The following is a 57,671-nucleotide window of genomic DNA, read 5'->3' on the forward strand; positions in this document are numbered from 1 at the left end:
AAAAACGACAACATGTTGATTACAAATATGTTTTTCGACTGTTGATAAAATCGGCAGATTTAAGGATCCGGAAAAGCCGCGAATCCGTGCAGCGAATCTTTGATCAGGCGATCAGAAAACTGATCGCCGCTTCATACGGTCAAAACGCCCCTCAACTGGCTCTCCCTAGATATAGCTGGCGCCGGTCTCTCGACCGTCAGATATTGATCGTCCGGCAGGCAAGCGCGGCGCTCGCACACCCGCGCACGAGCCATGCCTTGCCCTTGGCCGGGCTATTGCCCTACTTGCGAGATGTTCGCCTTTCCCGGCATGACGGTCCATGCGGCGGGCAAGGCGATAAGCATGGCGGTGCACAGGCCGACGGGTGTGCCGGCCGCACGCGACGACCCACCCCAACGGGAGCGGAGACCCAGACGTGACGATACAGCTTCCTGCGCTTCCGGTTCGCGACGTGCTGCTGGCCTGCCCGGAGTTAGCTACTCGTTTTATCAGAACGAATATACGAGCGCTGGGCGAAACTTGTGGTCATTCGACAAGGCGGTCACGTTTTCGCAGTTCGGGGAACTTGATCGCCCAAAGGGCAGAAACCAGAAGTGTTCCCGCGCCTCCGACGATGATCGCCGGCACCAGACCGAACAGAGCCGCGGTAACGCCGGACTCGAATTCGCCGAGTTCGTTCGAGGCGCCTATGAATAGCGAGTTGACCGCCGCCACCCGTCCGCGCATCGCATCCGGCGTGTCGCTTTGGACCAGCGTCTGGCGGATCACCACGCTGAAGACATCGGACGCGCCGAGCAGCCAGAGCATGGCGAGTGAGAGGTAGACGTTGGTGGACAATCCAAGCACGACCGTCGCAAGGCCGAAAATCGTCGTCACCGTGAACAGCTTCGCCCCGGCTCTACGCTCGATCGGCCGATAGGTGAGGAACAGTCCCAGCATCATGGCGCCGGCCGCAGGAGCTGAACGAAGCGCACCCAGCCCGAGCGGCCCCAAATGGAGGATATCGCTGGCGATGATCGGCAGCAGCGCCGTCGCGCCGCCAAGCAGCACGGTGAAGAGGTCGAGCGAGATCGCCCCGAGGATTACGGGCTTTTGCCAGATGAAGCTCAGTCCGGCGAATGCGTCTCTGAACCTGACAGGCGCTTTGTTCGGGGCACCATCCCTGGACCTGATGAAAAGGAACAGTAAAGCGGCAAGCAGGAACGCCCCGCAGGCAAAGGCGAAAGGCAACCACGCGCCCGCGACATAGAGGACACCACCAAGTGCGGGGCCGATGATCGTCGCCATCTGGCTTGTCGATGACGAGACCCCGACGACCCGACCGAGCGCCTCGCGCGGCACGAGGTTGGCGATCATCGCCTGGGCGGCCGGGTTGCCAAAGCCTCTGGCGCAGCCGTAAAGCACAAAGAGCGCGTAAATGCTGCCGATCTCGACCGGGCCGCTGGTTGCCGTCATCAAGAGGCCGATCGAGACGGTCGCCATGATTACGAAACTTGCCGAACACACAAGCCGACGGTCAAAGCGATCCGCCACCAGACCGGAAACAAACGACAGGACCAGCTTCGGCGTGAATGCAGCAAGGCCGACAAGACCAAGCGCCAGCGCGCTGTGGGTGACTTCATAGACAAGCCAGCCGACCGCCACATTGACGACCTGACTGCCGCAGATCAGCAGGAATCTGCCGGACAAATAGAGCAGCACATTGAACTGGAAGAGGACCGAGAACCGATCGCCGTGTAGCGCTTTCTCGCTGTTTGCAATGTCCATGCTCAGGTCTTTGCCATTTGAACGGTGCCCGGGCTTCGTCGCCGCCGGGCTCTCTAGCCTAACTTGGGTCACGCTTTCAAATCGGAGGTCGCCCCTTCCGAAAGCCTGACCGTTGTCACGGGCCTGCGAACGTTGCGGCCCCGATATTGCCTCTAGGTAAGCGAAGGGACGGCACCGCACAGGTGCCGTCCAGTTGAAGAATTCAGACTGAAGGAATGAGGCCGCGCAGCGACGGGAAGACGTCGCCGAGATAGCTGTGCGGCCAGGGCACCCCAACCATCCGATCGAATACGATCCAGATGAAGAGCGTGGCACCGATCGCAAGCGCCAGGCTGAGGCGCCAGGGCTCCCGAGCTTCGGTCCGCATGTAACCGAGGATCATCAGCGGGATCGTCGGGATCAGGCCGATTATCGCGGTACCGGCCAGGAAGAACATGTACCAGCCGAAGAACTGTGCTGCGCGTTGGACGACGGTGCGTGTCGGCAGTTCATCGTCGGCAAGCAGGTCCATGTGGATCCCCTCTTCGTCCTCCGGCACCGGATTTGCCGTGCCACGGCCGGAGAACAGGAGCCAAACAAGGCTGAGCGAACCTGCAATGATCAACGTGCCGGCGGCGAAGGTGGGACCGATGCGCGCATTGAAGTTCCAGCCCTGCGCTTCGATCAACATCCACGCCGCCGTGCCGATGAAGAACACATAGACCAGATCTTCCGGCTGCACCGAGAACCGACCTTTCGGCAGCAGTCCGCCGGCGCCCTTGCGGCGAAGGATCGTGTAGAGCGGGCTCAGCAGCACCCAGAGTGAAGCGGCAAGGATCAGCATCACGCCCGGGCGGAACAGCCAGTCCGCACCATACCGGAGCGTCGAAATGGCAAGGTAACGCTCAAGCAGAACACCGAGCACCAGCCCCAGGATCATCGGCGGCCGCGGCCAGCGCAGGCGCTTCATCGTCCAGCCGATAATGCCGAAGATGAGCAGGGTGTAGAGATCGCCCCAGCTGCGCGATCCCTGGAAGGCGCCGACGAAGGTCACGGCCATGATGCACGGAAGGATCAGCGTGTAGCGAAGCGTCGAGATCTTCGCGAACTGACCAGAGAGCAGGAAGCAGAGCGCCGCGCCGAAGACGTTGGCGAGCGCGAGCGACCAGACGAGCGTATAGGTGAGCTCGAGGTTGCGGGTCAGCATATCCGGCCCCGGGATGAAGCCCTGCACCATCATGGCGCTCAAGAGGATTGCGCCCGCAGCGCCACCCGGGACTCCGAAGGCAAGCAATGGCACGAGCCGCCCGCCTTCCGACGCGTTGACCGCGCATTCCGGCGCGATCACGCCGCGCACGTCGCCCTTACCAAAGGTCTTGTTGGCGTTGCTTTCGGTGCGTAGCGCATGTCCGTAGACGATCCAGTCGGTGACCGCGCTCGAAACACCGGGAATGGCGCCCAGCACCGCCCCGATCGAGCTGCAGCGGATGATCATGAACCAGTTGTGGAACGCGTCCTTGACCCCCTGCCACATACCCTTGCGGGTGCTGAATTCGAGCTTGTCCGTCAACGCCTTGCGGCCGATCGCGAGATCGCAGAGTTCCGGCAGCGCGAATACCCCGAGCAGCACCGGCATGATCGGCAGCCCCTCGCGCAGATACATGATATCCATCGTCCAGCGCATCTGGCCCGTCTGTACGTTGGTGCCGATCATACCAATCAGGATGCCGAAACAGGCAGCCACGATACCGCGAAGCGGCGTCCTGCCCGAGAGCGTCGAGACCATTGCGATACCGAAGATCGTCATCGCCAGGAGTTCCGGTGTCGCGATTGAAAGGACCAGCGGCCTGACAGAAGGCAGGGCCACAGCCATGATCAGCGCGCCGATGAGGCCGCCGATCAGCGAACTCGTATAGGCGGCGCTGAGCGCGCGGCCGCCCTCCCCGCGCCTGGTCATCTGCAGGCCGTCAAGGACGGTCGCCTGCGATGCAGCACCTCCGGGCACTCCAAAGAGCACCGCGGGGATCGTGTCCGACATTGTGTTCGAAGCATGCATGCCGAGCAGCATGGCGAGCGCGGCGACGGGATCCATCGTGTAGGTGAAAGGCACGAGAAGGGCAAATCCCGTCAGGCCGCCGATACCGGGCAACAGGCCGAGCATCAGGCCGACGATCACGCCGAACCAGAGGAAGATCACCCGATCCCACGAAAGGAGCGAGATCAATGCATGGCCTGCCGTCTCCAGCACGCCAGTTCCGAATAGATGTTCCATTGTCTTTTTTCCTCGCGGCGGCAGTTGTCTGCGGCCACTCTCCTCCAGAGGATGCTGAACGAGCGAACCGGTTCAGTCAGCGAGTTCGCGATAGACGGACTGCGCGGTGCGCGCCCAGATCCATGAACGATCTTCTTCCGACAGGGCGGCAAAACATGCGTGACCCTGGTCCACCAGTTTCTTCAATGGGCCGGCAGACGCCGGATAGTTCGATCCGAAGGCCAGCCGGTTCGCACCGAATTCGGCGACCAGCTTTGCAAAGAAGCTTTCGGGCGTCGCCTTGCCGCCGGCCGAAAGATCGAAGCTCCGCGGGGTGATCTTCAGGTAGAGGTTCGGATGCTTCGCCATCGCAAACAGGCTTTCGGCAGCCGCATAGGGCGGTCCGTCCTCGAGCACCGGACGTCCCATGTGGTCGAGCAGCACCTTCGCGCGCGGGAAACGCGTCAGCAATTCGGCAACCATGCCGAGACCGTCCGGCGTCGTCTGCACGACGACCGGCATGCCGATCTCCTGGCAATGCTCCCAGACCGGAAACGTCCTTTGGTCCAGCAGCCAGCTACCCCTCGTTTGATTGGTCGCGCCTCCGGTGAAGAGGCGGATCCCCCCCATGCCGCGGCCACGCCAGTATTCGATCATCTGAACGGCGTCGGGCTTGAGCACGTCGACCGCATAAACACCGGTGAAACGCTGCGGCATCGTCGCGACGCAATCGGCCACATAGGAATTGTCATAGCCGTAGGTGGTCGATGAATGCACGATCGCCGCTTTGTCGACTCCCGCCTCATCCATCTCGACCAGGATCTGCTCGAAGCTGACGGGCCGCGTCTCGGACCAGTTGGAATGAACGCCGCCGAGGGGCGCATGCGGATACTTCTCAGTGTCGGGCGAGATGATGTGGGGATGAATATCGACGATCCTGCTGCGCATGGTCTTTCCTTTGATGTCCTTTGCGCCGGAGCCGATCCGGCTTCCGGCGCCTTCATTTGCGTTAGTTCTGTTCTTCAGCAGTCGTGACCGCCCGCACCTTCGCGAGCGTGGCCTCCGAAGTGGCATAGAGATCCTTGACCACCTGCTCGACGGCCGCGCCGTTGATTGCCTCGACCGGATAGTCGCGTTCCTTCATCGCTGCGATGAAGTCCGGATCGGCAGCCGCCTCGTCGAAAGCCTTGCGGAGCGCTGCAAGGCGGTCTTCCGGTACGCCCTTCGGCACGCCGATCGGGCGACCGGCTTCCATGCTGCGGGTGAAGAAGGAATAGAGTTCCTTGTCTTCGGGCTTCGTTAGGTAAGCGGAAAGATTGGGCACATTCTCGAACGGAGCCGGGCTCTCGAAGCCGAGATGCAGCAGGACCTTCAGCCGGCCCTGGTCAAGCATCTGCTTGGTGTCGGGCACGCTGAGGCCGGCGACCGTCGAGGCCCAGCCGTCAACTTCGCCGCGTTCCATGGCAAGATAGACTTCGCCGCGGGCATCGTAGCCGTGGATGATCTTGAACTTGGTGCCGATCATGTCGTTGAGCATGGCCGTTAGTGTGCGGTTTTCGTTGGAGAACCCGGTCGCGCCGAGGATCAACGGCTTCTCGAACAGTTCTTCTGTCGTCTGGACCTCCGACTTGTCCGTCGCGATCATGGCGTAGGCGACCTTTTCCAAACTGCCCAGCCATTCGAGTTCGCGCGGGTCGAAGCCCGTCTCTTCGCCCTCGATCAGCGGCACATAGAGGTTGTTGCGCTGCAGGAAGCCGATGACCGTACCGTCGTTCGGTTCCTTCAGCTGCAATTGAGCAGCGGCCATCATGCCGCCGGCGCCGGGCAGATTGAGAACCGCCACATTGGGATTGCCGGCCATGTGGGAGCGGAAGTGCTCGACGAAGCTGCGCGCGACGAGATCCGTCAGGCTGCCGGCCGGGGCGCTGACGAGGAACGTCACCAGCTTGCCCTTGTAGAAATCTTCAACCTCGTCGGCGCGGGCCGAAACGGGGGCGAGGAAGGATACTGCAGAGAGCGCCGCAGCGGCCGCGATGTTAAGCAATGCCTTGCTGTTGAACGGTTTCATGGATTTCTCCTCCTGTTTCGATTAAGCCACCGATGCCTTCCGGCGATCCGCGGCGCGAAGCTCCTCCAGCTTCGCTTTTGTCCGATCTGTGGGTTCAAGAGTGTCGGCCACCCGGCGCGAACGCAATAGAATGCCCAGACTTCTTATCGGCCGTGCCCGAAAACCAATCAGGCGATGCGCGTGGCCTAAAACTCTGTCGTTACCGACCTTCAGTCCCGCGACTCTCAAGGGACCGCATCTCGGCGACGCAGCCGAAAAATCGTCTGCGTCGCTTTAGTTTATGCGCCAAGTGAAGCGGTTACGTCGTCGAAGAGTTCATCCACCTGTAGCCTTCGGGGAATGATCTTCTGTTCGAACGCCCAGTCGATGGCGAGCGTCAGCCCCTTGCGGTTGGCCTCAAGGCCGAAGGGCGGAAGCGGCGCCTTGGAAGTCGATTGAGCGCGGCTTTCGACCAGCAGCCGATAGATCTCCCTGACCACGTCGGGCCTCTCGCGGGTGAGATCCCGGTGCACAACGAAAACATGGTTGATGGGGATCACGCCCTCTCGCGCATGCCAGGCCTTTCCGGCCTCGATCGCGTCGGGAACCAGCGTCTTGATGCGCGGATCCTGGGGCATGTCGTTGCCAAGAAGTGCGGCGTCGATTTCGCCCTCGAGCAGCATCTGGCCGAGATCCGATCCCTTTGGCAGACGCGTGCAGTTCGGCGGATCGGCGTATTCGGCGAGGTGTCCGTCGGTCACGGTCAGCCACGTGACCTTGTCGAGATCGACGCCGTATTCGTGTTGCAGGATGCCGCGGATCCAGAGCCCTGTCGTCTGCGCATAGGAACGCACGCCGACGCGTTTGCCTTCGATGTCCTTTGGCGAGAAGGAATGGAGCGCCGAATTGTAGCCCGCGCAATGGTGCTGCTGACGGCCGGAAACCGGTGCTGGCAGCATGACGAAGGGCTTGTTGTAGGCGATCGCCTGCAGATAGGTGACAATCGCAAGCTCGCCGGCATCGAACGCGTTCTCGCGCAACATCGCCTTGAACCCGTTGTGCGCGGTCTCGGGGCCACAGAAGTCGAACTCGACGAGCGGTGAGCGGACGGCACCGCTGCGCAGAGCGCTGGTGCTTGGATATTCGGCAAGATTGACCCGCAGCGTAAGCGGGCTGACGGTGGTGTCGTTCATGATATCCTCTTGCGCCGTATTTCACGGCTACATGCGTATCGGATAAGCCGCCCCCAAGGAGACGGCCCGGCGGTCGTCGCTAGAGAGAAAGTTCGAGTGCTTCCTTCGCCTGGACCAGTTGCGGGTAGAGCTTCTCTGCTGTTCCGGCCCAGATTGCGGCTCGGTCCTTTTCGCTGAGGCTGGCGAAGCAGCAATGCCCCTGGTCGACCAGGTCTTTGAGCGAACCGTTGTTGGCCGGGAAGTTCGAACCCCATGCAAGCCGATTTGCTCCGTACTCTGCCACCAGCTTCGGAAAGAACGTCTCTGGGCTTGCAGGCGCCTTTGTCGCTAGGTCGAAGGTGCGCGGGGTGATCTTGAGATAGAGGTTCTCGTATCCGGCGAGTTTCCAGAGCGGCCCCGCCTTGTTGTAGGGCGCACCGTCTGTGAGGTCGGGACGGCCGAGATGGTCGAGCAGGATGTTCACCTCCGGGAAACGTTCGAGGATTTCTTCCACCACCGGCAGGCCGATGGAGGTGGTTTGAATGGCGACCGTCATGTCGATATCGGCCATGTGCTCCCAGACCGGAAAGGTTTCCGGGGCAATCATCCAGCGCCCGTCTGTCTGCACCGTGGAACCGGCGCCGAAAAGGCGCAGGCCCGCCATGCCACGCTTGCGCCACTCATTGATGGTTGCAACAGCGTTAGGCGCCGCGATATCGACGGAATAGACGCCGACGAAACGCGCCGGGTCGCGGCAAACGCTGTCGGCGGCATAGGCATTGTCATAGCCGTAGGTGGTCGAGGAGTGCACCATCGCGGCTTTCGCGACGCCCGCCGCTTCCATCTCCTCGACATATTGCTCGAAGGTGAAGGGCCGCTCCGCCGACCAATCCGAGCGGATGCCACCGAGCGGGTTGTAGGGATACTTCTCAGTATCGGGAGAGATGATGTGCGGGTGAATGTCAATGATCTTCTGTTTCATGACGGCTGTTCCTTCAAGCGGGCGGATCAGCGCCCGGATTGTTTGCGGCACATCGCGCCGCGCGAGGTCCTCTCCTCGCCCGGCAAAAGCCCTCCTTGAGCGCCCAAAGAGACTTCGGGCGCCGCATTGGCGATGAGTGTTTTGTTGAATTGCCGCTGTAGATTAGGCGAAGATGCCCGGCACCTGAACGGGCTCCACGTGAATTCCGATGGTCCCGGGACGATATTCAATATCGTCTCGGGAGGCGTTCGGAAGCCTGGAGTGGCGGCAACCCGAGGCTTTCCTCATCCGAGCGCCGCCGCGCGGATCTGGCTGAGCGACGCCGCTGGCGTAAGCGCTTCGGGGTCGATCATGATCTCCAGCACCGAAGGCCCGTCATGGGCATCGGCCCGTGCGAAGGCGGCGGCGAAGTCCTCCGTTTTCTCCACCCGTTCTCCGTAAGCGCCATAGGCTTTGGCAAAGGCCGTGAAATCCGGGTTGCCCGCCGACAGGTCCGTGCCGGAGACGCGCGCCGGATAGTGCCGTTCCTGATGCATGCGGATCGTGCCGAGCATACCGTTGTTGAGGATGAGGATGCGGATCTTCAGCCCGTGCGCGCAAGCGGTCGCGAGCTCCGTGCAGGTCATCTGGAAATCGCCGTCACCGGCGATGCAGATGACCGTCGCGTCCGGCCGGGCAAACTTGGCGGCAATTGCTGCCGGAATGCCGTAGCCCATCGAACCGCAGATCGGCGCGACCTGGGTGCCGAACTGGCGATAGCGATGAAAGCGATGCAGCCAGACGGTGAAGTTGCCGGCGCCGTTGGTGTAGATCGTGTCGGCCGGAAGATTCTGGTCGAGCCAGGCCATGATCTCGCACATCTGGATCGCGCCGGGGCTGGTGCGCGGCGCCGTCCATGCCACGTAGTCGGCACGGGCTTTTTCGCGGTGGGCGCCCCATACCCCTGTGACCGGGCCATCTGCCGCCAGCGCCAGGGCAAAGGTGGCGGGATTGCTGACGATGCCGATCTCGGGCTGGTAGACATGGCCGATTTCGTCGGCACCCGCGTAGACATGGATCAGGCGCTGCACCGGGCAGGGCGTTTCCATGATCGTGTAGCCGTTCGTGCCGATCTCGCCGAGCCGCGCGCCTATGACCAGTAAGAGGTCGGCGTTTTTCACCGTTTCGGCAAGCTTCGGGTTCACCCCGAGCCCGATCTCGCCAATGTAGCTCGAGCTGAGATTGTCGATGAGATCCTGGCGGCGGAAGGACGCCGCCACCGGCAGATCGCTCTTCTCCGCGAAACGACGGACGGCGGCGACTGCGTCACTATTCCAGCCGGACCCTCCGAGCATGACGACCGGGCGCACTGCCGCAGCGAGCGCCGCACGCACGTCTGCGATGACCGTGGTGGTCGGTCCGTTGCACGGCGCAACTGCGCGCCGGCCATCCATGGAGATGGCCTTATCGGTCAGCATGTCCTCGGGCAGAGGGATTACCACTGGCCCGGGCCGTCCGTTAAGGGCGAGCTGGAAGGCGCGAGTAACGTATTCCGCCGTTCGCGCCGCGTCGTCGAGCTGCAGCACGGCCTTCGCCTGCGTGCCGAACATGCGCCGGTAGTCGATCTCCTGGAAAGCCTCGCGGGTCATGACGTCGCGCGGGTTCTGACCGATGAACATCAGCATCGGCGTGCTGTCCTGAAAGCCGACATGCAGGCCCGAGGAGGCATTCGTCGCCCCCGGCCCGCGCGAGCAGAAAAGCACGCCCGGCCGACCGGTGAGCTTGCCATAGGCCTCGGCCATCATCGCCGCCCCGCCTTCGTGGCGGCAGGTGACGAGCTCGATCTCAGGGGTGTCATGCAGCGCGTCGAGCACGGCGAGAAAACTCTCGCCAGGCACGCAGAAGACACGATCGACGCCCTGGAGTACCAGCTGGTCGACAAGGATGCGGGCGGCGGTTCGCTCCATGCTCATGCCGCCTGCTCCATATCTTTCAGACGCGCGTCGAGGCGCGGATAGACGCGGCGCACATTGCCCTCGAAGACGGCGTGGCGATCCTTGTCCGAGAGCTTCAGCTTGTCGACATAGCGCTTCGTGTCATCGAAGGCGTATCCCGTCTCCGGGTCGATGCACCTGACGGCGCCCACCATTTCGGAGCCGAAGAGCACGTTCTTGACCGGGATCACTTCAGTCAAAAGGTTGATGCCAGGCTGATGGTAGACGCAGGTGTCGAAAAAGACGTTTTCCATCAGCGCCTCGGCAAGCGGTGGGCGGCCCAGGTCATGGGCGAGACCGCGGTAGCGCCCCCAGTGATAGGGCACCGCGCCGCCGCCATGCGGGATGACGAAGCGCAAGGTCGGGAAATCCTTGAAGATGTCGGACAGGAGAAGCTGCATGAAGACGGTGGTGTCGCCGTTGAGATAGTGGGCACCCGTGCCGTGGAAGTTCGGATTGCACGAGCCCGAAACGTGGATCATCACCGGAACGTCGAGTTCCACCAGCTTTTCGTAGAGGCCGTACCACCACCGGTCCGTCATCGGCGGGCTCGTCCAGTAGCCGTCGGAAGGATCCGGGTTGAGGTTGCAGCCGACGAAGCCGAGTTCGAGCACGCAACGCTCCAGTTCCTCGATGCAGCCGCGCGGATCGGCACCCGGGCTCTGCGGCAGCTGGCAGACGGGGATGAAACGGTCCGGATAGAGTTCGCTGACGCGAAACACCAGGTCGTTGCTCGTGCGCGACCAGTGCTTGCTCATCGCCTCGTTGCCATGATGGTGTCCCATCAGGCCCGCGATCGGCGAGAACAACGTCATGTCGATGCCACGCTCTTTCTGAAGGCGGATCTGGTTCTTCTCCAGCCCCTCGCGCAGCTCGTCGTCAGAGATGTGCGGCGCCGGAGAAAAGTCCGAGGTCTTGCCGGCCTTGTAGTCGGCGATCTGTGCGTTGCGGTAGTCCCGGAAGTAACCGGGAACGGTGGTGAAGTGCCCGTGGCAATCGATGATCATGTCGGCAAGGCCTCTTTTTCTGGTTCAGGAACGGCCGCAGCCGTCCGCCTCGCTCATCCCTAACCCGACTCGTTTTGCCCCGACCAATCGGATTTCTTGCCGAGCACATAGCAAACGATGCGCGGCCGAACGGCGCGTCAGCATTCCTATGGCGTGGGGGTGAACTCCTATTAAGGGACCGAAGCGGAACCCGGTTAGAGGTAGTTGCCTCGCCGAAAGCGGGGAAATTTTAATCCTGCATAGAGGAGTCCGCCATGACCGCACCTGCCCTCAAGGTGGCTTTGCGCACCTATCCCTACACCGAAGCCCTGAAATCCGGGGCGGTCACAGTTCCGGGCGCAACGCTCGACTTCGTCGACGTCAAGCCGCATATCGCAGCCTTCCGGGCTATGGTGCGCGATCTCGCCTTCGATATCTGCGAACTCGCGCCGACCACCTACATCATTGCCCGCGCCTATGGCGTGCCGATCATCGCATTGCCGATCTTCTTCGTCCGCCGCTTTCACCATGGCGGGCTCGTCGTGCGCCCGGAGGCGGGAATCGAAACGCCCAGGGATCTCGAAGGCAAGCGCTTCGGCGTGCGCGCCTATTCGGTAACGACAGGCGTGTGGAAGCGCGGCCTGCTCCAGAATGAATACGGCGTCGACATCGACAAGGTGACCTGGTTCGTCGATGACGAGGAGCATGTCGAGGCGCTCGAGCTTCCGCCCAACGTCATGCATGTTGCCGAGGGCTCTTCGCTGGTCGCCATGATGGCGGCAGGTGAAGTCGACGCCGCCTGCACCGGCGACGCCGGTATCGGGCGCGCGGGCAAACCGGGCGAAGGCTGGAACGACGCTGGCCCTGCACTGCCCGAGAATCTTCGCGAACTCTTCGCCAATGCAAATGCGCTCGACCGCCAAGTCTACGCGAAAGACGGCGTCTACCCGATCCACGGCTGCCTTGCCATCAAGGAGGAAGTCCTGCGGGAACGTCCCGAGCTGGCCAAGGCGATCTATGACGCATTTGTCACCGCCAAGGCGCCTTACCTCGAGGCGCTGCGCGCCGGCACGGCCACCGGCAAACAGGCCGAAAAGGACCGCAAGCTCATGGAGATCGTCGGCGGCGACCCGATCCCCTACGGGCTGGAGGCCAACCGCGCCTCCATCGAAGCCCTCATCCGCTACGGCCATCAGCAGGGGCTGATCCCTAGGCCCTACAAGGCCGAAGACATGTTCCTGCCGCTCTGAAGGAAAGACGAAAAATGGAAAAGATCGGACGACTGAACGGTATCATTGCGGCCCTCGAAGAGGGTCGCAAGCCAACCATGGCCTTTGCACGTGCTGAGCGAGAGGAAGCGATCCAGTTCGGGCTCTCCGCGCTCGACGGCATCCTGTTCGAGATGGAGCATACGCCCTATTCGCCGTCGGAACTGCGCGACGCGCTGCAGTTCCTGCTCAACCGCCGCCGCATGGTCGACGGCGGCAAGCTGCAGCCCGATGTGACGCCCTTCGTGCGCATTCCCGCCAATGGCGCCGAGATGAACACCTGGATGGCGAAGCAAGTGCTCGACCAGGGCGTCTACGGCGTGGTCTTCCCGCATGTGGCGACGGCCGAGCAGGCGCGCAACGCCGTTGCCGCCTGCCGTTATGCCCGGCCGAAGGATGCGCCGAACTACGAGCCGAAAGGCTTGCGCGGCGATGCGCCAAACACCGCCTCGCGCTACTGGGGCCTCACCGTGCCGGAGTACTATGCCCGTGCCGATGTCTGGCCGCTCGTGCCCGAAGGCGAAATCATGGTCGTGCTGATGATCGAGAGCGTCGAGGCGATGGAAAACCTCCCGGAAATCCTTGCTGTTCCGGGGATCGGCGCCATCATGATCGGCGAAGGCGACCTCAGCCAGCAGCTCGGTTACCCACGCCAATACGAGCATCCGGTGGTGGCCGAAGCCAAGCGCAAGATCCTGGCTGCCGCCAAGAGAGCGGGAGTGCGCGTCGCCCATCCCCACGTCACTTCAGGCAACGTCGCTGAGGTGATCGCCGAGGGCTACGACATTCTCTTCACCTCGCCCTCACGCAGCTATGCGACGCTGGAAAAGGCAAAATCGCTGATGTGATCCCAAGCAAAAAGGGCCCGGAACGCACTTCCGGGCCTTTCTCGTTCTAGGTCTGCCGCTGATCGTGCGTCGCGCTCAGGAAACCAGCTTCATCCTGACGCGCCCTTCGGTAGGGTCCCGGTTCACCTTGGCGGTGGTCTGACGCAGGCAGTCGAGGAAGGCGTTGTGGGCCCTGGTCGGAAGCCAGTCGCTCCGCGTCGTCACACCCTTCAGGAGCACATTGTCGAGCAAGGTCGAGGGGAGCTGGGCGAGGATGCCGCGATCGATATCGTATTGCACCTCGGAGCGGGTCATCAGCGTGACGGTGTCCGAAGTCAGGAGCACAGCCCGGCTCATCATCAGCGACGGCGTTTCCAGGTTGAAACGCGGGCGGGTTTCCACGCCTTCAAAGATCGCCTCGATCCGCGTTCGGCGTGGCGTGCCCCTGGTGGGAACCACCCATTCGTAGCGAGCAAGTTCCTCCGGCGTCGCTTCTTCGAGAAGCGTGAGCGGATGGCCGGGGCGCGCCACCAGGCAGTAGCTATCCTTGAAGAGAACCTCTTCGCTGACGTCATCAGCCCATTCCGGCTTGCGAAGGATGCCGAAGATCATGTCGATGCGGCTGTGAGTCAGATCAGCCAGCAGCTTGTCGTACTCGGCCGAGACGAGCCGCACCTTGACGGACGGATAGGCGCTCATGAATGTCCGTGTTGCCTCGGCAAGCTCGTAGGAACCGGCCATCGGCATCGCGCCGATGACGACTTCGAGGCTCTCGGCGCCGGCTGCCAGAAGGATTTCACCGCGTGCCATCTCGATTTCACGCACCGCGCGGCGAAACTCGCGGGCGAGAAAATTACCTGTTCGGTTCGGGATCGGGCCCTGGGCGGTGCGATCGAACAGCGGCTTGCCGAGCGCGTGTTCGAGCGAACGCGCCGATCGGAACAACGACGCCGGCGAAAGGCCGAGGCTATGGGCGATCTCCCGCACCCGGCCCTGTTCGCAGGTTACGATCAGTGCGCGCAATTGCGTGCCGGTCATCAAGCGCTCAACCTTCGGCATCCGGTCCGGGGCGTCGCCGAGCCGGCCCATCGCGTGCGCGAGCGCATTGTCGAGAATTTCAAAGAACCGGTCGATGCGCAGCAGATACTGCTTGCCGGTGACTGTCGGATAGGTGCCGGTGGCGCAGCGCTCGAAGATCGGCGTGCCGATTTCGGCCTCGAGATTGGCGACCGCCTGCGTCACTGCCGGCTGCGAGGTGCTGAGTTCGCGCGAGGCACAGCTGACCCCCCCCATCTTGCCGATCACCTGCACCATCCGCAAATGGCGAAGGTTCGGGATTTCCGCAAATTCGGTCATGGCTTCCTCCTGAATTTCCTTCTGTCGGCCGCCGGTCGCGGCAACGACAGATGGCGAACATCCATGCCCCGCGTCACGCGGGGCGCATGTCAGGAAGGGCAACGCCCTTCTCACTCCCGATCCTACGATAGGCTGAGCGTCGCCGCGAACCAATAGGAACTCGCCCCGAGGCATAGGTTCTTGGCGCACCGGGATGGAAACGTGCAGACAAACCCGCGAAAAACCAGCCGCCACAAGCCGCAACCCCATAAGTTTTGCGACTAAGCTGTCCACGTTCGCGAGTGAAGAGGAAACAATCATGTCTTTCATCCCCCACGGTCGACATTTCATCGCCGGCGCGCGCATCGCGACCGATGCGCAGTTTCGGTCCGCACCTGCTCGTGGTACGGCGCATGCGTTTTCGGTCGGAACTCCAGCTCTCGTCGATGCCGCCTGCCGTGCCGCGGAGGAAGCCTCCTGGACCTATGCTGCCTCCTCGCGGGAAGAGCGCGCCGTCTTTCTCGAAGCGATTGCCGAGGAGATCGAAAGACGAGCGGAAGGGATCACCGCGATCGGCAGCGCGGAGACGGGCCTGCCCGAAGCACGCCTGATTTCCGAGCGTGGACGTACGGTCTCACAGCTTCGCCTCTTTGCTGCCCATATACGCAGGGGCGACTATCTCGACCGACGACACGATGCGACGCTGCCCGATCGTCAGCCGTTCGCCCGACCCGACCTTCGCCTGATGCAGCGTCCGGTCGGGCCGGTTGCGGTGTTCGGCGCTTCGAACTTTCCCCTGGCGTTTTCAGTCGCCGGCGGCGATACGGCCTCGGCGCTCGCGGCCGGCTGCCCTGTCGTCGTCAAGGGACATTCCGCTCATCCGGGCACCAGCGAGATCGTCGCCGAAGCCGTTGCTGCCGCCGTCAAGGCCTGCGGCCTGCATGCCGGCGTCTTCTCGCTTATCCAGGGAGGCCGACGCGAAGTCGGCGAAGCGTTGGTGCAGCACCCGTTGATCCGAGCCGTTGGCTTTACCGGATCGCTTGCCGGAGGACGTGCTCTCTTCGATCTCTGCATGAGACGGCCGGAGCCGATCCCTTTCTTCGGGGAACTCGGCAGCGTCAATCCCATGTTCCTATTGCCCGCGGCCGTTGCCGCGCGTGGCGAAGCCCTCGGCAAGGGCTGGGCAGCATCGCTGGTGATGGGCGCGGGGCAGTTCTGCACCAATCCCGGCATTGCGGTCGCGATGAACGGTCGGGATGGCGCCATTTTCGCCGAAGCCGCACGCACAGCACTCAGCGAGGTGGGCTCACAGGTGATGTTGACCGACGGCATCGCCAGCGCTTATCGCGACGGAAGTGACCGTATCGCTGGAGAAACCGGCGTGGAGACGCTGCTCACCTCCGAGTGCAACCTGCGCAATGCGACGCCCTACCTTTTCCGAACCACAGGTCGCGACTGGCTTTCCAACCATTCGCTCGCAGAGGAGGTCTTCGGTCCGCTCGGCTTGATCGTCACGGTACAAACGCTTGATGAGATGAAGGACATAGCTCGATCGCTCGCCGGGCAACTGACGGCCACCATCCACATGGACGAGGCGGATAGCGAGGCTGCGGCGTCGCTGTTGCCGATCCTGGAGCGCAAGGCGGGACGCGTGGTTGCGAACGGCTTTCCGACGGGCGTCGAGGTGTGTGATGCGATGGTCCACGGCGGCCCCTACCCGGCGTCGACCAATTTCGGTGCCACGTCCGTCGGGACGCTTTCCATTCGCCGATGGCTGCGACCGGTCTGCTACCAGAATCTCCCTGAAAGCCTGCTGCCCTCGGACCTGCGCTAAAGAAACGTCCCGCGCCCTGACGCAAGCCAGGGCGCGGTGGAGAACTCAAGCCTTGGGCTCGAGCGCGTGCAGGCTCATGGCCAGCGAGACGGACGTAAAATATCCGACGACCACGAGCAGTTCGGCAATGGCCGCGCGGCCGAGTTCCTGGTCGTAAGTCGCGAAACGGGCATCGTCCACCTTGGCGCCGGCGAGGATCTCCGATACCGCGTCACAGATTGTGCCGAGCCGCCCCGCAGACACTTCCGGCCGCCGCTTCTCCAATAACGCAGCAACCACCGGCTCCGGCACGCCGGCCTTCAACGCGTGGCGGCGATGATTGTTGATCACGTAGGGCGCGTTCCAGAAAATGGCCGTGGCGAGGATCGCCACTTCCATTTCCACTTCGCTGAGGACGGACGTCTGGTCGATGTGCGTGCCAATGATTTCCATGCCTTCGGCGAGCCGCGGGTTGTGTAGCCAGATATTGAACGGTGTCGGAATGCGGCCGCGCCCCTCGCCGAGCCGCTCGATGATCTTCTTCTGTTCGGCGCTCGCCCGGTCTGGGTCGATGCGCTCCAGTCTGTTCTCCGTCATGTCTTCTCCTTGCGCTAGAAAGGTGCGCGCAGGATCCCGCATCGGTGCATTGCGCGCCAATTCGAGTCCTGCGCCAAGGGATAGGAGTTCTACCGCCCGCCGAGCGGCTTCATGGAGGTCGCTCTAACCGAGCAGCTTCGCTGCATCCCGCGCCATGGACATGTCCGCGACCGCCGCCACCGCCTGCTTCTGCTTCAGGCTGCCAAGGCCGATGAACATGTCCTGCATGTAGCCGACATCGCCGTCGCTCACCGAAAGATCCTTGGTGTAGGGGCGCTGGACCTGGTTGAAGTCCCAGACCGCCTTCGCCGACGCTTCGTCGAATTTCTTCTTCTGGATGCTCTTGCGCGCGGCGAAGAATGCCTCCTGCGCTTCGGTCGTCATCAGGTAGTCGTAGAGCGCGCCATAGGCCGCCATCACTGCCACGAGACCCTCGCGCTTGCCAGTAGTAGCGGCATCCGAGGCGTAGGCCGTCTGGAAGGTATATTGGGGCAAGGCCTGCCACATGTTGCCTTCTTCGAGCACCACAAGTCCGTCCTTGTCGTTGAGATGCGAGATGCTCGAGCAGCAGGCATCTGCCTCACCCTTGACGACGGACTGGTAGGCCTGGTCGTTGCTGCCCTTATCGACGAAAGTCACCTGACTGGCATCGACACCCTTCTCCTTTAAAAGCTGCAGCATGAGGGCATGCAGCAGGCCGAGTTTCGGGCCGACGGCAATCGACTTGCCTTTGAGGTTGGTGAGCGTGGCGATGCCATCGGGCTTTGCGAAGACGGTCAACGCCACCTTCTTCATGCCGGCGCCGACGATCTTGACCTTGGCGCCCTGCTCAATCCGGGAGAGCACCATGTTGTAGCCCGAGACCATGCAGACGTCCCCGGCGCCCGCTGCAATCGCATCGAAGGGGCCAGTCGCGCCGGGGGCTTCCAGCACCAGTGCGTCGACGCCGAACTTCTTGAAGTAGCCTTGCTGTTCCATCAACGCGTTCAGCGTCGCGTTCTCGAGCCCTGGATTGCTGACGATCTTGATCTGCGTCGAAGCGGCGCGTGCAATATGCGGCAAAGTCAGTCCACCTGCGGCAAGGCTTAAGCCGGCAAGGCCAGCACCACGCAGGAATATGCGGCGGTTGAACGTGTTTGTCATCGGCGATCTCCTCTTTTTGCCGTCGTCGCGACAGGCTCAACGCCAGCGGCCGTCCGCGCCAATTCAAAAACGCGCGCGGGAGATTGATTGTCTGTCTTCGCCCGCAGGACGGGCCCGCTTCCTATCGCCAGCGCCGCATTTCCGATTGGCGCAATGGCCCGCCTTCATGGAGCATGAGGACCACTGGAGTGGGCTTGACGACCGCTCGGACTGAGGCCAAAGCCAAGGAGGAGAACGATGCAAATCGCTGATCGATTGAGGGGCCCGCCCCTCATCCCTGGCCGTCTGAGATGGGTCCTTGGCCGTCAACTTAGAGCGGCAGGCTTCTTTTTGCTGTCCGTCACGAGCGCCGCCACGACCGAGTGTGAGCCAGGAATGTTCGGCGATAGCTTCGATTTCCCTTGGTAATGCCGCGCAGCAAGCTAAAGGGGCTCACCGTCGGCACAAGGGTCGGCCCGCCCGGCAAGCCGCCCTTGCTCTTGATGCCGGGGCTGGTTTCTATTGGTGTCGCTTCTGATCAATGGCCTCCTGTTGAGGAGCGTCCAGCCGATACGCGACCTTGCATGCCTATTGCCAGGCCTTGAGGTCGGCGCCAGGGGCCACACTGTCAATGTAGACTGCCCCTACCTCTCGTCGAGTCCTCGGCACCTCCGGTGCCTCGCATTGTGAATTCTTGTGTTGGTGGGCGGCCAGGCTAGTTACGTGGAATGCGTGCCGCCAAGCGCAGCCGAGAATTCCGCTGCCCGTAGTCTGTTCCGCCCGTCAGCAAAGATCGCTCCTCCCACCGCGGCGACATCAACGCCAAGAGTCTCCAGCCGAACAAAGTGCTCTGGGCCGATCTTCCCGTCGACGACGGTGTATAAGCCATCGGGTCGTTTCGCGAGGCGCTCGAAAGCACGTTCGTCGAAAACTGCCCCGCCCGCCGGTGCTGTTAGCAGTAGACACCCATCGATGGCCCCAAGAAGTCGGCGCGCCCCGCACTGCACTCACTCTATGGCCGCCGGTAATCCCGGCGGCCCATTTTTTAACGTGAATGGTTATGCCCATATTCAACTCATCTCGATTTTCGCGGCCGGATCGCATGCCGTTCCCTTTTCGAACCGTCCTCTGGCTGAAGCATCCTGCGAAATTCATCCCGCCGCTCATGAATGGACGCTATCACCGGCCCCATCGGAATGCCGATGCCAACGAGCACCGCTTGCGACAGTTGGAGGCTCGCTTCGATGGTCTCTGGCACCGCATCGGTCACTTGGAGCTCGTATAATTCAGTCGCGTGCACCGCATCCCGTGCGCGGGCGACAATGGTGAGATCCGCCCGCTCGGATCTTGCAGAGGAAACGATGGACGCCACTGCCTCGGCATTATCCAAGGTCACAACAAGCGCGCGAGCACTCTGGATTCCGCAGCGTCGGAGCAACTCGGTTCGGGTGGCATCACCATAGTAGATCGTAGTGCCGCGCCCTCGCTCCTTGCCGACAAGCACGGGATCGGCGTCGATTGCCAGGAACCTCAACCCATGTCTCGTGAGCATCTCAGCGACCAGTTGCCCGACACGTCCATATCCAACCACGATCACACGCTCTAAGCCGTCGTCTTGCTGGGGCGTTAATCCTGCAAACGAAGGATCGGCCGCACCGGTAGGTGCCCGGTCGCGGTCTAGCAGGCGCACCAGCAAGGGAACGACGATCATTGTTAAGGTTGCAGCAACTGTGGCAGTGGCGGCAACGGCACCAGGGACCACATTGCCGGCCACAGCAGCGCCGATAAGGATCAATGCGAACTCACCGCCAGGTCCTAGGATGAGCGCGACCTCGCCGGCATTGCGGGTCGTCAGTCCTGACAGGCGCGCGATGGGAAAGAGGGTCAGAGCTTTTACGGCAAACAGGCCGACCGCAACGCCGAGGGTGACGACCGGGTTGGCAATGATCTCGGACAGATCCAAGCGAGCTCCAACGGATACGAAGAAGAGCCCAAGCAAAAGCCCCTGGAACGGTTGGATGGTAACCTCGATCTGGCGACGATACTCGGTTTCAGCGAGTAAGAGACCCGAAACGAAAGCACCCAGCGCCATGGACTGCCCACTGAGGGCTGTGATCAGGCCAGAACCGATGACGACGAGGAGGCATGCAGCGACGAACAATTCGTTACTTTTTGTCGTCGCGACCAGCTTGAACAAGGGCCGCAGGATGAGGCGACCGAGGCCGGCCATCGCGAAAAGCGCCACTACAGCAGGCGCCAGGGCATACATGAGGCCGGCGCCGAGCCCTGTCCCCCCACGTGTACCCAAAATCGTCACCATGAACAGGAGAGGCGCCACCGCGAGATCCTGGAAGAGCAGTACCGCGAAACTGGCCCGTCCAACCGTCGTGTTCAGCAGTCTGCGCTCAACAAGCGACGGTATGATGATCGCCGTCGACGACATGGCGAGCGCACTGCCCAGCACCACCGCTGACGCCGGCGTTTGGCCCAGAAAACCCGCGACGGCCGCGAGGATGGCTGTCGCGGTGAGAACCTGCAAGCCGCCCAATCCGAAGACGAGTTTACGCATTAACAGAAGGCGGCTCCACGACAGCTCGAGCGCGATCATAAAAAGCAGGAATGCTACACCAAATTCCGAAAGATGCGCGATCTGTCCGGCGTCAGTGATAGAGATTGCAGACAGCCAAGGCCAATCTCCTGCGAGTGCTCCAAGACCGAAGGGACCAAGCAGGACTCCGGCCGCGAGAAACCCAAAGACCGGGCTCACTTTCAATCGACCAAACAGTGGCACTATGACGCCGGCCGTCGTCAGAAAAAGCAGAAGCTCCTTGTAGTTTTCTAGTCCTGGCGTCATCGATAGCTCACAACCATTGCGTCAGAGTGACGGGTTCATACCAAGCCGACTGTCATCTCTTCCTCCCCTGAAAGATCGTACTCTCATTTTCAGAGGAATGTTCCCGGGAGTGGTACTCCAGGCCGGCCGCGACGACAGTTCGAGCTTCGTGACGTCAGCAGGTTCGTACGCCTCCCAACCCCGCGCCGGGGACCAACACCTAAGTGGCTACCGGCGCGTGAAACGGGAGAACAAGCTTGTTTCGTATGCCGACCAGGAAAGACGTCGCGCGAAGCGATCACCGAACGCGCCACACGATTTAGCATCGAGCTATCGCACGAGCGGGCCATATGAGGCCGTGACGGAGCTTTGTGCACTTGGAGCAGCTGTCGAAGCGCCCGACGAAATCACGATTAAGGCCTCTGCTTCAGATCGCACCCCTCGCAGGGCCACCAACAACTTCTTTGAGCGAAAGACACGACAAAGCTTGGATAGGTATTGCAAGAAACCTTCATGTTGGCCGTCGGGCCATATCACCGCGAGAAAGATATCGACTGGCTCGTCGTCGGGTGCTTTGAACTCGATCGGTTCGCGCAGGGTAACAAGGACTTTTGCCGGAGCTACCAAACCCGGAACAAACGCGTGCGGTAAGGCAAAGCCTTCCCCGAAACCTGTAGAACCAAGAGCCTCCCGGTCAAGCAGGCCGTCTAGAATGACACTGGCTGGGACCAGAGTGCGCTGCGCCAGGTGAGATGAAATGGCCTGGAGAACCGCCCGTCCGCCCGTCGCCGGCACGCCGAGCATCAAGTCATCTTCAAAGCCGAGTTTTTCATCATTCATCTTCTCCTCCCCACTTCTATCTGGCCGTCAATGATCGCGCTGGTTTCACTCCATATTACCCAATTCTGACCCGAGTTCCGAGTTCGCCCGGCTTTGCGGCCTTTTTGGCGCGATCGACATCCCTATGAGTTCTCGGCCGGAATGGATAGATCGTGACGTCGCGGTCGCCTCCATGTAACGACAACATAATTTGCTCGAGCAGCGCTCGAACTGTCCCATCCAGCCGCCACCTGCGAAGCGGGCCTTTCACAGCTTAGCGGATAGCGAGGCCTCATCGCACACCTTTGCGATTGGAGTTACAAACGTCCGCTTTAGCCCGATCAGCACCGCAGCGACGACGTGATTAGATGACGCCTCCCGTCAGAGATCTAAGAGCTGGCCTTGCCTTCGCGCTTTTCCGACGCCGGCCAGCACTTGGCTTTAGCCGAATTGGGCTATCTCCTATTTTGTTTTTAACTACATTAGACTTTAGTATAATTTCAGGACGCAGGGAGGTAAGCATGGAACGCTTGGAAGCCGAAAAGCTCGAAACCGACGCTGCCACAAAGGTCTGGTCCGTCCATGATTTCTGCAAACGGTACCGCCTTTGCGACGACGAGGAACGTCGTTTGATGCGCCTGTTTGGTTTGTTCGCCACATCCCGTGAACTCCTGAACAACGCTCAACGCAATCCCAAGTGGCGGTAATGCGGGTTGGCTGCCATGCATTACTTACGCGCGGCCGTCTTGCTCTCGCTCTTTTTCCTGAGTTCTTACGCTTGGGCCGAGAAGCGCGTCGCGCTGGTCATTGGAAACTCGGCCTACCAGCACGCACCGCAGCTTTCAAACCCCCAGAATGACGCCAGCGATATGGCGTCGAAATTGGCAGGAATGGGGTTCGTGGTGGTGACGGGCCACGACCTCGATCTCACGGGAATGCGCCGGTCGATCCGAGAATTTGTCGGCAAGGTTGAAGGCGCCGACGTAGCGCTCTTTTTCTATGCCGGTCATGGTCTGCAGGTAAACGGCGGCAACTACATAATCCCGGTCGACGCGCAGCTTCGTTCAAACAACGATTTGGATTTCGAGGCGTTGCCGATAGAGCTTGTGCTGTCTGCGATGGAGCGCAACGCCAAGGTCAATCTGGTGTTCCTGGATGCGTGCCGCGACAATCCACTCGCTGCGACATTGGCCCGATCCATGGGAACCCGATCCATGACCGTTGGCCGGGGGTTAGCGAAACTCGATACCGGCGTGGGCTCGCTGATTGCGTTTTCCACGCAACCCGGAAACGTTGCCCTTGACGGCACTGGCAGAAACTCCCCGTTCACGACGGCGCTGCTGAAACACCTCGGCACGCCCGGGCAGAGTATAACGGATGACCTGATCGCAGTGCGTCGCACAGTCTTACAGGCCACTGATGGCAAGCAGGTTCCCTGGGACAGTTCATCCCTAACGGGCCCCGTCGTTCTCAATCCGTCGCCAGCTGCGGCCACGGCAACGAGCCCGGCCGCTACGACAGATCCCGATAGAACCGTGGAGCTTGCATACTGGAATTCCATCAAGGATCTGACCGAAAGCAGCTTCTTTGAAGCATACCTTCAGGAATACCCCAATGGCGCGTTCGCAACGCTTGCGAAGTTGAAGATTGCGGCAATCGCGGAACGCGAAAAGGAACGGCATGCGACGGAACAGGAGAAGACGGATTCCAAGCGCGCCGTAAACCCGAAAGACAACGCCAGCCAAACCAACGTCGCCGCGATCGAGCAGACCACCCCGGGGGCCCAGACGTCAGCTTCGCCACCGGGCACCATGGCCGCCGGCGACCTCGCATTCGCCACCCAAAGGGAACTGGCGCGGATTGGATGCCTCAGCCAGATCGACGGCAAGTGGGGTGAGAGCAGTCGGAAGGCCCTGCAGGCCTATGCCGAGCGCAAGGGGCTCAAGCTGGCTTCGCTCGCCCCCACCGAGGAACTCCTGAACGGGCTGAAAGCGATCGGCAACCGTGTCTGCCCACTCATCTGCGGCAAAGGAATGGAGGTCCGCGACAACCGTTGTGTGGAACCCGGTCTGAGTGCTTACGACGGCGCATGGTACTTAACACGGTATGCAAAGACGGACTGCGGCGACTGGCGCGAACTCTCGACACTCCTTTTCGTACGAAACGGCGTAATTTCGTCTAGCTCTGGGTTTTCGGGAAAAATCTCCAGCAACGGGTCCGTCAATATTGCCACCACCTTCGTCCATAAAGGGAGGAAAGGAGGCAACACTCTGACGGGAATGATAAAAGGAGGCAAAGGGACCGGCAGGTTTAGGGGGACGGGAGCAGGCAGCGGCTGTTCGGGAACAATTTCCATGAAAAAGATGTAGAGCAAACATGATGAACCCATCGGCGTAGTGACAACGCCGCACCAACCGACGGCAGTGTCAAGAAACGTGGTATTGGCCAGGACGATCTTGAGCCATATTGGGAAAGGACCCTTGTCTTGGCGCGTCCGCCTATTCCCCAACAGAACGCGTTTCCACCAGACGAGTACTATAGATTTCAGCGGGCCAACTCCGCCAACTTGAAGTCGAAATTGGTTCGGGAAATCGCGCTTTGCACAGCGCCGGCGGCCGTTGTTCGTATGGGGCATACTCCAAAAGATTGCGCGCAACTGCAGGTCAAATTCGCTTGCCTGGGAGCCAGAATGGCAGACAATTCCAGACGAGTTTCCTGTGGGTGAGCAAGCCCAGCGTCGCAGTGGACGACACCGGCAGCTGCCCTTCGACGGAGGAGAAGATGGCCGCCAACCATTCAGAGCCCAGCGGACCCGACCTCGCCTTCGGCATTGCGCTCGCCGATCTCCCCGATGGCGGCAAGTTGGTCGGTCATCGCGATGGCGAGCCGGTGCTTCTGGTGCGCCGCGGATCCGAGATCTTCGCGATAGCCGCCAGCTGCTCGCATTACGGTGGGCCGCTGGTCGATGGCCTCATCACCGACGACACCGTTCGCTGCCCCTGGCATCACGCCTGCTTTGATCTGCGCACCGGAGAGGCCCTGCGTCCTCCGGCGTTATCGCCGCTCCCCTGCTGGTCGGTTGAACAGCGCGGCGACAAAATAGTCGTCGGCGAGAAACTTAAGAAGCAGTCGCCGGTTTCACGCGAAGGCGATGCCGGAGCGGCTCCCGAAAAGATCGTCATCGTCGGTGGCGGCGCCGCCGGCTTTGCCGCCGCCGAAAGACTGCGGCGCGAACAATTTCAGGGCGCCATCGTCATGATCAGCGATGACGAGGCGCTGCCCGTCGACCGCCCTAACCTTTCGAAGGACTATCTCGCCGGTAAGGCGCCGGAGGATTGGATCCCGCTGCGCAAGGAGGGCTTCTATGCCAAGAACGGCATCGACTTGCGCCTCGCAACCAGGGTTGCCGGCATCGACGTCCGCGCCAGCGAAATCTTACTCGCCGATGGGGCACGGGTCGCCTTCGACAGACTGTTGCTGGCGATGGGCGCCGAACCGGTTCGCCTGACCATACCCGGCGCCGACCAGCCTCATGTCCACACGCTGCGCTCGCTTGCCGACAGTCGGAAGATCATTGCGCAAGCCGGCACCGCACGTAGCGCCGTCGTCCTGGGCGCCAGCTTTATCGCCCTCGAAGTTGCCGCTGCCCTTCGGGGCCGCGGTGTCAAGGTGCATGTGGTGGCGCCCGAGGAACGGCCGATGGAACGGATACTGGGGCCGCAGATCGGCGATTTCATCCGTACCCTGCATGAGGAAAATGGCGTCATCTTCCACCTTGGGGATACCGCGGCGAACATCGGCGCAACGGAGATCCAGCTGAGCAGCGGCGGCATCCTGGCCGCAGACATGGTCGTTGCCGGCATCGGCGTGCGGCCGCGGGTCGGTCTCGCCGAAGCGGCCGGGCTCGCGACCGATCGCGGCGTCCTGGTCGATGCCTATCTGGAGACCAGCGCGCCGGGCATATATGCGGGCGGCGATATTGCCCGGTGGCCCGATCCCCATAGCGGCGAGAACATCAGAGTGGAGCACTGGGTGGTGGCGCAGCGGCAAGGCGCTGCGGCCGCACTCAACATGCTCGGACGCCAGAAGAAGTTCAGGGATGTGCCGTTCTTTTGGAGCCAGCATTACAACGTTCCCATCAACTATGTCGGCCATGCCGAGACATGGGACGAAATAGAGGTCGAAGGCGACATTCCCGCCAAGGACTGCCTCCTGCGCTTCAAGCGCGGCGGACGCGTGTTGGCGGTCGCCACGATCTTCCGCGACACCGAGAGCCTCGAGGCAGAACTGGCGATGGAGCGGGGGGATCGTGATGAGACAACTTAGTGAAGAAGGTCGACGAACCCTGGGTGGGATTGCAGAGCGGTACGGGGTCAGCCTCGGAGCGGTGGAGCACCTTCTGATGGCGGTTATCGCCGGGCAGGCGACACAGGCCCAGTTCAATCATCCCGATCTAGGTGGGATGGGGCAATGGTCGCAGGGCGGCATGATCATGGTCGGCGACATGTTCAATAACGCGCTGAAGGCAAACGTGGCCGGGGTTTGTTCCGAGCTTGCGGCCTTGGTGCGCGGCACGGATTTGCTGCGCCCGCAGACGTCACACCAGGCCCAATATCAAGACCAGGGGGGCGGCGTCAGCCTGTTCGTGCCGGGTGCGTTTTCGGCTGGGAACTGGTGGCCCGAGGAGCTCGGGCATCCTGCCTCGACCGGGGCGCAGAACGACCTGCGGTATGCCTTTTTCCCGACAACCCGACGGCTAGCGATCGACATCGGCGGCCGGGTGATGGTCTATGACACGAAGGACCATCGCATTGGCGGGTTCTCGCAACAGCAAGGCGGCGACCAGTCGCTGAGCTTCACCTCTCAGTATGGACTGGTGAAGATTTCGGAACTGGTTTTGATACGGCAGGGCGGCAAGGAACCGAGAGACACGCCGATCGACGAAGCAGCCACCGCCACCGCTGCGCCGTCGATGTTCGCATCGCCCGCGTCAGAACCCGCCGAGCCACAACAGAGGGCACATCCAGCGCCGGAGGCGGTTCGGTCGGATGAGGACATCTTCGACAAGATCGAACGCCTCGCGGCACTTCATGCGAAAGGCATTCTCACGGATCAGGAGTTCGAGGCGAAGAAGACAGAGTTGCTCAGCCGACTATAGCATTCAATCAGCGGGGCTTTGAAACCTGAACGCCCCACGGCCGACCTCGCCTTGAGCGGATTCGAACCAACTTCCGTGCCCATTGTTAATTAAGCCAATACGTTAATTAACAAAATTGCTGTTTCGTTTATCAAGGCGCGAAGCTCGCCGAAATCAATCGGCGCAAGACACAGGCCGAGCTTCGGCAGCGGAAAATTGCCTTATATTACAACGACGCAGAGCGCAAACATGGACGGGCAGCGCGGTTGGTCACCTAGCGCCTCCGCGAGTTCGTCGTTGGTATCTGTGGCTCGAGCGACAATTGGCAGTCAGGTCAACGGGGCGTGACGTGCTACTCGTTCGCGTCGACCCAGGAAAACAACTCGTCGATATCGCGATGCCCCTCGATGATATTGACGACCTCGAAACGTTCGTCGACGTAGCGGAAAAAGATGACGTATCCCTTGAACGCCGCGCTGCGTATATCGGAGCGCAATTCCGGCCGTGCTCGGCCAAGAGTGCCGGGAAGGTCGGCCAGTGTCCGGCATTTTTGCCGAAGCTCTCCGACAAACCGACGTCCCACGACCAAACTACCGCTCTGTCGAGTGATGTATTCGAGAATATTGACCAGGTCTGTGAGTGCCGAAGGCAGCATACGAAGCTGCGGCACCCTTAGAAGCCTTCCTTGGTCAGCTGGTCGGCCTTGGCTTCAAGCGCCGCGTCAATATCTGCGTCGGATGCTTCGCCGCCATCGGCAATCGATTTGTTGAGCAGGCTGGTTAGAGCCCTCAGCTTCTGCTCGCGTTCCTCGACGAGGCGCAATCCTTCACGCACCACTTCGCTGGCGGAACCGTAACGGCCATCCTTCACGATGTTAGATACAAAGGCTTCCCAGCGGTCACCAATGGAAACGTTCATGTCCACACACCTCCAATTGCGTCACAGCATGCCATAATAACAATATTTGCGCAATTATTGACACTGCGGCAGAATCTCAAATGCGAACGATCGATCCCACTTTCAAGAAGCCTTGAGCCGATGCTATTGCCGCCTTTGCGCCATCAGCATCGGCTCAAGCGAAAACACCGCGCGCAGCCGCCGGTCGTGTTGATGTGTCCTGCCCGCTCGGGAGCTCAGGCGACGAAGAGAGCAGCATTTCCGCCACAGAAGCCCGCCGGTTTGGCCTTGTCCGCCGCTGAGGGCACGGTTCATCAGACGACCGATAGCACGGTGCTTTGGCGCCACGCGATCGTAATCGCTATGGGCTCGAAGCTTCAGCTCAGTGCCGTGAGCCTAGAAAGCGGCGGCAGGTTCTTCCGGACCCTGCAACCTCCCCTCCCCTCCCCGAAAACTCCCGGACACATCATGCAGGAACAGCGGTACAGTTCCGACCGCACGCGGCTCCACCAGGCCTGCGCGCCCAGCGATGGCAACCAAACCAATCATTCGCTGGTGCGCTGAGTCCCGGTCAGTGCTCAGTAGACTAATCGCGTTCGTATCGTTCCAGGAATTTCGCGTAGGGCCTGAAGAATCTCGTCGGCATTTTCGGAGATCCCGTCGGCCTCGACCACCACATAGCCCGTGTCGCCAAGCGTCTGAAGGAACTCAGCGACGATGTTCAGCCCGCGCGACGAGAAGATCTCGTTGAGCTGGATGAGCATTCCCGGGCGGTTTTCATGCACGTGAATGAAACGCGTGCCGTTCGGGCGCTCGGGCAGTTGTACTTGCGGAAAGTTCACAGCGCCCATCGTTGAGCCGATGTCGGAATACTCGACCAGCTTCCTTGAAACCTCCCCGCCGATGCGCTCTTGGGCTTCCTCAGTGGAGCCGCCGATATGCGGCGTCAGAATGACATTGCTCAAGCCTTGCAACGGCGTCTCAAACCGATCGTTGTTCGATGCCGGCTCCTTGGGGAACACGTCCACCGCGGCACCCGCCAGATGCCCGTCGTTCAGGACTTTCGCAAGCGCATCGAGATCGACCACCGTGCCGCGAGAATTGTTGATGAAGATGGCGCCCTTCTTCATGCGGCGCAATTCGGTTTCGGTAATCATGTTATGCGTCGAGGGTGTTTCGGGAACGTGCATCGTCACATAGTCAGAGATTTCGAGAAGGTCACCGAGCGAAGCCATCGACTCCGAATTGCCCCGGCGCAGCCGATCGGAAAGATCGAAGTAGCGCACGACCATGCCCATGCTTTCCGCAAGCGCACTGAGCTGCGATCCGATATTGCCGTAGCCGACAATGCCGAGCGTTTTGCCGCGGACCTCCCGGCTGCCGACAGCGGACTTCTCCCACCCACCTTGATGCGCGGAAGCCGAGCGCGGAAAAATCTGTCGTGTCAGCATGATAATCTCGCCGATCACAAGCTCGGCCACCGATCGCGTGTTTGAATATGGTGCATTGAACACCGGAATGCCGCGCCGCCGCGCTGCATCCAGATCGACCTGGTTCGTACCGACGGAAAAACAGCCAACGGCGATCAATTTCTTGGCGGATTCGAAAATCTCGTCTGTCAGCTGCGTGCGGGAACGAATGCCGATGATATGAGCGTCGGCGATGTGGCGCTTAAGATCCTTGTCATCGAGCGCCTTCGGCAGATGAATGAGGTTGGTGTAGCCGGACGACGAAAAATAGTCCACCGCGGTCTGGCTAATGCCTTCCAGCAGAAGCACGGAAATTCGGTCGCGCGGGAGAGAAAGTTGGCGGCTCATAAATATTGCTCCGGTTTCCGAAAGGCCGATGTGGCTTCGGCGCCTATGAAGGTTTAAGCGGCCGGAAAGGCTAATATCAACCCTTGATACCGCGAACATCTCAACGTACCGCGGTTCTCCATGCTTCCCACTCAAAGGTTGGCGAGAAAGGGTGACCTAGATGGCAATGGCAACGACCCCGCGCTGATTTTCCCAACCCAGCCAGCCTTTCCGGCGGCATCAGCAGGCGAATGAACCCGTTCGGCTTGCAGTCTCGTGTCGGTTGACGCTGGCTAGTGTTAAGAAATCTACGTTTGCATTGGCTTCTCTGCGACGTAGAGGAATCTGGATAGTCTCCGCGCTGCGGCCAATTCAGCGGTTGTCTTCAAAAAGACCTGCCTGCTTTCGAACCAGTCCGCGCCCTCCTCTTCCAACAGCGCAGCACGGCGCGATTGGCGAGCGCGGTAGAGGCGCAACGCCAGATTTGAGACAGCTTCCGTCGTGTCTCTGCAGAGACTTAGCTCGAAACCGGCTCTCTCAAGCATGAGCTCATTAAATGCCGTAGGGACGATATGAAACTTTCCCTGAGACGCCCGGATGTCCAATTCTTCCTTCGAAACAGCTCCGGTCAGGACGCACGCATCAGTCAGAATCAGCCGACCGCCCGGCCTGAGTAGCCTGAACCAGTCTGCGAACACCTCGCGACGGGACGCCAGGTGTATGATTGCGTCAATGCAGGAGATGACGTCGAATTCTCCCTTGTCGAACGGCAGTCGCTGGCTGCAATCGGCGACAACAAACGTTGCACCCAGCGGCAGATGCGCGGCCGCAGCCAATGCCTTTGCGTGCTCGATAGCGGCCTCTTCAATATCGACGCCCGTCAGCCGACATCCCGTGGCGGCGGCGATCGCAATCGATGGGCCGCCAGACCCGCAAGCGACATCGAGCAGTTTTCCCTGAGGATTTTCTTGGACAAGTCCGATTATTTCGCCTTGTTCGCCAAGCGACCGCCATCCTTGTTGGCCGAGGTCCACGCCATAGGCCTCGAGTCTGACCTCGGCTGCGAGCCGGCTGCCGAAGCGCGAATACTGAGCGCTATAGAAGGTGAAGTTGCCCGCGTTGATTGACGGTTGCTTCTTGACGGTCATGGTCGAGGACCTCCCCTAGAAATCATACGCGGTTTCTGGCGGCGGCAAACGTCTGGGAGGCCACGTCGGCCATGGGCGGACGAAGAAGAGACGGTCGCGTTGTTTCTCGATGTCCCCGGGCTCAAGCTGGCGGATCGGCTACGATGCAAGCTGCGCGCTCGGCGACAATAGCCGCGAGATCGGCCTCAGCACGAACGACATCTTCCTCGATTTCGCAACGCTTGGTTAAGTCAAGCGCGCTCTTGAGTTCCCGACGTTTTTCGATGTGCTATTGGCTGGCCTTGCTTTTGAGCGGCCCCAATCTGGGCGCTTCCTCCAGCCTATCGAGGCAATGTTCCTCGAGGATTGAACCACCTTCAACCATGCCGCAGTTGCAAGAGCCGTTGTGCGCGATATCGTTGCATCCGCGATTCGTCGCCTGGAGGAAAAATGCGTCAGCAGACAAAGCCGTTCATCGTTGAAATCAAACAATCCCGCAAGCCGAAACCCGGCAACCAAAAGCCCTCGATTTGGGGAAGCTTGGACCTGAGGCTGGCCGATGATCCCCTGCTCGAAGTGACGCAGGCGACGGAGCCAGCCACCGCCGAGAGCGACCGACCATAACGCGTCATTCGTTGGCTCGACCGCCAAGCCGCCTTGCGCGCTTCGAGCTCCTGTGACTGTAGATCGTGGAGAAAGGCTGCCGGGCGCTACGCGAGACCTGCCGCCTGGACGATTGCCCGATTGTCGTCTGCAAACGCTGTCAAACGGGATCGAAGATTGGGCGCATTGCCCGGCCTCGGCTCGATCTCGGGATCAAGTCAAATGCATCACGGCCGTGTCAGCAACATCGAGATGCCCTGTCCAACCCCGATGCACATGGTCGCGAGCGCGCGCCTGACGCCTCGCGCCTCAATCTCCAACGCGGCCGTCAGCGCCAAGCGCGCGCCGGACATGCCGAGTGGATGGCCGAGTGCAATCGCGCCACCGTTCGGATTGACGTGGGGTGCATCGTCCGCGAGCCCGAGTTGACGCGTACAGGCGAGGGCCTGGGCAGCGAAGGCCTCGTTGAGTTCGACGATGTCCATGTCGCCGATACCGAGCCCGTAGCGGCGAAGGAGCTTGAGAGTTGAATAGACGGGGCCTACTCCCATGATGCGTGGCGGGACGCCAATGGTTGCCGTCCCCTGAACGCACGCAAGCGGCTGGAGGCCGTACCGCTCGACGGCTCCCCCTGAGGCAAGAATGAGGGCAGCTGCACCGTCGTTGACGCCGGATGCATTGCCGGCCGTCACCGTACCATTGGCACGGAAAGGTGTCGGAAGGCTGGCCAGTTTCTCGATGGTCGTTTCGCGCGGGTGCTCGTCCTGTTCGACATAGGTCGTCTCGCCCTTACGACCCTTGATCGGGTAGCGGACAATCTCCCTGGCAAAACGGCCGTTCGCTTGCGCTGCCGACGCACGGATCTGGCTGCGTAGCGCAAAGTTGTCCTGATCTTCGCGCGAAATGGAAAAGCCGGCGGCGACGTTTTCCGCCGTCTCCGGCATTGTGTCGATGCCATATCGCTCTTGCATCTGCGGATTGATGAAGCGCCAACCGATCGTTGTATCGTAGATCTCGGCGTTGCGCTGGAACGGGCTTTCGGCCTTGGGCATCACGAAAGGCGCGCGCGACATGCTTTCAACGCCGCCAGCGACAACGATACCCGCTTCGCCCAGGCGGATTGCACGTGCAGCATAGGCTACGGCGTCCAGCCCCGAACCACAAAGCCTGTTGATGGTCGTTCCGGCAACGGTCTCCGGCAGTCCGGCAAGCAACGCAGCCATGCGCGCGATATTGCGGTTGTCCTCGCCCGCCTGGTTGGCGCAGCCAAGCACGACCTCGTCGACCGCTTCTGCCGGAACGGACGAGACGCGCGCCAACGCTTCGCGGATCACATGCGCGGCGAGGTCGTCCGGGCGCACGCTCGCGAGAGCACCGCCATAACGGCCAATGGGCGTGCGAACACCGCCGACGATGTAGGCTTCGTCCGTCATGTCCGGTCCTTGCTGTGTTCTGCGGCGAACATCGGCCCGCCCTTGTGTGCCGGGAAGCCGTAGCCGTTGATCATCACCAGATCGATATCGCCGGCACGCGCGGCGATGCCTTCGGTAAGCAACGACTTGCCCTCATCGACCATCGCCAGCAGAAGCCGGCCGGTGATCTCTTCCGCCGTAAAACTGCGCGGCTTGATGTTCTTGGCCGCCCGCGCCGCTTCGATGATGGCCGTAACCTCAGGATCGACGGCCCGTTCGCCCTTGGGATAGGCATACCACCCGCGGCCGCTCTTGCGGCCAAGGCGGCCCGCCTCGCAGAGCCGGTCGGCGATCTCGACATAGCGGGCGGCAGGATCACGCGTCGCCGCCTGCCGCTTGCGGCGCGCCCAGGCGATCTCCAGCCCGGCCATGTCGTTGACGGCGAAAATCCCCATCGGAAACCCATAGGCTTCGAGAGCCGCGTCGATCTCGTGCGGTAGCGCCCCATCTTCCAGCATGAACTCCGCCTCGCGGCGGTAGGCAGAGAAGACGCGGTTGCCGATGAAACCTTCGGTGACGCCGCAAACGATCGGCAACTTGCCGAGGCTTTTGACGAAGGCGAGCGCACTTGCCAGCACCTCCGGCGCCGTCTCAGCACAATCGACGACTTCGACGAGCCGCATGACATTGGCCGGAGAGAAGAAGTGCAGGCCCACCACCCGCGACGGATCGGCTGTGGCCGCGGCAATCGCGTCGGGGTCGAGGTAGCTCGTGTTGGTCGCAAGAATGGCGCCGGGCGCGACGATGCCGTCGAGCTTCTGGAACAGCTCCGTTTTGACCTTGATGTCATCGAACACCGCTTCAATGACGAGGTCGGCTCGCGCGAGGTCTCCAGCTTGCGCAGTCGTCTGCAGCCGCGCGAGGCAATCGTCGCGGCTGGTTGTGGTCAACCGCCCGGAGCGCATGGTCTTGTCGAGCGTTTCGGCGATGCGAGCCCGCCCGCTGGCGGCCGCATCCTCTGTCTGCTCCAGCGCAATGACGCGGTAGCCGGAGGTCAAGGCGGAAACAGCGATGCCGGATCCCATCAGCCCCGTGCCGACCACTCCGACGATCGCGATCGGCCGAGGTGATACCTTGTCGAGCCCCTCGACCTTGCCGGCCGCGCGCTCGGCGAAGAAGACGTGCCGCAGGGCAGCGGACTCGATTGAATCACGCAGGCGCAGGAAGGCCATACGTTCCTCGGCCAGTCCTTGTTTCAACTCGCGTTCACCGGCCGCCTTGACGAGGCGGACCGCCTCGGAGGGGGCAGTCTGGCCGCGGGCCTTCGCCGACACCTTTGCTTCGGCCGCGTTGATGGCAGCGGCGTCCGCTGGCGGAACTGCAATCATGCCCGTGCGGCGAAGCGGCTTGCCGGCCTGTGCCTGCGCGAAAGTCAGCGCAGCCGATACGGGATCGGCGGCAAGACTATCGGCCAGGCCAAGCGCCACAGCTTCGTCGGCCTTGACAGCACGTCCCGTTGCGATGAGGTCGATCGCGGGGACGATGCCGATCAGGCGCGGCAGTCGCTGGGTGCCGCCGGCCCCAGGCACGATGCCGAGCTTTACTTCGGGCAGTCCGAAGGATGCCTTTTCGCCGGCGATGCGGCCGTGGCAGGCAAGCGCTACCTCGCAGCCGCCGCCAAGGGCGGCGCCATTGACAGCCGAGACGATCGGCTTTTCGAAGGCTTCGATGCGCTCGATCACCTCAGGAAGCACGGGCGCCATCGGCGGCTTGCCGAATTCCTTGATATCCGCTCCGCCGATGAAGGTGTTGCCGGCGCCGGTGATCACGAGACCGGCAATCACCGGCTGATCGGCTGCATGGTCGAGCGCTGCCATCAGGCCGGACCGGACATGCGCGGAGAGCGCGTTTACGGGCGGATTGTTGATGGTAACGATCAAAACGTCGTCTTCGAGACGGGCGGAAACGCTCTCGGAAAACCGGATCTCGGCCATGTCGACAAACCTCAATCGGGGACGACGGCCGTGGCCTGTATCTCGATCTTGGCGCGGTCCTCGACGAGTGCCACCACCTGCATCGCTGCCATGGCCGGGAAGTGCCGGCCGATCACCTCGCGGTAGGCCTGGCCGATGCCGCGCAGATTGCCGACATATTCCTGCTTGTCGGTGAAGTACCAGGTCATCGTGGTGATGTGTTGCGGCTCAGCACCGCCGGCTGCAAGCACGGCTACGACATTTTTCAGCGTCTGGCGCACCTGCTCGACGAAATCGTCGGTCTCGAACTCGGATTGCGCATTCCAGCCGATCTGGCCACCGACGAAAACGGTGCGGCCGCGGGCGGAGACGCCGTTGGCGTAGCCGATGGGCTTCGCCCAGCCTTCAGGTTGCAGGATGGTGTGCATCGATCGTCTCCAGATGTTGTGTCAGCGCGGCGCGGATGTCGTCCGGCCATGCCAAAGAAGCGTGATTGTCGAGCGAGGTGGCAACGACCCGCTGTTTCGCCGTCCAGAGCACCGTGTCTCTCGCCGAGACCGTGTGCTCCATGTCGAGCGACGATCGGCCGAGACCGCGGACCGCCAAAACGAAATCGAGATCATCACCCTGAAAGCCGGGGCGGACGAAGGTAAGATCAAGGCGCACCGTCGGCACGCCGATCCGCCGCTCGTCGTTCATCTCCTTCCAGGGGAACCCGAGCGAGGCGAAGAAGTCTTCCGTCACCCCGACAAGGATGTTGAGGTAGGAGGGGAAATAGGCGATCCCGGAGGGATCGCAGTCTCCGAACCGCAGTGGCCTCTTGGTCCTGAACATCAAGATCGGACCTCAGTTGGCGAAAGCGGCGATGCCAGTGATGGCACGGCCGAGGATCAGCGCGTGGATATCGTGCGTGCCCTCGTAGGTGTTGACCACTTCAAGGTTGACGAGATGGCGGGCCACCGGAAACTCGTCCGAAATGCCGTTGCCGCCGAGCATGTCGCGGGCGGTTCGGGCAATCTCCAGCGCCTTGCCGCAGGAATTGCGCTTGAGGATCGAGGTCAGCTCGACTGGCGGATTGCCTTCGTCCTTCATGCGTCCGAGGCGCAGACACCCTTGGAGACCAAGGGCAATCTCCGTTGCCATGTCTGCGAGCTTCTTCTGGATCAGCTGGTTGGCGGCGAGTGGCCGGCCGAACTGCTTGCGGTCGATCACGTATTGGCGTGCTGTCTCGTAACAGGATTCCGCCGCGCCAAGCGCGCCCCAGGCGATGCCGAAGCGCGCGGAGTTGAGGCAGGTAAAGGGACCTTTCAGCCCGGTCACCTCAGGCAGCATGTTTTCATCAGGAACGAAAACCTCGTCCATGACGATCTGGCCGGTGATCGACGCGCGAAGCCCGACCTTGCCATGGATCGCCGGCGCACTCAGCCCCTTCCATCCCTTTTCGAGAATGAAGCCGCGGATGACGCCGTCGGCAGTCTTTGCCCAGACGACAAAGACGTCGGCGATCGGCGCGTTGGAAATCCAGGTTTTCGAGCCCGAGAGCAGATAGCCGCCATCGACCTTGGTCGCTTTGGTGATCATCGATCCGGGATCGGACCCGTGGTCCGGTTCTGTGAGGCCGAAGCAGCCGATCTTGGTGCCGGCGATCAGGCCCGGCAGATACTTGCGCTTCTGGCTTTCGCTGCCGAAGGTGTAGATCGGTACGATCACCAGCGACGACTGCACGCTCATCATCGAGCGGTAGCCGCTGTCGATGCGTTCGATCTCGCGCGCGATCACGCCGTAGGAGACGTAGTTGAGGCCGGCGCCGCCGTATTCCTCGGACACCATGGGGCCGAGCAGGCCGAGTTCGCCCATCTCGGCGAATATCGACGGGTCGGTCTTCTCGTGGCGGAAGGCCTCCTGGACCCGCGGTGCAAGCCGGTCTTCGGCATAGCCTTGGGCGGTGTGCCGCACCATGCGTTCTTCTTCGGTCAACTGCTGATCCAGGTTGAATGGATCCTGCCAGTCAAATGACGCTTTCGAACCGTGCATGTTCGACATCCCCCTCGTTATCGTGCTCTGTCCTTCATCAGCTCACGGCCGATGATGAGCTTTTGAACCTCGGTCGCGCCCTCGTAGATCCGGAGTGCACGGATCTCGCGATAGAGCCGCTCGGTAATCTCGCCGACGCGCACGCCGCGGCCGCCGAAGAGCTGCAGCGCCTGGTCGATGACCCATTGCGCATTCTCTGTCGCCGTCATCTTGGCCATCGCCGCTTCCCGCGTCGTTGGCCGCTTCTGCACGTCGCGCTGCCATGCGGTGCGGCAGGTCAAAAGCGCGGCGGCGTCGATCGCGGTCGCCATCTCGCCGAGCGTGCTTTGTGCTGTCGGCAGGTCGGCAAGCGTCGCGCCGAACATCTTGCGGCTCTTCGCATGGTTCACCGCTTCGTCGAGCGCGCGCCGGGCAAAGCCGATCGCGGCCGCGGCCACCGAAGGGCGGAAGATATCGAGCGTGCGCATGGCGATCTTGAAGCCTTCGCCCGGGCTTCCGAGAAGCTGCGACGCCGGGATGCGGCAATTGTCGAAGCGAAGCCGGGCGAGCGGATGGGGGGCGATCGTCTCGATGCGCTCGGCGATCGTGAAGCCCGGCGTATCGGCGAAGACCACGAAGGCGGAAATGCCGCGCGTGCCAGGCGCCTCGCCGGTGCGGGCAAAGACCGTGTAGACATCGGCGATGCCGCCGTTCGAAATCCAGGTCTTCTCGCCGTCGAGCACGAAGTGGTCGCCCTCACGCCTCGCGGCACAGGCCATTGCCGCGACATCGGATCCCGCTTCAGGCTCGGACAGCGCGAAAGCGGCAATCCATTCGCCGCGGGCGACCTTGGGCAAGATAGCCTGCTTCAGCGCCTCGGAGCCGGAAAGGCTGATCGCGCCGGTGCCGAGCCCTTGCATGGCGAAGGCGAAGTCGGCAAGGCCGTCGGCATAGGCAAGCGTCTCGCGCACGAGGCAGAGCGAACGGCTATCGATCTCTTCACTCTTGCCACCGAAGGCTTTCGGCACGCAGTGGCGAAGCACGCCTGCGTTGCCGAGTGCTGCGACCAGATGCTTGCAGGCGGCATCGACATCGCCGTGGTCGACGTTGCCGAGCCCGCCGCTGGACATGAAATCGTCGAGCTCCGTCGCGAGAACGCGGTGGCTGTTGTCATAGAACGGCCAATTCAGGTGGTCGCGGGTCGGCTGCCGCGAGGGCGTCTCAGGGGAACTCATGCTCAGTTCCCCTTGAATTCGGGCTTTGCCTTGGCGGCGAATGCCTCGAAGGCGCGGCGGAAGTCGCCGGTCGCCATGCAGATCGCCTGGGCCTGGGCTTCCGATTCAATTAGTTGGTCGATGCCCATCGCCCATTCCTGGTCGAGCATCTTCTTGGTCATCGCATGGGCGAACCAGGGGCCATCGGCGATGGTACGCGCGAACCTCTGCGCCTCGGCAAGCAGTGACGGACGCTCGTGCAGCGCATTGTAGAAGCCCCAGGCATGGCCCTCGGTCGCCGTCATCACCCGGCCGGTGAAGAGCAGTTCGGCCGCACGGCCCTGGCCGATGATGCGGGGAAGAATACCGCAGGCGCCCATGTCGGCACCGGCGAGCCCGACGCGAGTGAAGAGAAACGCCGTCTTTGCCTCCGGCGTCGCCACGCGGAAATCGGAAGCCATCGCGAGGATGGCGCCGGCACCGGCGCAGATGCCATCGACGGCAGCAATGACGGGCTGGGGGCAGGCACGGATCTGGCGGACCAATTCGCCGGTCATGCGTGTAAAATCGAGCAGATCGGGCATCGACATGCGCGTCAGCGGTTCGATAATCTCGAACACGTCACCGCCCGAGGAGAAATTATCGCCGGCGCCCGTCAGCACCACGGCGCGCACGTCACTGGCGCGGGCAAGCGACCGGAAGAGATCGGCAAGCTCCTCGTAGCTTTCGAAGGTCAGCGGGTTCTTCTTTTCCGGACGGCTGAGCGTGATCGTCGCGACCCGACCGTCGGCATCCGTTTCGAACAGGAAGTGCTTGGCCTTATGATCCCTAAAGGCACGCTTCTTGGCCTGCATCGGGTTTGTCATTTCTATCCTCCGAGAACTTCGCCGCCGGCAACGGCAACCGCCTGGCCGGTGATTGCGGTCGCTCTTTCCGAAACCAGCCAGGAGACCGTGTGGGCGACCTCGGCGGGCGTCACCAGGCGCCCCTGCGGATTGGAACGGGCAAGGCTGGCGCGCGCATCCTCGCGCGAGCGGCCGGTCTTCTCGCTGATCGTGTCGAGCGCACCGTCGATCAGCGGCGTGTCGGTGAAGCCCGGGCAGACGGCATTGACGGTCACGTCGGTGCGCGCAAGCTCGAGCGCCAGCGCCCGGGTCAGGCCGACGACGCCGTGTTTCGAGGCGCAATAGGCTGAAACATAGGCGTAGCCGGTGAGGCCGGCGGTGCTTGCGACATTGACGATCCGGCCGTTGCCGGCCCGGCGCACCGAGGCAAGGGCTGCCTGCGTCACCAGATAGACGCCTGTCAGGTTGATGGAGAGCACCCGCTGCCAAAGCGCGAAGTCGGTCTTTTCGAACGGCGCCGAAGGCGCTTCGCCGGCGCAATTGACGAGGACGGCGATATCTCCGGCCTGAGCGATCGCGGCCGATATGCCTTGCTCGACCGCTTCCGGATCCGTCACGTCAAACCCGGCGCAGACGTGTGCTTCGCCGCCCGACGCGAGGATTTCGTCCTGCACCGTTTCGAGCGGCGCTGCGCGACGCCCGGCAAGGCTGACGACATGGCCGTCGGCAGCGAGCGCAAGCGCGATCGCCTTGCCAATACCGCTTCCCGCACCCGTGACTAGGGCGTGCCTCTTGTTCATGGCTTGCCCGCCGTCGTTGCGGCGCGCGCCAGGTTGTTCACGTATTGCGCCCGGGCGGATTGGTACTGCTTCGGCCAAGGTTCGCCGTCATAGCCGATCTTCGCCGCTTCGTGCATGACGAAGGAGGGATCGGCCAGATGCGGGCGCGCGATCGCGCAGAGATCGGCGCGGCCGGCAGCGATGATGGAATTGGCGTGGTCGGCCTCGGAAATCGCGCCGACGGCGATGGTCGGAACCTGGATCTCGTTGCGGATCTTGTCGGAAAACGGCGTCTGGAACAGCCGCCCGTAGACAGGCTTCTCTTCCTTGACCACCTGGCCGGAGGAGCAGTCGATCATGTCGGCACCGGCTTCCTTGAACAGGCGGGCGAAGATCGCCGCGTCCTCGGGCGTGTTGCCGCCCTCGTGCCAGTCATGGGTCGACAGGCGCACCGACATCGGCCTGTCCTCGGGCCAGGCCCTGCGGACCGCATGAAACACTTCGAGCGGGAAGCGGGCGCGAGCGGGATGGTCGCCGCCGTAGTCGTCCGTGCGCCGGTTGGTGAGCGGCGACAGGAAGCTCGACAACAGATAGCCGTGCGCGACGTGCAGTTCGAGGATGTCGAAACCGATGTCGCGGGCGCGCTCGGTGGCGTGCACGAAGTCCGCGACGACACGGTCCATGTCGGCACGCGTCATTTCGCGTGGCGTGTCGGAATGCTTGAGATATGGCAGTGGCGAGGCGGAGATGAGCGGCCAGCCGCCTTCGTTCAAGGGCTGGTCGATGCCCTCCCAGGCAAGCTTGGTCGCGCCCTTGCGGCCGGCGTGTCCGAGCTGGAGGCCGATCTTGGCGGGCGTCTGCTGGTGCACGAAGTCGACGATGCGCTTGAACGCCTGTGCCTGTTCGTCGTTCCATAAGCCCAGGCATCCGGGCGTGATGCGGGCATCAGCGGAAACGCAGGTCATCTCCGGAAAGACAAGGGCAGCGCCGCCCATGGCGCGTGCGCCGAGATGGACGAGGTGAAAGTCGTTCGGCACGCCGTCGGTCGCCGAGTACATCGCCATCGGCGAAACCACAATGCGGTTCCTGAGCGTCAGGCCGCGCAGTTTGAACGGCGTGAACATCGGCGGCGGGACCGTGCCGTTCGCGGCGGGTTCGACACCGGCACGCTCGGCAAACCAACGCTCGAAGCCTTCGAGCCAGTCCTTGTCGCGCAGGCGGAGGTTCTCGTGGCTGATGCGCTGCGAGCGGGTCAGCATCGAATACATGAATTGCTCCGGCTCCAGCGTATCGGCGTAGCGCGTGCCGACCACTTCGAACCATTCCATGGCATTGCGCGCCGCGTTCTGGATGCGGGCGACATCGACCCGGCGCACGTCCTCGTAGGCGGCAAGCACCGCGGGAATATTGGCCTTGTCGTGACCGAGGATATCGAACTGCCTTGTAAGCTCGATGGCGTCGTCGATCGCAAGCTTGGTGCCCGAGCCGATGGCGAAATGGGCCGTGTGGGCGCTATCGCCCATCAGCACGACGTGGCTGCGGCCGTTGAAATGGCTCCACTTCTCACAGATCAACCGGCCGAAATTCAGCCAGGCGGAGCCGCGCAAGTGCCGCGCATTGGTCATCAGCTTGTGGCCATCGAGCGTGCCTGAAAAGAGCTTCTCGCAGAAGGCGATCGACTGTTCCTGATCCATCTGGTCGAGGCCATGGGCCCGGAAAACGTCGTCCGTCGTTTCGACGATGAAGGTCGAGGTATTTTCGTCGAAGCGGTAGATGTGCGCCTGGAACCAGCCATGCTCGGTGCGCTGGAAGTCGAAGGTGAAGGCGTCGAACTTTTTGTTCGTGCCGAGCCAGACATAGCGGTTGGGCCTGACGACCATGTCCGGCCGAAAGACGTCTGCGTACTTGTTGCGGATGCGCGAATTGACGCCGTCGGAGGCTATGATCAGGTCTGCGTCGGCAAACTGCTCGTCGCTTTCGACGTCCGTCTCGAAGACGAGCTCGACGCCGAGTTCCAGGCAGCGGTCCTGAAGGATGTTGAGCATCTTCTTGCGGCCGATGCCGACGAAGCCGTGGCCGGTGGTCCGGATCTTGCGGCCCTTGAAGACGAGCTCGATATCGTCCCAGTGATTGAACGAGACCTCGATCGCCTCGGCTGTCTCCGGATCCCACTGCCGCATCGACTGCATGGTGGCGTCCGAAAAGACCACCCCCCATCCGAAGGTGTCGAAGGCGCGGTTGCGTTCGACGACGGTGACGTGGTGTTCCGGGTGCTGCCGCTTCATCAGCAGCGCGAAATAGAGGCCCGCCGGCCCGCCTCCGATACAGACGATCCGCATGTGGTTCTCCTCCCGAGCTCCGGCTGCGCGTGTCCGCCGTCGAGATGCCGTTGGCCGTCATCCCGGACTGCTGGATGCAGGGTGGACTCGTTTCGGAGAAATTTCAAGCTTAAAATTGTTTTGGCGAAGATGCTGCCCGAACACGCGCACGAAAACCGGCGCGGACCACCGCACCGCGCCTGCATTCGAGGCGGGAAAAGAAAGGAAAATGGCGGCTTAGGTGTTGCGCGCGAGGGAAGCGATGACGGACCGCTTGAGCTTGGCAAGTTCGTCCATCAGCACGCCCCCCTCCTTTGGAGAAATGCCGGCGAACAGGTCGGAGATCCAGTCGGCGTGCCTTGCCGCCATCTTCTCGAACTCGGCCCGGCCGAACGGGGTGAGCGCGATGATCTGCACCCGCCGATCGGTCGGCAGAGTCGTGCGGCTGAGATGGCCGCTCTCGGTCAGGCGTTCCACCAGCACCGTGATGTTGCCGGGCGAGACCATCATGCGCTTCGAAACTTCGCCAAGCACCATACCGTCAGGCGCGCGCTCGAGCTGGGCCATCAGGTCGAAACGCGGCAGGGTCGAATCGAACTCCTCCCGGAGCCGGCGGCGGATTTCGCTTTCGACCAGCGTCGAGCAGGTCAATAGACGCAGCCACAGCCTCAACTCAGCGCGGTGATCGCCCGGAGCCTCAAGCGCCTTGGTCTCGCCATCGACCCATTCCGACGAAGTGTCGAACTTGTCTTCACCCATCATTCCAACGTCCGCTTCTAACCTTGTGCCGCCAATCGCGGCATCTCCGTCTACTGCTTTTAAAGAGGTTCGCAGGTCTTGGACAGGCTGTCACGGGCCGTCATTTGGACGCAAGCCCAGGCGCCGGTTGGCGCGTGGACAGCGAGGCGCGACCGCCATCCTCGGATTGGACATAGACATTGACAGTAAAGCCGATGTGCTCGGCCATCAGCACCTTCGCGCGCTCGATATCGCGATCGAGCGCCGCTTCCATGAGTTCGGTGTGATGCTCGATCGCCATGGCGTCCTCAAGGGCGGCAACCGCTTCCTCATACCCCGCGCTCATGCCAGCGGCAGCCCGCATCGTCGGGGCCAGGCTCAAGAAGCGATGGTGGCGCCGGAGCTGGTCGGAGATCGTTGCCTGAAACCGCAAGAGCCAGTTCGACCTTGCAGCACTGATCAGCGCTGCATGGAAGCCCGCATGCTTCTCGTCCCATTCATCGACCTCGCTTTCGGAGAAATGCTCGACAGAAACCTTGCACCGGGACAGCCGGTAGTGCGCCGTGACAACGGCAGATTCCCATGCGCTGTCACCGTTCTTTATCGATTCGATCAACAGCGGCATTTCCACCGCGAGGCGCGCGCGGGTGAGGTCATCCAGTTCCTCGCGTGAAACCGGGGCGACGGCAAACCCGCGATTGCTGATGGCCGTGACGAGGCCTTCCGCTTCCAGCCGCGACAACGCTTCGCGCAGCGGCGTCCAGCCGATGCCGTAGCTTTCGCGCAGCGTGCTCAGCTTCATCGGCGCGCCGGGTTTCAGCCGCGTCGCGAGAATGTCGCGATGTAGCAACCGGTAGGCCGATTCCGTTTTCGTCGACTGTTCGTGGTCCTGCATCACATTCCCTTAGCGCCCGCATCGGATCGACACAAATATATATAGTTCAGCGCTGATTGTGAAAATATATATATTTGTTTGACAAGAACTCCGAGCCTCGCCATCATCCACGCACGCCGCCGAGGAGGGCGGTAACGCTCGTCAGGTTCTGGGAGGGATGTATGAGCAAGAGCACTTGGCTTTCGGGGTTGGTCGTCGCCGGCGCATTGGCATGGGGAGCGGGTACGGCCGCCGCTGATCCGATCCGCATCGGCATTGCCAATTTCGGCGAACATCCGCAACTGAGCGCATCGATTGCCGGCTTCAAGAAGGCGCTTGCCGAAAACGGCTTCGTCGAAGGCAAGGATGTCGTCTACACCGAGAGCCACACCAACTTCGACGCCTCGCTCGTGCCGCAGATGATCGCCAAGCTGCAGGCCGAACAGCCGAAACTGGTCTATACGATCACGACGCCCGTCTCGCAGATTGCCAAGAAGGCGCTCGCGGGCTCCGGCATTCCGGTCGTCTTTTCCGCCGTCACCGATCCGGTCGCTGCAAAGCTGGTTCCGTCCTGGGAGGCTGGTGACGACGGCATGACCGGCGCTACGGACCTTCAGGACGTGGCCGCTGTCATGGCATTTACGCGCAAGCTTCTGCCGGAGGCCAAGCGCTTCGGCGTGCCCTATAACCCCGGTGAAGCGAACGACACGGCCCTGCTCGACAAGATCAAGGAAGCGGCACCTGCCGCTGGCTTCGAAGTCGTGGAGGTCGGCGTCGACAACGTCAACGACATCCAGCAGCGCATCGCCTCCTTCGCAGGCAAGGCCGACGTGATCTACACGCCCGCATCCAACCTGCTGCAGCCGGCGATCGGCGCCGTTTCGGCGGCTGCACGCCAGGCACAGATCCCGATCGTCAACTCCGACGACGGTGCGGTGCGTGACGGTGTTGTGCCGGCAAGCTTTGCGGTCAACTACGAACAGGTCGGCGTCAATGCCGGCAAGATCGCGGCCGAGATCCTCAAGGGCGCGGACCCGAAGACCATCGCGCCTTCGCGCCCGAGCTATGAAGATCATGCGCCGCTGATCTCGAAGAAGGCGACGGCCGCCTTCGGCATCGAAGTGCCGGCGGCGCTCGCGAACGAGTGCGATTGCGTCGTCGACTGATCTCCGGTCGATCTCGATCAAGTGACGGCGTCGGAAACGCCGTCACTTCATGAGTGTTAAGGGGAGAGCCAATGCTGGAAATCAGATCGGCCCGCAAGGTATTCTACAAGGGACAGGCGGACGAAAAGGTCGCGCTCGACGGCCTCGATCTTCGCCTTGCGACAGGCGAATTCGGCGTCGTCATCGGTTCGAACGGCGCCGGCAAGAGCAGCATGCTCAACGCCATCTCGGGCGCGCTGGTGCTTGATAGCGGCCAGATCGTCATCAACGGCGACGACGTCACGGCAACGCCCGTCCACAAGCGCGCCATGCGGCTCGCACGTGTCTTCCAGGACCCGATGCGCGGCACCGCCGCCAGCATGACGGTTGCGGAAAACATGTTGCTCGCCGAACTGCGCAGCAACAAGCGCACATTGCGCCGGGGGCTGAATGCGACGCGGCTTGCCGCCTACAAGGAGCGGCTATCGCTGCTCGGCCTTGGTCTCGAAAACCGCCTCGACACGCGCGTGGAACTCTTGTCCGGAGGACAACGGCAATCGCTGTCGCTGATCATGGCGGTCGGCGGCTCGCCGGAATTGCTGCTGCTCGACGAGCACACGGCGGCGCTCGATCCGCGCACCGCCGATATCGTCATGCAGGCGACGATCCGTGCGGTCGAGGCCCTGAAGCTGACGACGCTGATGGTGACGCACAACATGCAGCACGCGGTGGATTTCGGCCACAAGGTCATCATGCTCGACGCCGGACGCGTCCGCCTTGAAATCGACGGCAAGGACAAGGCCCAGACGACGGTGCCTGAACTGATCGGCCATTTCTCCGTCAAAACCGACCGCATGTTCCTGGCGAGCTGACGATCATGGATATTCTTCAAAACACCATCGCGAGCTTCGTCTCGCTCGTTCCCGTCACGCTCGCGCAGAGCCTCATCCTCGCTTTCGTCGTGCTCGGGATCATGATCCCGTTCCGCATGCTGAGCTTCCCGGATCTGACCAGCGAGGGCGCGTTCCCGCTCGGCGGCTGCGTCTGTGGCGTGCTGATGGCGGCCGGCATGTCGCCGCTAGCTGCAATTGCCATTGCGCTCGTCGCCGGCTTCCTCGCCGGCTGCTGCACGGCCTTCATCCATCTGAGGTTCCGGATCCACACACTGCTTGCCGGCATCCTGATGATGACGATGCTCTATTCGATCAACCTCAGGATCATGGGCCGATCGAACCTCTCGGTCTTCGGTGCGCCGACGGTCTTCGACTGGGCGCCAGGGCTGCAGCCGGGCTTTCCGGCAAGCAAGATCGTCGTTGCCGGGCTGATCGCACTCGTCGTCTTCTTCCTGCTCTATCATTTCTTCCGGACGGAGAAGGGTACAGCGGTCCGCGCCGTCGGCGCCAACCCGGACATGGCAGAAGCGCAAGGGATCAACGTCTGGCTGGCAACGATCGGCGGTGTCGGGCTTGCCGGCGCGTTTTCGGCGGCCAGCGGCGCGCTGATGGTGCAGTCGCAGGGTTTTGCCGACGTCAATATGGGGCTCGGCATTCTGATCAACGGCCTTGCCGCTCTGATGATCGGCGAAGCGATCGTCGGCAAGCAGAGCGTGCTGCGCCAGCTCGCCGCCCCCTTTGTCGGCGCGATCGTCTACTACCAACTGGTTTCCTTCTGCCTGGCGGCCGGCATGCCTCCGCCAGACCTGAAGCTTGCGACCGGCCTCTTCGTTCTCGCCATGCTGGCTCTACCGAGCCTCAAGCGAAGCCGCGGGCCAGCGCCCGCCCGCGAAACTGTTCGCGAATAGACAAGGACCACCTTCATGAATGTTGTTCCAGATTTTGCTGCGATAAAGGCCATGGATGCGGCGGACGTGCTCGGCCCGATGCGCGAGCGCTTCATCCTGCCGGAGGGTCTTATCTATCTCGACGGCAACTCGCTTGGCGTCGCCTCGACCGCCGCCTTCGACGAACTGCGCAAGGCCGCCGCCGAGGAATGGGGCCAGGACCTCATCCGCAGCTGGAACACGGCCGGCTGGTTCGAGATGCCGCTTGTGCTCGGCGACCGGGTCGGGCGTCTGATCGGAGCGGCTGCCGGCCAGACGGTTGTTTGCGACACCACGTCGATCAACATCTACAAGGCCCTGCATGCGGCCATGGCGCTGCGGCCCGACCGATCGGTGATCGTCAGCGAAGGCGGCAGTTTCCCGACCGATCTCTATATGGCCGAGGGCGTGGTCTCGACGCGTCCGGGCGCTTCGTTGCTGCTCGAAGGGGTCGATGCGCCCGAGATCGAGGACCTGATCGACGGCAGTGTTGCCGTGGTTCTTGTCAACCACGTGAACTACAAGTCCGGCGAGTTGCGAGACATGGCGGCGCTGACGCGCAAGGCGCACGAACATGGCGCGCTGATCATCTGGGATCTCTGCCACACGGCCGGTGCCCTGCCGGTCGATCTCGACGGCGCCAATGTCGATTTCGCCGTCGGCTGCACCTACAAGTACCTGAACGGCGGCCCTGGCGCGCCTGCCTTCATCTACGCCGCCACCCGCCACCACGGCGCTATCCGCCAGCCGCTCACCGGCTGGTGGGGCCATGCGCGGCCCTTCGCCTTCGAGAAGCACTATGCCGCCGGCGAGGGCATTCGCCGTTTCCTCTGCGGCACGCAGCCGATCCTGTCGCTGCGCGCGCTAAAGGGCGCGCTCGACGTCTGGGATGCGGTCGACATGGCGCAACTGCGTGAAAAGAGCATCCGGCTCACGGACCTCTTCATTGCGCTCGTCGAAGCGAGATGCGGCGCCTACGGCCTCGAGCTCGAAAGCCCGCGTGATGGCGCGAAGCGCGGAAGCCAGGTGTCGTTCAGCCACCCAAACAGCTACGAGATCATGCAGGCGCTCATTGCCCGCGGCGTCATCGGCGATTTCCGCGCGCCGACGACGATGCGCTTCGGCTTCACGCCGCTCTATGTCAGCTATGCCGACGTTTGGCAGGCGGTCGATATCCTCGAAAAGATCCTGCGCACGGCCGCATGGCAGGACGCGCGCTATGCGGTCCGCGCGGCTGTGACCTGATCTCGATCGACAAACATTAGGCGGGCGGCTCGCCGCCCGCGACCTGGCCGGTTCATGGGCCACGATCCGCGTCCCTGAACATGGAGGGCTGCAAGAGGAGACTTTCGCAGTGATCATGCCACGCCGTCCGACACTATCGGAAATCGTCGAGGCGCGCAGCCGCATCGCGCCCCATTTCGCGCGGACGCCCTTGGTGAAGCTCGACCTCGGCTTTTCCGACCGGCAGATCTTTCTGAAGCTGGAGACGCTGTCACCAATCGGCGCCTTCAAGCTTCGTCCGGCTTTGAATTCCCTCATGTCGCGCGATCCGGCCGATCTCAGCAACGGCGTGGCGGTCACCAGTTCCGGCAACATGGCCTATGGCATGGCCTGGGCCGCGCGCTTCATCGGCGTACCGATGGTTGCCTACATGTATCGCGGTGCGCCGCAAACCAAGATCGACGGCGTGCGTGCGCTTGGCGGCGAGGTGCGCTTCATCACCCAGGAGACGTGGTGGGATTACATCGTCGGCGCGGAGCGGCCGGCGGCGCCCGAACTGCTGATCAATCCGGTGACCGATCAGGCGGTGCTCGCCGGCAACGGTTCGATCGGCATGGAAATCATCGAGGACCTGCCTGATGTGGATGTGGTGCTCACGCCCTTTGGCGGCGGCAGCATGACCACCGGGGTCGCAAGTGCGGTCAAGGCAGGATCCCGGCCGATCCGGGTCTATGCAGTCGAGGACAGCAGCGCCGCTCCGGTCTCTGCGGCCCTTGACGCAGGAAAGATCGTGACGATCGAAACGCGACCATCCTTCATCAAGAGCATCGGCGCGCCATCACTGGTACCGCAGCTCTGGCCGGTCGTGCGGGACCTGATCGATGGAGCGATCGCCGTCAGCCCCGCCGAGGTCACCGACGCAATGCGGCTTCTCTTCAGGAAGGCCAAGGTCGTCGCCGAGGGCGCGGGAGCCGCCTCGCTCGCGGCCGCGATCGCCCGGCCGGATCTCAAGGGCAACATCGTGTGCGTGATCTCGGGTGGCAACATCGACGCTGCTGCCTATTCCACGGTGCTTGGCGGTGGCATTCCCTCGGCCTGAGCCGCAGCCTCAGACGCCGAGATAGCGATCCTGAAGCTCAGGCGTCAGCGCCGCTGGAGACCCTTCGAAAACAGTCGCGCCTTTCTCCAGCACGAAGCAGCGATCGGCAACCGGCAGCAGTTCCGACAGCGTCTTGTCGACGACGAGGATCGACTGGCCTGCCGCCTTCAAGGTTCGGATTGCCGACCAGATGTCCTGCCGGATCACCGGCGCCAGCCCCTCGGTCGCCTCGTCGAGAATGAGCAGGCTGGGATTTGTCATCAGCGCGCGGCCGACGGCAAGCATCTGCTGTTCGCCGCCCGAGAGCGTATTGGCGTATTGGTCGCGCCGCTCGCCGAGGCGCGGAAAGAGGGTTACCACTTTGTCGAGCGTCCATGCGCTGCCCCGGGCTGTCGCAACGAGATTCTCCCGAACCGTGAGGTTGGGGAAACAACGCCGCCCCTCGGGCACGAGGCCAAGACCGAGCCTGGCAATCCGGTGCGGCCGCATGCCGAAGATCGGCTTGTCGGCAAAGCTGATTGCACCCGCGCGCGGCCGGACGAGACCGAGGATGGAGTTAATCGTTGTCGTCTTGCCCATGCCGTTGCGGCCCATGAGCGCGACCACCTCGCCTTCCCTGACGTCGAGGTTGACGCCGAACAGCGCCTGGGAGGCGCCATAGAAGGTTTCGAGGCCCTTGATTTCGAGCAAGCTCACGCGGCTTCTCCCAGATAGGCGCGGCGGACCTCCGGGTCGCTGCGGATTTCGTCGACGGTGCCGCTCGCGATGATGCGCCCATAAACGAGCACGGATATGCGGTCGGCGAGTGCAAAGACCGCATCCATGTCGTGTTCGACCAGCAACATCGGCGCTTCGTGGCGCAAGCCGTCGAGGAAGGTGGTCAGCCGCTTGGATCCCTCCGGCCCCATGCCGGCCATGGGCTCATCAAACAGGAAAGCCTTCGGCGAAAGTGCGAGCGCGATGGCGATCTCAAGCTGCCGGCGTTCACCGTGCGAAAGTTCTGCTGCTGGCACATTTGCGCGTGCAGCAAGATCGACGCGCTCCAACATTGCCATCGCCGGTTCGATCAGGGCCTTGTCGCGGGTCACCTGGCGGAAGAAGCGGAAGCTGCTGCCCTGGCTTGCTTGCACCGCCAGCATGACGTTGCGAAGTGCCGAGAATTCCTGCGCCAGCGAGGAGATCTGGAAGCTGCGCGCAAGGCCAAGCCGCGCGCGGGCGGCCATGTCGAGCCCACCAATGTCGTTGCCCAGGAACCGGATCGTGCCACTGTCGGCCCTGAGCGAGCCGGCGATCTGGTGGATCAGCGTACTCTTGCCGGCGCCGTTCGGGCCAATCAGCGCGTGGATCTGCCCGGGGCGAAGATCGAGGCTTACGCCGTCGGTCGCCTTGAGAGCGCCGAAGGATTTTCTCAGCTCGCGGATTTCAAGAACGGGCTCAGACATGGCGCGGCTTTCCGGAAAGAAGGCCCAGCAATCCACCGCGCGCAAAGAGCACGATACCGAGCAGGATGAGGCCGAGGAAGAACTGCCAACGCTCGGTGATGCCGCCGAGCACATATTCGAGGAAGACGAAGATCATCGCTCCGGCGACAGGCCCGAACAGGCGCCCCTTGCCGCCGAGAATGATGAGCACCATCAGTTCGCCCGACATGTGCCAGGAGAGCATCGAAGGACCAACGAAGCGATTGAGGTCGGCATAGAGCGCACCAGCAAATCCGGTGATCATGGCGGAGACGGCAAAGGCGACGAGCCGGATGTTGAATGGCGCGACGCCGACGGCGGCAAGGCGCGTTCCGTTCTGTCTTGCCGCCTGCAGCGCACTGCCGAAGCGCGAGCCTTCGACGACGCGGAACAGAAGCAGCGTCGCCATCAGCGCGGCGTAACAGATCAGGAAATAGGAGAGCGGCTTGGCGGTGTTGGCGCCGGGAAAGGCGTTGCGCACCGACAGCGACAGGCCGTCCTCGCCGCCATAGGCCGGCCAGGAGATTGCGAAGTAATAGATCATCTGCGCGAAGGCGAGAGTGATCATGATGAAATAGACGCCTGATGTGCGCAGGCTGACCGCGCCGATCGGCAATGCCACGAGCCCGGCGACGGCGATGGCTGTCACCCAGATGAGCGGCATCGATGTCGTTGCGGCGATATCAGCGAAGAGTGGTTCCGCGTTGAACGCATGCGTTGCCAGGATGCCGGCGACGTAGCCGCCGAGCCCGAAGAAGGCCGCATGACCGAAGGAGAGGAGCCCACCGAGTCCGAGCGCGAGATTGAGCCCCACCGCCGCAAGCGCCAGGACCGCGACGCGGGTCGCAAGCGTGACATAGAAGGGTTCGCCCATGCTGGCGGCCAAAAGCGGTGCGCCGAGAAGAAGCAGGGCAAGGAACAGGTTGACGCTGGTTTCGCGGTTCATCTCGACCTCAAGACTGTGCCGCAAACAGGCCGCTTGGCCTGAAGGCGAGGATGAGGGCCATGACGACGTAGATCAGCATGGAGGCGAGTGCTGCGCCGATCGTGGTCGCCTGCGACGCGGGCATCGTCAGCGAAAGCAGTGAAGGGAGCAGGAAGCGGCCCATGGTGTCGACGACGCCGACGATGACGGCGCCGACAAGAGCACCCTTGATCGAGCCTATGCCGCCGATCACGATGACCACGAAGGCGAGGATCAGCACCGGCTCACCCATGCCGACCTGGACCGACTGCAACGCACCGACAAGCGCACCGGCAAGCCCGGCAAGCGCTGCACCAAGCGCAAAAACCACCGTATAGAGCGTGCCGATATCGACGCCGAGCGCGGCGATCATCTCGCGATCGGATTCGCCGGCGCGAATACGCATGCCGAGCCGGGTTCTCGAAATGAGCAGGTAGAGGCCGACGGCGACCGCGATGCCGACACCGATGATTGCCAGACGATAGAGCTGGTACTGGCCACCGCCGGGAAGAGGTACCGCCCCTTGAAGCAGAGGCGGGATGTCGAGATAGAGCGGGAACGAACCAAAGAGCCAGCGCGAACCCTCCGAGAGGATCAGGATCAGGGCGAAGGTGGCGAGCACCTGATCGAGGTGATCCCGACTATAGAGCCTGCGGATGACGGCGACCTCGATGATCGCGCCGACGCCGGCGGCCGCCGTGAGGCTGGCGATCAACCCTATCCAGAAGGAGCCGGTTGCGGCCGCGACCGTAGCGCAGGCGAATGCGCCGATCATGTAGAGCGAGCCGTGGGCGAGGTTGATGAGGCCCATGACGCCGAAGATCAGCGTCAGGCCGGCGGCCATCAGAAAAAGCATCACGCCGAGCTGCAGCCCGTTGAGCAGTTGTTCGATCAGGAGTGCGGTGAACAAGGGACCGGTCCAAGCTTCATATCAGGAGGACATGGATCACCGGCCGGATGCCGGCCCCATAAGGCCGGGCATCCGGGCGATAACAGGCGCGCCGTGGCACTACATGCTGCACTTGTCGGCGTAGGCGTCCTTGTGATCTTCGAAAGCGGTGGCGATGATCATGTTGGTGAGCACGCCGTCGTCTTCCTTCACCACCTCGCGAACGTAGATGTTCTGGATCGGGTGGTTGTTGGTGTTGAAGGTGAACTTGCCGCGAACGGACTGGAAGTCCGCCGCCTTGAGTGCTGCGCGGAAGGCGTCCTTGTCCTTGACGCTTGCCTTGGAAAGGGCTGCAAGGATCAGGTTTGCCGTATCCCAGCTCTGCGCCGCATAGATCGACGGCAGGCGCTTGTACTCGGCCTTGAAGGCTTCCACGAACTTCTTGTTGGCCTCGTTGTCGAGGTCCTTGGACCAGGTGGCGGAGTTCTTGACGCCAAGTGCGGCATCGCCGATCGCCGGCAGTACGTCCTGGCTGAAGGAGAAGCCCGGGCCCGTAACCGGGATGTTCACGCCCGATTGCGCATATTGCTTCATGAAGGCGATGCCCATGCCGCCGGGCAGGAAGAAGTAGACACTGTCGGCGCCGGAGGCGCGGATCTGCGCGATTTCGGCGGCATAGTCCGTCTGGCCGACCTGGGTGTAGATCTCACCTGCTAGCGCGCCCTTGTAATAGCGCTTGAACCCGGTCAGCGCGTCCTTGCCCGCCGGGTAGTTGGGCGCCAGGATGAAGGCGTTCTTGTAGTCCTTGTTGGCGTATTGCCCCATCGCCTCGTGGAAGTTGTCGTTCTGGTAGGCGACGTTGAAATAGTTCGGATTGCAGTTCGCGCCGGCAAGCGCCGACGGACCGGCATTCGGCGAGAGATAGATGACATCCTGCGCCACCGTGTTCGGCACGACGGCCATGGCGAGGTTTGACCAGATGATGCCGGTCATCAGGTCGACCTTGTCGCCCTGGATCATCTTCTCGGCGATCTGCACCGCGAGTTCCGGCTTTTGGGCATCGTCCTCGATCACCAGTTCCACGTCCTTGTTGCCCGACTGCTTGATCGCCAGCGTGAAGGCGTCGCGCATGTCGATGCCGAGGCCGGCGCCGCCGCCCGAAAGCGTGGTGATCACGCCGATCTTCACCGGCTCGGCATGGGCAAGGCTCGACGTTGCAAGCGAGAGGCCAAGAAGGCTCGCTGCCAGAATGCGGTTCATGCTGTTCTCCTCTTATAGGTTCCCTTTTGAGTTGTGTTCTATCAGAGACCTGTGCGCACGTGCCAGAGCTCGGGGAAAAGTTCCACTTCGAGCATCTTTTTCAGATAGGACGCGCCGGATGTTCCCCCGGTTCCGCGTTTCATGCCGATGATGCGCTCGACCGTCGTGACGTGATTGAAGCGCCAACGGCGAAAGTAGTCCTCGAAATCGACGAGCTTTTCGGCAAGCTCGTAGAGCATCCAGTAGCGCTCGGGGTCGCGATAGACGACCTGCCAGGCGGCAAAGACCTTGTCGCTTTCCGTGCGGGTTTCGCGCCAGTCGGTCCGCTCAGCCTCCTCGCCGACGTCGAAGCCGTTGCGCGAAAGCAGCCGGATCGCTTCGTCATAGAGCGACGGGGCGGCCAGGATCGCCTCAAGCTTTTCCATGATGTCGGCGCGATGCGCGTGCGGTCCCAGCATGGCGACGTTGCGGTTGCCGGCAAGAAATTCGATTGCCCGGTACTGCCAGGACTGGAAGCCGGAGGATTGGCCAAGAGATTCGCGGAACGTGGTGTATTCGCTGGGCGTCATCGTGCGCAGCACGTCCCAGGCACTGTTCAACTGCTCGAAGATGCGCGCGACCCGCGTCAGCATCTTGAAGGCCGGCTCCAGCCGGTCGTCGCGGATCGAGCGAACCGCAGCGTTGATCTCGTGCAGCGCGAGCTTCATCCAGAGCTCCGACGTCTGATGCTGGATGATGAACAGCATCTCGTCATGGGCCTTGGAAAGAGGCTCCTGCGCATCCAGCACCTTTTCCAGCATCAGGTAGTCGCTGTAGGACATGCGTCCCTTGAACGACATCTGGGCGCCTTCTCTCGAAGGGTCGTATGATTTGCTCATGGTTTCAGTTCTCCGACCGCAATCGGAACCGCTGGATCTTGCCCGTGGCTGTTTTCGGCAGGCTGTCCAGGAATTTGACCGATCGCGGATATTTGTAGGGCGCGATCGTCGCCTTCACGTGATCCTGCAGCCGCTTGATCGTCGCGTCGTCCGCCGAGATGCCCGATACCAGTACGACATAGGCTTCGACGATCTGGCCGCGGTCGGCGTCGGGTGCGCCGACGACGGCACATTCGGCGACCTCCGGATGGGCGATCAGGGCCGCCTCGACCTCGGGGCCGGCGATGTTGTAGCCGGCGGTGACAATCATGTCGTCCGAACGGGCGGCGAAATGGAAAAACCCGTCCTCGTCCTGATAGAATGCGTCGCCGGTCAGGTTCCAGCCGTCGCGCACATAGTCGCGCTGGCGGGCATCCGACATGTAGCGGCAGCCGGTCGGGCCGCGCACGGCAAGCCTGCCGATCGTGCCGCGCGGCACCTCCCGCATCTCATCGTCGACGATGCGCGCTTCGTAGCCACGGACCGGCTTGCCGGTCGAGGCAGCCTTGCGGTCCTCGAAGCGGTTGGAAATGAAGATGTGCAGCATCTCGGTCGCGCCGATGCCGTCGAGGATGGGCTTGCCGGTTTTCGCTGTCCATTCTTCGAAGACCGGCCCCGGCAGCGTTTCGCCAGCCGAAATCGCCACGCGCAGGGACGAGAGATCGGCGCCAGCGTCCATCGCCTTCATCATCGCCCGGTAGGCTGTCGGCGCGGTGAACGAGATCGTCGCCTTGTACTTCTCGATGATCTCCACCATGTTGGCGGGCGTCGCATGCTCGAGCAACGTTGCGGCCGCACCGAATCGCAAGGGGAAGATCGCGAGGCCGCCAAGGCCGAAGGTGAAGGCGAGCGGCGGCGAGCCGACGAAGACGTCTTCGGGCGTGACCCCGAGCACCTCACGGGCATAGCCGTCTGCGATCATGAGGAGATCGCGATGGAAATGCATCGTTGCCTTCGGAACGCCTGTCGTGCCCGAGGTGAAACCAAGAAGCGCCACGTCGTCGCGACCGGTGTGAACTGCCTCGAAGACCACCGACTTGTCGAGCGCGATCCGGTCGAGTTCGGCGTCGTGGTTCGCGGTCCCGTCGAAGCTTACCACCTGTTTCAGGTAGTGGCTGTCTTTGGCGCAGGCGATCATTTCGTCCATCAGACGGGTATCGCAGAGCGCGAGGCTGATCTCGGCCTTGTCGACGATCTTGGTCAGTTCCCCGGCCCTGAGCATCGGCATGGTGTTGACGACGACCGCGCCGGCCTTGGTGGCCGCAAGCCAGCAGGCGACCATGGCCGGATTGTTGGCCGACCGGATCAGCACGCGATGCCCGGGTTTTACGCCGTAGTTCTCGACCAGCGCATGCGCCAGCCGGTTCGTCCAGTCGGACAGTTCCTTGTAGGTTCGCCTGCGACCATTGCCGATCAGCGCGGTGTGGTCGCCGAACCCTCTGGCCACCATCGCGTCCGTCAGTTCGACGGCGGCGTTGAGGTGATCCGGGTAGTCGAAGCCCTCGAGCAGAAACTCCGGCCATTCTTCCGGTGGCGGCAGATGATCGCGGGTGAACGTATCGACGTGCGAAGTCGGTCCAAGCATGTGGCGGCTGTTCCCTTGTTCAGTTCCTGCCTGTTGCCCAGGCATCTTTCAAAGCCGGATAAAAGTCTTGCGGTGTCGACGAGCCCGGGCGTGCAGGCATGTCGCGACCATCGCCACATCGCTGCCGATGAGGCGTGCCGTCGCGCCGACGGTCCCGGAAATCGTGATTGGCACAGCGAGACCTCCACTTCTCGGCTGAACATGGGGCAGCATCGCACCAGTCCAAAATTATTTCAAGCCTAAAGTTTTTTTGCGCAGCGGCATTGCGTTTCCCGATGGCGCGCGCGATTGCTATGCCTGAGGGGACATCAAAGGGAGGATTTCATCGATGCTGGAACACCGTGTTTCCGATTGGAACGACGCCTATGCCAATGGCGTAAACATTGCACGGGGTGATCGGTGGCCGGAGGCATGGGTTGGACCTGCCGAGGAATTCCGCAATGCGCTTTCGGCTTCAGGACGGGCGAAACTCGACGTTGCCTATGGCGAGCGAGCGAGAAACCGGATGGACCTTTTCTTCCCGGATGGCCCGGCCAAAGGCCTGGTGGTCTTCGTGCATGGCGGCTTCTGGCTGCAGCTCGACAAGAGCTTCTGGTCGCATCTGGCAGCAGGTGCCGTTGCCAACGGTTATGCGGTAGGCATGCCGTCCTACACGCTCTGCCCGGAGATCCGCATCGGGGGCATCGTCGAGGAGATCGGCGCCGCAATCGGCGAGGCTGCCAAGCTGGTCGATGGCCCGTTGATGCTGACCGGCCATTCGGCCGGCGGCCATCTCGTCAGCCGGATGATCACGGCAACCGCGCCGCTTTCGCCTGAAGTCCAGCAGCGTATCCGCAACGTCGTCTCGATCTCGGGCGTGCACGACCTGCGTCCGATCATGCTAACGGCCATGAACGAACGGCTTGCCATTGACGAGGCAGAAGCACTTGCGGAGAGCCCGGCCCTGCTGCGGCCGATGCCGAATGCCCGCGTCACCTGCTGGGCCGGTGGCGGCGAGCGCGCGGAATTCCTGCGCCAGAATGCCCTGCTTGCCAATATCTGGACCGGGCTTGGGGCGACCACAGCCACCATCGTGGAGCCGGACAGGCACCATTTCAACGTCATTGACGGCCTCGCCGATGCCGGGCACCCGCTAACGCGAACGCTGATCGCTGCCTGAGCATCACCCAAGCACGCATTGTCGCCGCTGCCTCGGGCGAGCGGCGACAAGGGCTGGCCCAGCGGAACCCCTCCAGTGCCTTTGCAGCGGCACGAAGCCCCCGGTTCCCACTCTCTGCGCCAAGTAGGAAGTCTTACTAGCCCGAAGGAGAACGGGACCGATGCCCCCGCCCTTCTCGCGCCATATCCAGAGCTCCTCGATACCCTTTTCGGCCTCCCCTTTCGCCCGGGAAGATCTGTTGTTTGCAGCAAGGGCGGAAGGGGTATTGTCAAAGTGATCGACACCGTGGTAACGTTCCCACAGATCGGTCGGCGCTGTTTTGCGGTTCTGATCGACTATCGGGAGGATAGCAGTGAACAATGTTGCGGGCCGGAGGGCGACCATCATCGATGTCGCCAAACACGCGGGTGTCTCAAAGAGCACCGTCGCGCGTGTGCTCGGAGGCTCGACCAACATCTCTGAGGAGGCGCGTGACCGCGTCCTAAAGGCGGTCACCGCCACAGGCTACGAGCCCAATCAGCTTGCGGTCGGCATGCGTTCCGGGCGCAGCGGCTTGCTTGCCATCGTCATTCCTGACGTTACCAACCCGTTTTGGGCCGAGGTGGCCCGTGGTGCCCAGGATCGCGCCGCTCGCGAGGATATTTCGCTCCTGA

51 protein-coding genes (1 of these 51 running past the window's edge) are annotated in these 57,671 nt (G+C 62.3%); 16 read left to right on the top strand and 35 right to left on the bottom strand.

Going from position 1 to position 57,671, the window contains the following annotated elements; all coding sequences use genetic code 11:
* The coding region (locus tag MKZ91_RS27550) for a hypothetical protein (RefSeq protein ID WP_336174226.1) at positions 1-419 on the top strand (419 nt) is incomplete at its 5' end.
* A 106-nt stretch (positions 420-525) separates the two neighbouring features.
* On the opposite strand, the gene MKZ91_RS27555 is transcribed toward MKZ91_RS27550, so the two are convergent.
* The 8 genes from MKZ91_RS27555 to MKZ91_RS27590 form a co-directional block, all read right to left on the bottom strand.
* Entirely contained in the window at positions 526-1,767 is a 1,242-nt protein-coding gene (locus tag MKZ91_RS27555) for an MFS transporter (protein ID WP_336174227.1), read from the bottom strand.
* 202 nt (positions 1,768-1,969) lie between these two features.
* Positions 1,970-4,018: a tripartite tricarboxylate transporter permease gene (locus tag MKZ91_RS27560; protein WP_336174228.1), complete on the bottom strand. Its 2,049-nt coding sequence runs from the start codon at positions 4,016-4,018 to the stop codon at positions 1,970-1,972.
* A gap of 72 nt (positions 4,019-4,090) precedes the next feature.
* Positions 4,091-4,945 carry an amidohydrolase family protein gene (locus MKZ91_RS27565; RefSeq protein WP_336174229.1) on the bottom strand — a complete coding sequence of 285 codons (855 nt, stop codon included), beginning with the start codon at positions 4,943-4,945 and terminating at the stop codon, positions 4,091-4,093.
* A gap of 61 nt (positions 4,946-5,006) precedes the next feature.
* Entirely contained in the window at positions 5,007-6,065 is a 1,059-nt protein-coding gene (locus tag MKZ91_RS27570; protein ID WP_336174230.1) for a tripartite tricarboxylate transporter substrate-binding protein, read from the bottom strand.
* A 278-nt stretch (positions 6,066-6,343) separates the two neighbouring features.
* Positions 6,344-7,237, bottom strand: coding sequence for a phosphate ABC transporter substrate-binding protein (locus MKZ91_RS27575; protein ID WP_336174231.1), 894 nt, complete (start codon positions 7,235-7,237; stop codon positions 6,344-6,346).
* Positions 7,238-7,316: 79 nt separating this feature from the next.
* Positions 7,317-8,198, bottom strand: a complete 882-nt coding sequence (locus MKZ91_RS27580) for an amidohydrolase family protein (RefSeq protein ID WP_336174232.1) — start codon at positions 8,196-8,198, stop codon at positions 7,317-7,319.
* A gap of 284 nt (positions 8,199-8,482) precedes the next feature.
* Entirely contained in the window at positions 8,483-10,150 is a 1,668-nt protein-coding gene (locus tag MKZ91_RS27585) for a thiamine pyrophosphate-binding protein (RefSeq protein ID WP_336174233.1), read from the bottom strand.
* A complete protein-coding gene (locus MKZ91_RS27590; protein WP_336174234.1) occupies positions 10,147-11,178 on the bottom strand; it encodes an amidohydrolase family protein in 1,032 nt (343 codons plus the stop codon). The genes MKZ91_RS27585 and MKZ91_RS27590 overlap by 4 nt, the downstream gene beginning before the upstream one ends.
* 254 nt (positions 11,179-11,432) lie before the next feature.
* Here MKZ91_RS27590 and MKZ91_RS27595 point away from each other — a divergent pair, with 254 nt between their 5' ends.
* Together MKZ91_RS27595 and MKZ91_RS27600 are read left to right on the top strand one after the other, a co-directional pair.
* A complete protein-coding gene (locus MKZ91_RS27595) occupies positions 11,433-12,407 on the top strand; it encodes an ABC transporter substrate-binding protein (RefSeq protein ID WP_336174235.1) in 975 nt (324 codons plus the stop codon).
* 14 nt (positions 12,408-12,421) lie between these two features.
* On the top strand, positions 12,422-13,273 hold the full coding sequence (locus MKZ91_RS27600) for an HpcH/HpaI aldolase family protein (RefSeq protein WP_336174236.1): 852 nt from the start codon (positions 12,422-12,424) through the stop codon (positions 13,271-13,273).
* A gap of 75 nt (positions 13,274-13,348) precedes the next feature.
* Here MKZ91_RS27600 and MKZ91_RS27605 read toward each other — a convergent pair whose 3' ends face one another.
* Entirely contained in the window at positions 13,349-14,608 is a 1,260-nt protein-coding gene (locus tag MKZ91_RS27605; protein ID WP_336174237.1) for a LysR family transcriptional regulator, read from the bottom strand.
* 298 nt (positions 14,609-14,906) lie between these two features.
* On the opposite strand from MKZ91_RS27605, the gene MKZ91_RS27610 reads away from it, so the two are divergent.
* Entirely contained in the window at positions 14,907-16,421 is a 1,515-nt protein-coding gene (locus MKZ91_RS27610; protein WP_336174238.1) for an aldehyde dehydrogenase (NADP(+)), read from the top strand.
* A 45-nt stretch (positions 16,422-16,466) separates the two neighbouring features.
* On the opposite strand, the gene MKZ91_RS27615 is transcribed toward MKZ91_RS27610, so the two are convergent.
* The 4 genes from MKZ91_RS27615 to MKZ91_RS27630 form a co-directional block, all read right to left on the bottom strand.
* Complete coding sequence (locus MKZ91_RS27615) at positions 16,467-16,997, bottom strand: carboxymuconolactone decarboxylase (RefSeq protein WP_336174239.1); 531 nt, start codon at positions 16,995-16,997, stop codon at positions 16,467-16,469.
* A gap of 123 nt (positions 16,998-17,120) precedes the next feature.
* Positions 17,121-18,140, bottom strand: a complete 1,020-nt coding sequence (locus tag MKZ91_RS27620; protein WP_336174240.1) for an ABC transporter substrate-binding protein — start codon at positions 18,138-18,140, stop codon at positions 17,121-17,123.
* A gap of 1,054 nt (positions 18,141-19,194) precedes the next feature.
* The gene (locus MKZ91_RS27625; protein ID WP_336174241.1) at positions 19,195-20,973 is read right to left on the bottom strand and encodes a cation:proton antiporter domain-containing protein; all 1,779 of its coding nucleotides are present in this window, start codon (positions 20,971-20,973) and stop codon (positions 19,195-19,197) included.
* A gap of 309 nt (positions 20,974-21,282) precedes the next feature.
* A complete protein-coding gene (locus MKZ91_RS27630; protein ID WP_336174242.1) occupies positions 21,283-21,792 on the bottom strand; it encodes a PTS sugar transporter subunit IIA in 510 nt (169 codons plus the stop codon).
* 500 nt (positions 21,793-22,292) lie between these two features.
* Here MKZ91_RS27630 and MKZ91_RS27635 point away from each other — a divergent pair, with 500 nt between their 5' ends.
* The 4 genes from MKZ91_RS27635 (at position 22,293) to MKZ91_RS27650 (ending at position 26,929) form a co-directional block, all read left to right on the top strand.
* The gene (locus MKZ91_RS27635) at positions 22,293-22,478 is read left to right on the top strand and encodes a hypothetical protein (RefSeq protein WP_336174244.1); all 186 of its coding nucleotides are present in this window, start codon (positions 22,293-22,295) and stop codon (positions 22,476-22,478) included.
* A 15-nt stretch (positions 22,479-22,493) separates the two neighbouring features.
* Positions 22,494-24,140, top strand: coding sequence for a caspase family protein (locus tag MKZ91_RS27640; protein ID WP_336174282.1), 1,647 nt, complete (start codon positions 22,494-22,496; stop codon positions 24,138-24,140).
* A gap of 412 nt (positions 24,141-24,552) precedes the next feature.
* Positions 24,553-26,097 carry an FAD-dependent oxidoreductase gene (locus tag MKZ91_RS27645; RefSeq protein WP_336174283.1) on the top strand — a complete coding sequence of 515 codons (1,545 nt, stop codon included), beginning with the start codon at positions 24,553-24,555 and terminating at the stop codon, positions 26,095-26,097.
* A 76-nt stretch (positions 26,098-26,173) separates the two neighbouring features.
* Positions 26,174-26,929, top strand: a complete 756-nt coding sequence (locus MKZ91_RS27650) for an SHOCT domain-containing protein (protein WP_336174245.1) — start codon at positions 26,174-26,176, stop codon at positions 26,927-26,929.
* Positions 26,930-27,260: 331 nt separating this feature from the next.
* Here the strand turns inward: MKZ91_RS27650 and MKZ91_RS27655 are convergent, their stop codons facing one another.
* The 4 genes from MKZ91_RS27655 to MKZ91_RS27670 form a co-directional block, all read right to left on the bottom strand.
* Complete coding sequence (locus MKZ91_RS27655) at positions 27,261-27,563, bottom strand: type II toxin-antitoxin system RelE/ParE family toxin (protein ID WP_336174246.1); 303 nt, start codon at positions 27,561-27,563, stop codon at positions 27,261-27,263.
* 17 nt (positions 27,564-27,580) lie between these two features.
* Positions 27,581-27,826 (bottom strand): type II toxin-antitoxin system ParD family antitoxin, encoded by a 246-nt coding sequence (locus tag MKZ91_RS27660; RefSeq protein ID WP_336174247.1) that lies wholly within the window; start codon positions 27,824-27,826, stop codon positions 27,581-27,583.
* Positions 27,827-28,383: 557 nt separating this feature from the next.
* Complete coding sequence (serA, locus tag MKZ91_RS27665; protein WP_336174248.1) at positions 28,384-29,622, bottom strand: phosphoglycerate dehydrogenase; 1,239 nt, start codon at positions 29,620-29,622, stop codon at positions 28,384-28,386.
* Positions 29,623-29,909: 287 nt separating this feature from the next.
* Complete coding sequence (locus MKZ91_RS27670; protein WP_336174249.1) at positions 29,910-30,749, bottom strand: class I SAM-dependent methyltransferase; 840 nt, start codon at positions 30,747-30,749, stop codon at positions 29,910-29,912.
* Positions 30,750-31,178: 429 nt separating this feature from the next.
* Between MKZ91_RS27670 and MKZ91_RS27675 the strand changes: the two genes are divergently transcribed.
* A complete protein-coding gene (locus MKZ91_RS27675; protein WP_336174250.1) occupies positions 31,179-31,352 on the top strand; it encodes a hypothetical protein in 174 nt (57 codons plus the stop codon).
* A gap of 206 nt (positions 31,353-31,558) precedes the next feature.
* Here MKZ91_RS27675 and pcaF read toward each other — a convergent pair whose 3' ends face one another.
* From pcaF to MKZ91_RS27730, 11 genes are all read right to left on the bottom strand, one after another.
* A complete protein-coding gene (gene pcaF, locus MKZ91_RS27680; protein ID WP_336174251.1) occupies positions 31,559-32,764 on the bottom strand; it encodes a 3-oxoadipyl-CoA thiolase in 1,206 nt (401 codons plus the stop codon).
* A complete protein-coding gene (locus MKZ91_RS27685; RefSeq protein WP_336174252.1) occupies positions 32,761-34,737 on the bottom strand; it encodes a 3-hydroxyacyl-CoA dehydrogenase NAD-binding domain-containing protein in 1,977 nt (658 codons plus the stop codon). The genes pcaF and MKZ91_RS27685 overlap by 4 nt, the downstream gene beginning before the upstream one ends.
* 11 nt (positions 34,738-34,748) lie before the next feature.
* Positions 34,749-35,144, bottom strand: a complete 396-nt coding sequence (locus MKZ91_RS27690) for a RidA family protein (RefSeq protein WP_336174253.1) — start codon at positions 35,142-35,144, stop codon at positions 34,749-34,751.
* A complete protein-coding gene (locus MKZ91_RS27695) occupies positions 35,122-35,553 on the bottom strand; it encodes an acyl-CoA thioesterase (RefSeq protein ID WP_336174254.1) in 432 nt (143 codons plus the stop codon). The genes MKZ91_RS27690 and MKZ91_RS27695 overlap by 23 nt, the downstream gene beginning before the upstream one ends.
* A gap of 9 nt (positions 35,554-35,562) precedes the next feature.
* Positions 35,563-36,750, bottom strand: a complete 1,188-nt coding sequence (locus MKZ91_RS27700; protein ID WP_336174255.1) for an acyl-CoA dehydrogenase — start codon at positions 36,748-36,750, stop codon at positions 35,563-35,565.
* A gap of 17 nt (positions 36,751-36,767) precedes the next feature.
* Positions 36,768-37,964 (bottom strand): acyl-CoA dehydrogenase family protein, encoded by a 1,197-nt coding sequence (locus tag MKZ91_RS27705; RefSeq protein ID WP_336174256.1) that lies wholly within the window; start codon positions 37,962-37,964, stop codon positions 36,768-36,770.
* Between the two features lie 2 nt (positions 37,965-37,966).
* Positions 37,967-38,809 (bottom strand): enoyl-CoA hydratase family protein, encoded by an 843-nt coding sequence (locus MKZ91_RS27710; RefSeq protein ID WP_336174257.1) that lies wholly within the window; start codon positions 38,807-38,809, stop codon positions 37,967-37,969.
* A 2-nt stretch (positions 38,810-38,811) separates the two neighbouring features.
* Positions 38,812-39,588, bottom strand: coding sequence for an SDR family NAD(P)-dependent oxidoreductase (locus tag MKZ91_RS27715; RefSeq protein ID WP_336174258.1), 777 nt, complete (start codon positions 39,586-39,588; stop codon positions 38,812-38,814).
* Positions 39,585-41,906 (bottom strand): bifunctional salicylyl-CoA 5-hydroxylase/oxidoreductase, encoded by a 2,322-nt coding sequence (locus tag MKZ91_RS27720; protein ID WP_336174259.1) that lies wholly within the window; start codon positions 41,904-41,906, stop codon positions 39,585-39,587. Before MKZ91_RS27720 ends, MKZ91_RS27715 begins: the two co-directional genes overlap by 4 nt.
* Before the next feature lie 216 nt (positions 41,907-42,122).
* Positions 42,123-42,647, bottom strand: a complete 525-nt coding sequence (locus MKZ91_RS27725) for a MarR family winged helix-turn-helix transcriptional regulator (protein WP_336174260.1) — start codon at positions 42,645-42,647, stop codon at positions 42,123-42,125.
* A gap of 97 nt (positions 42,648-42,744) precedes the next feature.
* Entirely contained in the window at positions 42,745-43,518 is a 774-nt protein-coding gene (locus MKZ91_RS27730; RefSeq protein WP_336174261.1) for a GntR family transcriptional regulator, read from the bottom strand.
* A 161-nt stretch (positions 43,519-43,679) separates the two neighbouring features.
* Here MKZ91_RS27730 and MKZ91_RS27735 point away from each other — a divergent pair, with 161 nt between their 5' ends.
* From MKZ91_RS27735 to MKZ91_RS27755, 5 genes are all read left to right on the top strand, one after another.
* Positions 43,680-44,663 carry an ABC transporter substrate-binding protein gene (locus MKZ91_RS27735; protein WP_336174262.1) on the top strand — a complete coding sequence of 328 codons (984 nt, stop codon included), beginning with the start codon at positions 43,680-43,682 and terminating at the stop codon, positions 44,661-44,663.
* Positions 44,664-44,734: 71 nt separating this feature from the next.
* Entirely contained in the window at positions 44,735-45,514 is a 780-nt protein-coding gene (locus MKZ91_RS27740; protein ID WP_336174263.1) for an ABC transporter ATP-binding protein, read from the top strand.
* Between the two features lie 5 nt (positions 45,515-45,519).
* Positions 45,520-46,443, top strand: a complete 924-nt coding sequence (locus tag MKZ91_RS27745) for an ABC transporter permease (RefSeq protein ID WP_336174264.1) — start codon at positions 45,520-45,522, stop codon at positions 46,441-46,443.
* Positions 46,444-46,458: 15 nt separating this feature from the next.
* The gene (kynU, locus tag MKZ91_RS27750) at positions 46,459-47,706 is read left to right on the top strand and encodes a kynureninase (protein ID WP_336174265.1); all 1,248 of its coding nucleotides are present in this window, start codon (positions 46,459-46,461) and stop codon (positions 47,704-47,706) included.
* 115 nt (positions 47,707-47,821) lie between these two features.
* Positions 47,822-48,784 carry a threonine ammonia-lyase gene (locus tag MKZ91_RS27755; protein ID WP_336174284.1) on the top strand — a complete coding sequence of 321 codons (963 nt, stop codon included), beginning with the start codon at positions 47,822-47,824 and terminating at the stop codon, positions 48,782-48,784.
* Positions 48,785-48,793: 9 nt separating this feature from the next.
* Here the strand turns inward: MKZ91_RS27755 and MKZ91_RS27760 are convergent, their stop codons facing one another.
* From MKZ91_RS27760 to MKZ91_RS27790, 7 genes are all read right to left on the bottom strand, one after another.
* Complete coding sequence (locus MKZ91_RS27760) at positions 48,794-49,480, bottom strand: ABC transporter ATP-binding protein (protein ID WP_336174266.1); 687 nt, start codon at positions 49,478-49,480, stop codon at positions 48,794-48,796.
* A complete protein-coding gene (locus tag MKZ91_RS27765) occupies positions 49,477-50,226 on the bottom strand; it encodes an ABC transporter ATP-binding protein (RefSeq protein WP_336174267.1) in 750 nt (249 codons plus the stop codon). Before MKZ91_RS27765 ends, MKZ91_RS27760 begins: the two co-directional genes overlap by 4 nt.
* A complete protein-coding gene (locus MKZ91_RS27770; protein ID WP_336174268.1) occupies positions 50,219-51,190 on the bottom strand; it encodes a branched-chain amino acid ABC transporter permease in 972 nt (323 codons plus the stop codon). Before MKZ91_RS27770 ends, MKZ91_RS27765 begins: the two co-directional genes overlap by 8 nt.
* Positions 51,191-51,197: 7 nt before the next feature.
* The gene (locus MKZ91_RS27775; protein WP_336174269.1) at positions 51,198-52,118 is read right to left on the bottom strand and encodes a branched-chain amino acid ABC transporter permease; all 921 of its coding nucleotides are present in this window, start codon (positions 52,116-52,118) and stop codon (positions 51,198-51,200) included.
* A 99-nt stretch (positions 52,119-52,217) separates the two neighbouring features.
* Positions 52,218-53,357 (bottom strand): ABC transporter substrate-binding protein, encoded by a 1,140-nt coding sequence (locus tag MKZ91_RS27780; RefSeq protein WP_336174270.1) that lies wholly within the window; start codon positions 53,355-53,357, stop codon positions 52,218-52,220.
* A 41-nt stretch (positions 53,358-53,398) separates the two neighbouring features.
* Complete coding sequence (gene kynA, locus MKZ91_RS27785) at positions 53,399-54,235, bottom strand: tryptophan 2,3-dioxygenase (RefSeq protein ID WP_336174271.1); 837 nt, start codon at positions 54,233-54,235, stop codon at positions 53,399-53,401.
* Between the two features lie 4 nt (positions 54,236-54,239).
* Positions 54,240-55,859 carry a benzoate-CoA ligase family protein gene (locus MKZ91_RS27790; RefSeq protein WP_336174272.1) on the bottom strand — a complete coding sequence of 540 codons (1,620 nt, stop codon included), beginning with the start codon at positions 55,857-55,859 and terminating at the stop codon, positions 54,240-54,242.
* Positions 55,860-56,187: 328 nt separating this feature from the next.
* Between MKZ91_RS27790 and MKZ91_RS27795 the strand changes: the two genes are divergently transcribed.
* Complete coding sequence (locus MKZ91_RS27795; RefSeq protein ID WP_336174273.1) at positions 56,188-57,018, top strand: alpha/beta hydrolase; 831 nt, start codon at positions 56,188-56,190, stop codon at positions 57,016-57,018.
* A 352-nt stretch (positions 57,019-57,370) separates the two neighbouring features.
* On the top strand, positions 57,371-57,671 hold the 5' end (the start) of the coding sequence (locus tag MKZ91_RS27800; RefSeq protein ID WP_336174274.1) for a LacI family DNA-binding transcriptional regulator. The gene runs 749 nt beyond the window's last position; the window shows 301 of its 1,050 coding nt (coding positions 1-301); it begins with the start codon at positions 57,371-57,373; its stop codon lies off the right edge, out of view.

Source organism: Ensifer sp. MJa1 (assembly GCF_037026475.1).
Taxonomy (GTDB): Bacteria; Pseudomonadota; Alphaproteobacteria; order Rhizobiales; family Rhizobiaceae; genus Ensifer.

Coding starts and splice junctions, on each gene's coding strand:
- MKZ91_RS27635 (WP_336174244.1), top strand. CDS start 22,293: ATGGAACGCTTGGAAGCCGAAAAGCTCGAAACCGACGCTGCCACAAAG.
- MKZ91_RS27745 (WP_336174264.1), top strand. CDS start 45,520: ATGGATATTCTTCAAAACACCATCGCGAGCTTCGTCTCGCTCGTTCCC.
- MKZ91_RS27670 (WP_336174249.1), bottom strand. CDS start 30,749: ATGACCGTCAAGAAGCAACCGTCAATCAACGCGGGCAACTTCACCTTC.
- MKZ91_RS27600 (WP_336174236.1), top strand. CDS start 12,422: ATGGAAAAGATCGGACGACTGAACGGTATCATTGCGGCCCTCGAAGAG.
- MKZ91_RS27595 (WP_336174235.1), top strand. CDS start 11,433: ATGACCGCACCTGCCCTCAAGGTGGCTTTGCGCACCTATCCCTACACC.
- MKZ91_RS27735 (WP_336174262.1), top strand. CDS start 43,680: ATGAGCAAGAGCACTTGGCTTTCGGGGTTGGTCGTCGCCGGCGCATTG.
- MKZ91_RS27765 (WP_336174267.1), bottom strand. CDS start 50,226: ATGTCTGAGCCCGTTCTTGAAATCCGCGAGCTGAGAAAATCCTTCGGC.
- MKZ91_RS27615 (WP_336174239.1), bottom strand. CDS start 16,997: ATGACGGAGAACAGACTGGAGCGCATCGACCCAGACCGGGCGAGCGCC.
- MKZ91_RS27605 (WP_336174237.1), bottom strand. CDS start 14,608: ATGACCGAATTTGCGGAAATCCCGAACCTTCGCCATTTGCGGATGGTG.
- MKZ91_RS27700 (WP_336174255.1), bottom strand. CDS start 36,750: ATGCACGGTTCGAAAGCGTCATTTGACTGGCAGGATCCATTCAACCTG.
- serA (WP_336174248.1), bottom strand. CDS start 29,622: ATGAGCCGCCAACTTTCTCTCCCGCGCGACCGAATTTCCGTGCTTCTG.
- MKZ91_RS27570 (WP_336174230.1), bottom strand. CDS start 6,065: ATGAAACCGTTCAACAGCAAGGCATTGCTTAACATCGCGGCCGCTGCG.
- kynA (WP_336174271.1), bottom strand. CDS start 54,235: ATGAGCAAATCATACGACCCTTCGAGAGAAGGCGCCCAGATGTCGTTC.
- MKZ91_RS27715 (WP_336174258.1), bottom strand. CDS start 39,588: ATGAACAAGAGGCACGCCCTAGTCACGGGTGCGGGAAGCGGTATTGGC.
- MKZ91_RS27640 (WP_336174282.1), top strand. CDS start 22,494: ATGCATTACTTACGCGCGGCCGTCTTGCTCTCGCTCTTTTTCCTGAGT.
- MKZ91_RS27690 (WP_336174253.1), bottom strand. CDS start 35,144: ATGCACACCATCCTGCAACCTGAAGGCTGGGCGAAGCCCATCGGCTAC.
- MKZ91_RS27590 (WP_336174234.1), bottom strand. CDS start 11,178: ATGATCATCGATTGCCACGGGCACTTCACCACCGTTCCCGGTTACTTC.
- MKZ91_RS27610 (WP_336174238.1), top strand. CDS start 14,907: ATGTCTTTCATCCCCCACGGTCGACATTTCATCGCCGGCGCGCGCATC.
- MKZ91_RS27780 (WP_336174270.1), bottom strand. CDS start 53,357: ATGAACCGCATTCTGGCAGCGAGCCTTCTTGGCCTCTCGCTTGCAACG.
- MKZ91_RS27655 (WP_336174246.1), bottom strand. CDS start 27,563: ATGCTGCCTTCGGCACTCACAGACCTGGTCAATATTCTCGAATACATC.
- MKZ91_RS27630 (WP_336174242.1), bottom strand. CDS start 21,792: ATGAATGATGAAAAACTCGGCTTTGAAGATGACTTGATGCTCGGCGTG.
- MKZ91_RS27575 (WP_336174231.1), bottom strand. CDS start 7,237: ATGAACGACACCACCGTCAGCCCGCTTACGCTGCGGGTCAATCTTGCC.
- MKZ91_RS27650 (WP_336174245.1), top strand. CDS start 26,174: ATGGCGGTTATCGCCGGGCAGGCGACACAGGCCCAGTTCAATCATCCC.
- pcaF (WP_336174251.1), bottom strand. CDS start 32,764: ATGACGGACGAAGCCTACATCGTCGGCGGTGTTCGCACGCCCATTGGC.
- MKZ91_RS27555 (WP_336174227.1), bottom strand. CDS start 1,767: ATGGACATTGCAAACAGCGAGAAAGCGCTACACGGCGATCGGTTCTCG.
- MKZ91_RS27740 (WP_336174263.1), top strand. CDS start 44,735: ATGCTGGAAATCAGATCGGCCCGCAAGGTATTCTACAAGGGACAGGCG.
- MKZ91_RS27560 (WP_336174228.1), bottom strand. CDS start 4,018: ATGGAACATCTATTCGGAACTGGCGTGCTGGAGACGGCAGGCCATGCA.
- MKZ91_RS27770 (WP_336174268.1), bottom strand. CDS start 51,190: ATGAACCGCGAAACCAGCGTCAACCTGTTCCTTGCCCTGCTTCTTCTC.
- MKZ91_RS27685 (WP_336174252.1), bottom strand. CDS start 34,737: ATGGCCGAGATCCGGTTTTCCGAGAGCGTTTCCGCCCGTCTCGAAGAC.
- MKZ91_RS27720 (WP_336174259.1), bottom strand. CDS start 41,906: ATGCGGATCGTCTGTATCGGAGGCGGGCCGGCGGGCCTCTATTTCGCG.
- MKZ91_RS27725 (WP_336174260.1), bottom strand. CDS start 42,647: ATGATGGGTGAAGACAAGTTCGACACTTCGTCGGAATGGGTCGATGGC.
- MKZ91_RS27565 (WP_336174229.1), bottom strand. CDS start 4,945: ATGCGCAGCAGGATCGTCGATATTCATCCCCACATCATCTCGCCCGAC.
- MKZ91_RS27585 (WP_336174233.1), bottom strand. CDS start 10,150: ATGAGCATGGAGCGAACCGCCGCCCGCATCCTTGTCGACCAGCTGGTA.
- MKZ91_RS27755 (WP_336174284.1), top strand. CDS start 47,822: ATGCCACGCCGTCCGACACTATCGGAAATCGTCGAGGCGCGCAGCCGC.
- kynU (WP_336174265.1), top strand. CDS start 46,459: ATGAATGTTGTTCCAGATTTTGCTGCGATAAAGGCCATGGATGCGGCG.
- MKZ91_RS27645 (WP_336174283.1), top strand. CDS start 24,553: ATGGCCGCCAACCATTCAGAGCCCAGCGGACCCGACCTCGCCTTCGGC.
- MKZ91_RS27660 (WP_336174247.1), bottom strand. CDS start 27,826: ATGAACGTTTCCATTGGTGACCGCTGGGAAGCCTTTGTATCTAACATC.
- MKZ91_RS27620 (WP_336174240.1), bottom strand. CDS start 18,140: ATGACAAACACGTTCAACCGCCGCATATTCCTGCGTGGTGCTGGCCTT.
- MKZ91_RS27705 (WP_336174256.1), bottom strand. CDS start 37,964: ATGAGTTCCCCTGAGACGCCCTCGCGGCAGCCGACCCGCGACCACCTG.
- MKZ91_RS27580 (WP_336174232.1), bottom strand. CDS start 8,198: ATGAAACAGAAGATCATTGACATTCACCCGCACATCATCTCTCCCGAT.
- MKZ91_RS27710 (WP_336174257.1), bottom strand. CDS start 38,809: ATGACAAACCCGATGCAGGCCAAGAAGCGTGCCTTTAGGGATCATAAG.
- MKZ91_RS27790 (WP_336174272.1), bottom strand. CDS start 55,859: ATGCTTGGACCGACTTCGCACGTCGATACGTTCACCCGCGATCATCTG.
- MKZ91_RS27675 (WP_336174250.1), top strand. CDS start 31,179: ATGCGTCAGCAGACAAAGCCGTTCATCGTTGAAATCAAACAATCCCGC.
- MKZ91_RS27625 (WP_336174241.1), bottom strand. CDS start 20,973: ATGACGCCAGGACTAGAAAACTACAAGGAGCTTCTGCTTTTTCTGACG.
- MKZ91_RS27795 (WP_336174273.1), top strand. CDS start 56,188: ATGCTGGAACACCGTGTTTCCGATTGGAACGACGCCTATGCCAATGGC.
- MKZ91_RS27730 (WP_336174261.1), bottom strand. CDS start 43,518: ATGCAGGACCACGAACAGTCGACGAAAACGGAATCGGCCTACCGGTTG.